This window comes from Roseimicrobium gellanilyticum (genome assembly GCF_003315205.1).
Lineage (GTDB): Bacteria > Verrucomicrobiota > Verrucomicrobiia > Verrucomicrobiales > Verrucomicrobiaceae > Roseimicrobium > Roseimicrobium gellanilyticum.
Genome location: NZ_QNRR01000014.1, coordinates 114,160 through 163,383 on the forward strand (window position 1 = coordinate 114,160; position 49,224 = coordinate 163,383).

45 protein-coding genes and 1 pseudogene (1 of these 46 only partly in view) are annotated in these 49,224 nt (G+C 59.6%); 12 read left to right on the plus strand and 34 right to left on the minus strand.

Annotated features, from left to right (window positions below):
- On the plus strand, positions 1-677 hold the 3' portion of the coding sequence (locus DES53_RS27730) for a sodium:proton antiporter (protein WP_113961595.1). 670 nt of this gene lie to the left of the window's left edge; the window shows 677 of its 1,347 coding nt (coding positions 671-1,347); its start codon lies off the left edge, out of view; the stop codon is at positions 675-677.
- A gap of 63 nt (positions 678-740) precedes the next feature.
- On the plus strand, positions 741-1,574 hold the full coding sequence (locus tag DES53_RS27735) for an alpha/beta hydrolase (protein ID WP_170157469.1): 834 nt from the start codon (positions 741-743) through the stop codon (positions 1,572-1,574).
- A 121-nt stretch (positions 1,575-1,695) separates the two neighbouring features.
- On the opposite strand, the gene DES53_RS27740 is transcribed toward DES53_RS27735, so the two are convergent.
- The 21 genes and pseudogenes from DES53_RS27740 to DES53_RS34115 form a co-directional block, all read right to left on the minus strand.
- Entirely contained in the window at positions 1,696-2,592 is an 897-nt protein-coding gene (locus DES53_RS27740; RefSeq protein WP_170157470.1) for an EF-hand domain-containing protein, read from the minus strand.
- A gap of 171 nt (positions 2,593-2,763) precedes the next feature.
- Positions 2,764-4,092 carry a dipeptidase gene (locus DES53_RS27745; RefSeq protein ID WP_113961598.1) on the minus strand — a complete coding sequence of 443 codons (1,329 nt, stop codon included), beginning with the start codon at positions 4,090-4,092 and terminating at the stop codon, positions 2,764-2,766.
- Positions 4,093-4,142: 50 nt separating this feature from the next.
- Positions 4,143-4,793, minus strand: coding sequence for a metalloprotease (locus tag DES53_RS27750; protein ID WP_113961599.1), 651 nt, complete (start codon positions 4,791-4,793; stop codon positions 4,143-4,145).
- 402 nt (positions 4,794-5,195) lie between these two features.
- Positions 5,196-7,853, minus strand: a complete 2,658-nt coding sequence (locus tag DES53_RS27755; protein ID WP_113961600.1) for a response regulator — start codon at positions 7,851-7,853, stop codon at positions 5,196-5,198.
- Between the two features lie 65 nt (positions 7,854-7,918).
- A complete protein-coding gene (locus DES53_RS27760) occupies positions 7,919-8,383 on the minus strand; it encodes a response regulator (protein ID WP_113961601.1) in 465 nt (154 codons plus the stop codon).
- A gap of 42 nt (positions 8,384-8,425) precedes the next feature.
- Entirely contained in the window at positions 8,426-10,591 is a 2,166-nt protein-coding gene (locus tag DES53_RS27765; RefSeq protein ID WP_170157471.1) for a GspE/PulE family protein, read from the minus strand.
- A gap of 20 nt (positions 10,592-10,611) precedes the next feature.
- Entirely contained in the window at positions 10,612-11,127 is a 516-nt protein-coding gene (locus tag DES53_RS27770) for a type II secretion system protein (protein WP_113961603.1), read from the minus strand.
- Positions 11,128-11,150: 23 nt separating this feature from the next.
- Positions 11,151-11,558 carry a type II secretion system protein gene (locus tag DES53_RS27775; RefSeq protein WP_113961604.1) on the minus strand — a complete coding sequence of 136 codons (408 nt, stop codon included), beginning with the start codon at positions 11,556-11,558 and terminating at the stop codon, positions 11,151-11,153.
- A 9-nt stretch (positions 11,559-11,567) separates the two neighbouring features.
- Positions 11,568-12,041 carry a type II secretion system protein gene (locus tag DES53_RS27780; RefSeq protein ID WP_113961605.1) on the minus strand — a complete coding sequence of 158 codons (474 nt, stop codon included), beginning with the start codon at positions 12,039-12,041 and terminating at the stop codon, positions 11,568-11,570.
- A gap of 150 nt (positions 12,042-12,191) precedes the next feature.
- On the minus strand, positions 12,192-12,599 hold the full coding sequence (locus DES53_RS27785; protein WP_113961606.1) for a type II secretion system protein: 408 nt from the start codon (positions 12,597-12,599) through the stop codon (positions 12,192-12,194).
- Positions 12,600-12,770: 171 nt separating this feature from the next.
- Complete coding sequence (locus DES53_RS27790) at positions 12,771-14,000, minus strand: type II secretion system F family protein (RefSeq protein ID WP_113961607.1); 1,230 nt, start codon at positions 13,998-14,000, stop codon at positions 12,771-12,773.
- A 38-nt stretch (positions 14,001-14,038) separates the two neighbouring features.
- The gene (locus tag DES53_RS27795; protein ID WP_113961608.1) at positions 14,039-14,485 is read right to left on the minus strand and encodes a hypothetical protein; all 447 of its coding nucleotides are present in this window, start codon (positions 14,483-14,485) and stop codon (positions 14,039-14,041) included.
- On the minus strand, positions 14,482-15,510 hold the full coding sequence (locus tag DES53_RS27800) for a pilus assembly FimT family protein (protein WP_113961609.1): 1,029 nt from the start codon (positions 15,508-15,510) through the stop codon (positions 14,482-14,484). The genes DES53_RS27795 and DES53_RS27800 overlap by 4 nt, the downstream gene beginning before the upstream one ends.
- Positions 15,511-15,527: 17 nt before the next feature.
- A complete protein-coding gene (locus DES53_RS27805) occupies positions 15,528-17,132 on the minus strand; it encodes a hypothetical protein (RefSeq protein WP_113961610.1) in 1,605 nt (534 codons plus the stop codon).
- Positions 17,129-17,950, minus strand: coding sequence for a hypothetical protein (locus DES53_RS27810; RefSeq protein ID WP_113961611.1), 822 nt, complete (start codon positions 17,948-17,950; stop codon positions 17,129-17,131). The genes DES53_RS27805 and DES53_RS27810 overlap by 4 nt, the downstream gene beginning before the upstream one ends.
- A 12-nt stretch (positions 17,951-17,962) precedes the next feature.
- The gene (locus tag DES53_RS27815; RefSeq protein WP_113961612.1) at positions 17,963-18,529 is read right to left on the minus strand and encodes a hypothetical protein; all 567 of its coding nucleotides are present in this window, start codon (positions 18,527-18,529) and stop codon (positions 17,963-17,965) included.
- 37 nt (positions 18,530-18,566) lie between these two features.
- Positions 18,567-19,046 carry a hypothetical protein gene (locus DES53_RS27820; RefSeq protein ID WP_170157473.1) on the minus strand — a complete coding sequence of 160 codons (480 nt, stop codon included), beginning with the start codon at positions 19,044-19,046 and terminating at the stop codon, positions 18,567-18,569.
- A gap of 107 nt (positions 19,047-19,153) precedes the next feature.
- Positions 19,154-20,026, minus strand: a complete 873-nt coding sequence (locus tag DES53_RS27825) for a hypothetical protein (RefSeq protein WP_113961614.1) — start codon at positions 20,024-20,026, stop codon at positions 19,154-19,156.
- Positions 20,013-21,077, minus strand: coding sequence for a type IV pilus twitching motility protein PilT (locus tag DES53_RS27830; RefSeq protein WP_113961615.1), 1,065 nt, complete (start codon positions 21,075-21,077; stop codon positions 20,013-20,015). The genes DES53_RS27825 and DES53_RS27830 overlap by 14 nt, the downstream gene beginning before the upstream one ends.
- Positions 21,078-21,110: 33 nt before the next feature.
- Positions 21,111-22,613: a choice-of-anchor K domain-containing protein gene (locus DES53_RS27835; RefSeq protein ID WP_245958284.1), complete on the minus strand. Its 1,503-nt coding sequence runs from the start codon at positions 22,611-22,613 to the stop codon at positions 21,111-21,113.
- Between the two features lie 87 nt (positions 22,614-22,700).
- Positions 22,701-22,811, minus strand: a pseudogene (locus DES53_RS34115) (prepilin-type N-terminal cleavage/methylation domain-containing protein); the annotation flags it as partial.
- Positions 22,812-23,031: 220 nt separating this feature from the next.
- Between DES53_RS34115 and DES53_RS27840 the strand changes: the two are divergent.
- Positions 23,032-25,077, plus strand: a complete 2,046-nt coding sequence (locus DES53_RS27840) for a type II secretion system protein GspD (protein WP_113961617.1) — start codon at positions 23,032-23,034, stop codon at positions 25,075-25,077.
- Between the two features lie 176 nt (positions 25,078-25,253).
- On the plus strand, positions 25,254-26,429 hold the full coding sequence (locus tag DES53_RS27845; RefSeq protein WP_211325717.1) for a GTP-binding protein: 1,176 nt from the start codon (positions 25,254-25,256) through the stop codon (positions 26,427-26,429).
- Between the two features lie 12 nt (positions 26,430-26,441).
- Here DES53_RS27845 and DES53_RS27850 read toward each other — a convergent pair whose 3' ends face one another.
- From DES53_RS27850 to DES53_RS27885, 8 genes are all read right to left on the minus strand, one after another.
- Positions 26,442-26,831, minus strand: a complete 390-nt coding sequence (locus DES53_RS27850) for a type II toxin-antitoxin system death-on-curing family toxin (RefSeq protein WP_113961618.1) — start codon at positions 26,829-26,831, stop codon at positions 26,442-26,444.
- A complete protein-coding gene (locus DES53_RS27855) occupies positions 26,828-27,019 on the minus strand; it encodes a hypothetical protein (RefSeq protein WP_113961619.1) in 192 nt (63 codons plus the stop codon). Before DES53_RS27855 ends, DES53_RS27850 begins: the two co-directional genes overlap by 4 nt.
- Positions 27,020-27,070: 51 nt before the next feature.
- Complete coding sequence (locus DES53_RS27860) at positions 27,071-28,228, minus strand: M20 family metallopeptidase (RefSeq protein WP_113961644.1); 1,158 nt, start codon at positions 28,226-28,228, stop codon at positions 27,071-27,073.
- A 106-nt stretch (positions 28,229-28,334) separates the two neighbouring features.
- Complete coding sequence (locus DES53_RS27865) at positions 28,335-28,517, minus strand: hypothetical protein (RefSeq protein WP_113961620.1); 183 nt, start codon at positions 28,515-28,517, stop codon at positions 28,335-28,337.
- 160 nt (positions 28,518-28,677) lie between these two features.
- Positions 28,678-28,872 (minus strand): hypothetical protein, encoded by a 195-nt coding sequence (locus DES53_RS27870; RefSeq protein ID WP_211325718.1) that lies wholly within the window; start codon positions 28,870-28,872, stop codon positions 28,678-28,680.
- 153 nt (positions 28,873-29,025) lie between these two features.
- Complete coding sequence (locus DES53_RS27875) at positions 29,026-29,313, minus strand: hypothetical protein (RefSeq protein WP_113961622.1); 288 nt, start codon at positions 29,311-29,313, stop codon at positions 29,026-29,028.
- An 11-nt stretch (positions 29,314-29,324) separates the two neighbouring features.
- Complete coding sequence (locus tag DES53_RS27880; RefSeq protein ID WP_113961623.1) at positions 29,325-30,296, minus strand: SDR family NAD(P)-dependent oxidoreductase; 972 nt, start codon at positions 30,294-30,296, stop codon at positions 29,325-29,327.
- Between the two features lie 97 nt (positions 30,297-30,393).
- The gene (locus DES53_RS27885) at positions 30,394-30,816 is read right to left on the minus strand and encodes a hypothetical protein (RefSeq protein WP_147263662.1); all 423 of its coding nucleotides are present in this window, start codon (positions 30,814-30,816) and stop codon (positions 30,394-30,396) included.
- Positions 30,817-31,046: 230 nt separating this feature from the next.
- On the opposite strand from DES53_RS27885, the gene DES53_RS27890 reads away from it, so the two are divergent.
- The 5 genes from DES53_RS27890 (at position 31,047) to DES53_RS27910 (ending at position 36,481) form a co-directional block, all read left to right on the plus strand.
- Complete coding sequence (locus DES53_RS27890) at positions 31,047-32,285, plus strand: hypothetical protein (RefSeq protein ID WP_113961625.1); 1,239 nt, start codon at positions 31,047-31,049, stop codon at positions 32,283-32,285.
- A gap of 279 nt (positions 32,286-32,564) precedes the next feature.
- Positions 32,565-32,888 (plus strand): thioredoxin, encoded by a 324-nt coding sequence (gene trxA / locus DES53_RS27895; protein WP_113961626.1) that lies wholly within the window; start codon positions 32,565-32,567, stop codon positions 32,886-32,888.
- A 74-nt stretch (positions 32,889-32,962) separates the two neighbouring features.
- Positions 32,963-33,274, plus strand: a complete 312-nt coding sequence (locus DES53_RS27900) for a thioredoxin family protein (protein WP_113961627.1) — start codon at positions 32,963-32,965, stop codon at positions 33,272-33,274.
- 130 nt (positions 33,275-33,404) lie between these two features.
- Positions 33,405-34,382, plus strand: coding sequence for a magnesium transporter CorA family protein (locus tag DES53_RS27905; RefSeq protein ID WP_113961628.1), 978 nt, complete (start codon positions 33,405-33,407; stop codon positions 34,380-34,382).
- A gap of 134 nt (positions 34,383-34,516) precedes the next feature.
- A complete protein-coding gene (locus DES53_RS27910; protein ID WP_113961629.1) occupies positions 34,517-36,481 on the plus strand; it encodes a hypothetical protein in 1,965 nt (654 codons plus the stop codon).
- An 85-nt stretch (positions 36,482-36,566) separates the two neighbouring features.
- On the opposite strand, the gene DES53_RS27915 is transcribed toward DES53_RS27910, so the two are convergent.
- The 3 genes from DES53_RS27915 to DES53_RS27925 form a co-directional block, all read right to left on the minus strand.
- Positions 36,567-37,556, minus strand: a complete 990-nt coding sequence (locus DES53_RS27915) for a universal stress protein (protein WP_170157475.1) — start codon at positions 37,554-37,556, stop codon at positions 36,567-36,569.
- A gap of 175 nt (positions 37,557-37,731) precedes the next feature.
- Positions 37,732-38,640: an alpha/beta fold hydrolase gene (locus DES53_RS27920; protein WP_113961631.1), complete on the minus strand. Its 909-nt coding sequence runs from the start codon at positions 38,638-38,640 to the stop codon at positions 37,732-37,734.
- A 38-nt stretch (positions 38,641-38,678) separates the two neighbouring features.
- Complete coding sequence (locus tag DES53_RS27925; protein ID WP_170157476.1) at positions 38,679-41,222, minus strand: transglycosylase domain-containing protein; 2,544 nt, start codon at positions 41,220-41,222, stop codon at positions 38,679-38,681.
- 52 nt (positions 41,223-41,274) lie between these two features.
- Here DES53_RS27925 and DES53_RS27930 point away from each other — a divergent pair, with 52 nt between their 5' ends.
- The 3 genes from DES53_RS27930 (at position 41,275) to DES53_RS27940 (ending at position 45,181) form a co-directional block, all read left to right on the plus strand.
- Complete coding sequence (locus tag DES53_RS27930; protein WP_170157477.1) at positions 41,275-42,453, plus strand: class I SAM-dependent methyltransferase; 1,179 nt, start codon at positions 41,275-41,277, stop codon at positions 42,451-42,453.
- Between the two features lie 75 nt (positions 42,454-42,528).
- A complete protein-coding gene (locus tag DES53_RS27935; protein ID WP_113961633.1) occupies positions 42,529-43,551 on the plus strand; it encodes a phosphatidylserine decarboxylase in 1,023 nt (340 codons plus the stop codon).
- 142 nt (positions 43,552-43,693) lie between these two features.
- A complete protein-coding gene (locus DES53_RS27940) occupies positions 43,694-45,181 on the plus strand; it encodes a hypothetical protein (RefSeq protein ID WP_147263663.1) in 1,488 nt (495 codons plus the stop codon).
- A 25-nt stretch (positions 45,182-45,206) separates the two neighbouring features.
- Here DES53_RS27940 and DES53_RS27945 read toward each other — a convergent pair whose 3' ends face one another.
- Positions 45,207-47,678 carry an ATP-binding protein gene (locus tag DES53_RS27945; protein ID WP_113961635.1) on the minus strand — a complete coding sequence of 824 codons (2,472 nt, stop codon included), beginning with the start codon at positions 47,676-47,678 and terminating at the stop codon, positions 45,207-45,209.
- Between the two features lie 314 nt (positions 47,679-47,992).
- On the minus strand, positions 47,993-49,006 hold the full coding sequence (locus tag DES53_RS27950) for a glycosyltransferase (protein ID WP_113961636.1): 1,014 nt from the start codon (positions 49,004-49,006) through the stop codon (positions 47,993-47,995).
- Positions 49,007-49,224 lie beyond the last annotated feature (218 nt).

The following is a 49,224-nucleotide window of genomic DNA, read 5'->3' on the forward strand; positions in this document are numbered from 1 at the left end:
CAAAAGCGACGGCCGAGGAGACCTGGACCTTCCGCGGACTGCATAATCTGCTGCTGCTCGCACTGGTGCTGCTGGGAGTCTTCCTTCCTCAGCAGTGGAAGGTCGGCACTGAGGCGCTTCACCTGACTGCAGGCGCGCTGCTGATGATCGCAGCGGCCATCATCTCCTACCTCACCACAGCCCGGCCCATCCATGAGGCGAACGACTTCAACTTCCACCCGGTGAAAGAGGTGGGCTGGCTCTTCATCGGCATCTTCCTCACCATGATTCCTGCACTGCAGCTCTTGGGCTCGGGGCAGGGCATCACACTGGATACCCCCTTGAGCGTGTACTTCGCCAGCGGCTCTCTCTCCGCCTTCCTCGACAACGCACCCACCTACCTCACTTTCCTCGCGGCAGGCATGGGACGATTTCAACTGGATGTGAATCAGCCCGCCCATGTGCTGCAGTTTCTGGAAGCCCATCCCGGGTTCATCGTCGCCGTGTCGCTGGGCTCCGTGTTCTTCGGTGCCGGCAGTTACATTGGAAACGGCCCCAACTTCATGGTGAAGGCGATTGCGGAGAAGTCAGGGGTGAAGGCTCCCGGCTTCCTGAAATACATCTACGGCTTCTCTCTTCCCCTGCTGCTGCCCATTCTCGCCATCGTGGGTTGGCTCATGCTGCGCCACACGCATTGACTGGGGACACCACACCGAGCGCAAGAGGCACAAGCGGCTGTTCGTTCAGAAAAGGCCATGTCCATGCGCCATCTTCTTCCCGCCCTCCTCGTTCTGGCTATCACCTGCTCCGCTCATGCCGAGCTGAAAACCGATATCGAATTTGCCAAGGTCGGCGATGTGAGTCTCACGTTGGACGTCCATGTTCCGGATGGACCTGGCCCTTTCCCCACGGCCATTCTGGTGCATGGCGGTGGCTTTACGAAGGGCGACAAGACCAGCTACATCACTCCCCTCTTCAAACCGCTCAACGATGCCGGCTACACCTGGTTCACCATCAACTACCGCCTCGCACCGCAACATCGCTGGCCCGCATGCCTTGACGATGTAGAAACCGCCATCCGCTGGGTGCGTGCGCACGCGGCGGAGTACAAGGTCGATGTGAACCGCATCGCCCTCATTGGTGAATCCGCTGGAGGACACCTTGTTTCCATGGCTGGGACACGCGCTCAAGGGGATACTGCGGTGGCGGCCGTGGTGCCATTCTACGCGCCGCACGATCTCTTCCTCAGGGCACAACAACGCAAGGACGTCGGCGAAGGACTCGCAGGTCTTTTCGGCATCTCTCGTGAGGTAAACGACACCACCCTTGCAGCCTTGAAGCAAGGGTCACCCTTCTACCACCTCAAGGCTGGCCTGCCACCCTATCTCCTCATCCACGGTGACAAAGACGACAAGGTGCCCTTCGAGCAGTCCACCCTGTTCCAGGCCGCCAGCCGGAAGGTGGGCAACACCTGCGAGCTCATCACCATTCCCGGCGGTGGGCACGGCATGGGCGGCTGGAAGGCGGTGCCCGCAGGCGCAACCTATGCGAATGAGATGATCACGTGGTTGAACAAGGTGATGGTGAAGAAGTAAGGACGGAGGTTCCAAAGGAGCGCAGGCACTCCTTTAAGAAGCGAGCCTTCCAACAACAAAAAGGCGTGGAGCCGGAGCCCCACGCCTTGAATTCTTGAATCGTACAGCCGCCTCTTGCGCCTTAGTTTTGCGGAGCCGGTGCAGCAGGGGCCTCACCCTCGGGACGACGAGGACGCTCGCCTTCACCTTCAGGGCGCGGACGGGCACCGCCATCGCGGCCGCCTTCACCACCAGGACGGCGGAAGCCGCCGCCTTCACCGCCACGACCGCCGCCACCCATCATCTCACGCATCCGGCGACTCATCGCTTCGATTTCCTCATTGGAGATGTTTCCATCCTTGTTCTCGTCCATCTGGGCAAACTGCTCTTCGCTCGCAGCGTGGAATTCTTCCTTGGAGACCGACTTGTCGTCGTTCTTGTCCATACGGCGCAGACGATCGCTGAGGAAGTTCATGCCACCACCACCACCCTGACGCATGCCGGGGCTGCCACCGCCTTCACCGTCGGGGCGGCGGAATCCTTCGGGACGAGGACCCCCTTCACCATCGGGACGACGGAAACCCTCAGGACGGCGCTGGCCGTCGGGTCCCGCAGGAGGACTGCCCGCCTGCTCGCCACCGGGACGCGGACGCACACCGCCATCACGCTCACCAGCGGCACCTTCAGGACGGCGCATGCCTTCCGGACGCTGCTGCGCCACATCGCGGGCGCGGCGCGCCATGTCCTCGGCTTCTGACTTCTCGATGAAGCCATCCGCATTGGCGTCGATCTTGGCGAAGCGATCTTCCGCCTCCTTCTTCGTGGAGCCCACAAACTCGTCCTTGGAGAGCTTGCCATCATTGTCGGCGTCCGCCCTCTTGATGAACTCGCCCACGCGATCACCGCCGCCGGGAGGACGTCCTTCACCACCACCACTGCCGGGAGGCGGAGGGGGAGGCGGCGCATCTTGCGCGAGCAAGGGAAGCGAGCCGCAGCTCAACGCGGCAGCCATGGTCAGGGCGAGGAATCTTGTTTTCATCGGGGTGCTCAGTCTTGGTTTGGGTAACGGGGGGTGAAACTGCATTTGCCCGGGAAAGTTGCGAAAAAGGAACCCTGACCCGGCCTCCATGGCCGGGTCGGGATCACAGATGCATCGCAGGATGGACCCGGCGTGCGTGGCGGTGGTCAGTGGATGAGAGGAGACGACACCTTACTGCGCAAGTTCCCGAAGGAGGTATTCATTGAGGCGGATGCCCGCTTCGAAGTTCTCCACAGGGAAGTTCTCGTTCGGCGCATGCGCCTGGCAATCAGGCAGGGCAAGCCCCAGCAGCAGGGTATCGACACCCAGTACATCCTTGAAAGCCTGCACAATCGGGATGCTTCCTCCTTCACGAATCAATGCAGGCTTGCCCCCGAAGGTTTTCTCCAGAGCACGTTGGGCCGCCTGGCCAAACGGCGAAAACGGATCCATGAGGTACGGCATGCCCGTGTGACCCAGCTCGACTTCAAGTCGGATGCCCGGAGGTGTATGGGCCTTCAAATGCTTCTCCACCTGCTTGAGGATTTCATCCGGCTGCTGATCCGGAACCAGGCGGAAGCTGAACTTCGCAAAGGCCTCACGTGCAATCACCGTCTTCGAGCCCTCTTGCTGCCAGCCACCACCGATGCCATTCAGTTCCGCCGTGGGGCGCGCCCAGCGACGCTCCAGATCCGTGAAGCCCGCTTCACCAAACAATTCCGGCACACCGGTCACGGCCTTCGTTTCGGGTTCGCTGTCACCGAGGTTTTTCCATGCTTCACGTTCCCAGTCCGCCAGAGGCTTCACCGCATCGTAGAATCCGGGCACCTGCACGTGACCTGAGGCATCATGAAAACTCGCGATGATCCGTGCGATGGCGGTGATGGGATTCATCACTGCGCCACCCCAGATACCCGAATGCAGATCCGTCGCGGGACCGCGCGCAATGATTTCCGCACATGCAATGCCACGAAGGCCATAGGTGAAGGTGCCCACGCCGGGCGCGACCATGCCGGTGTCCGAGATCGCGATGACATCGCACTTCAGCAGCTCGCGATTTGCCGCCAGGAAGGGTTTCAAGTTGGGGCTGCCAATTTCCTCCTCACCTTCGAAGAGGCAGGTGAGATTCACGGGGAGGTCACCTTGCTCACGCAGGGTCTTCTCCAGGCCGCACACATGCGCCATGAGCTGGCCCTTGTTGTCTGTGGCGCCACGGCACCAGATCCGTCCATCCCGCAGCGTGGGTTCGAAAGGTGGCGTGCGCCATTCATTCACCGGAGCATCCGGCTGCACGTCGTAGTGCCCATACAACAACACCGTTCGCCTGCCGGGCACATGCTTGTTCTTCGCGACAATGATGGGATGCCGCGGGGTCTCATGCAGGGTGGTGGCCAGGCCCATGGCCGTGAGCTTTTGCACCAGCCAGCCTGCACAGGCGCGCGTGTCCGCATTGTGCGAAGATTCCGTGGAGATACTTGGGAAGCGGAGCAGCGTGAAGAGATCGTTGAGTTCAGGAGTCATGATCAGAACAGGATGAACAAAGATACGCGCGTGTGCGATGGGCCGGGCGCTCAGCGTGGCTCAAGAGCCGAGGGCGGCGTCTGTCCCTGCCAGCGCTGGAAATTGTCCCAGGCAAACATGCCGCACAGGAGGGCATTCCAGACGCTTGGATTGGGACGCGTGATCACATAGATGCAAAGCGCCCCCGCGCACAGCATGCCCACGAGGTAGGCAAACTTCTCACGCCTCGGCCCCAGAATGCTTCGGAGCACCTGGCCTCCATCGAGCGGGTAGATGGGCAGCAGATTGAGCAGTCCCCAGAAAATGCTCACGGTCATGAAGCTCACAAAGAACGCAGTGATGTACCACGAGTCTCCTGAGCTGTGCGCGATCACCTGCCAGGCAACAACACCCACCGCAATCTGCAGAAACGGCCCTCCGAGGCTGATGAGGATATGTTGCACACGCGTGAATCCACGATTGGGAATCGCCAGGCCACCCATCGCGTAGAGCACGATCTCCGCGCGTGCTCCGAACTTTCTCTGAAGCAGCGTGTGCCCCAGTTCATGAATCAGAATCGAGATGAACCCAGCAGCCACCCAGATCAGCAGCAGGACGAATCCACGTGGTCCATTGAGCAGATTTGCTCCAAGCATCGCCATGATTGCCCAGAACATCCAATGCACAGTCACGGGAAAACCCAACAAGGTGAAGCGAATCATGCGCCACCCTAGGTAACGCACGGAGTGCGGTCAACGAGGTTCGCCCCCAAGACGCAAAGGAACAGGCAAAAAAATCGGGGGCTGCCCCCCTGAAGAGCAGCCCCCGCAACAACATTACCCAATTTTACCTGAATCACACGTACGTTGCCGTTCGTGGCTCGCCGCGACCATCCCACTCATGTTTCGAACCGAAATCTGAATGAAGGATTTTAGCGGTCAGCTGTTTTTATTATAGAAACCGCCCGTGGAGTGACAAGGAGATTTTGGAATTTTCTCCCTTCTGAGAAGCATTATCTCAACGCCTGCATAAAGACCCATTCACTACACGCTGAACGCACTGCAAATCGAGAGGCAAAATGGAATGTGCATGCGAGACACCGATTCGCAGGCTCACGCGCTCCCTCAGCCCCGCATCACCACATCCTGTCCCGGCCGGATGGTGCGGCTGATCACCTCGCGCAGCATGTCCAGGCTCACCGGCTTGGTGACGAAGTCATTCATGCCGGCACTGATGCACTCCTCTCGCACGCCACTCAGTGCGTGCCCCGTCACCGCTACGATGATCGGCTGGTGCTTCAGCAGGAAATTATTCCGGATTGCACGAGTAGCATCCTCCCCGCCCATCTCGGGCATCTGGAGATCCATGAAAACCAAATCGTAAGGAGTGCGCGCCACCAGTTCGATGGCCTCGCGCCCATTCTCCGCAATATCCACCTCGTTGTATCCGAGGCGGGCCAGCATCAAGCGCGCCAGCTTTTGGTTCATGGGCTGGTCTTCCACCAGAAGGATGCGCGCCGGATGTTCCGAGGCAAAGGATGCCGTGGCATTCGCACCACTGGATTCCTTGGCTGCCGCGCGCGGCGCTGAGGGTGGCGGTGCCGGTGTTGCTTCGGTGCTAGCAGCAGTGACCAGCGGTACTGGCGCGGCAGGAGCGACTTCGTTTTCGTCACGGAACGGGCCGGACAATGAACCGGGAGGAAGCGCAATGGGCACGGCTCTCGGCGCCGGTCGCGGCTCCATGCAAAGCTGTGCCAGGGCACGCAGCAGATCCCGGCGGCCTGCCGGTTTGTGCACGAAGAGACACTGGCCCCCCAGCACGGAATGGAAGATCTTCTTCACCTGCTCATGCGCGATGGGTACCATTCCCACTACGGCAAGCCCTCGCGCTGCCAGTTCGAGCGACAGGCGGCTGGCCTCATCTCCGGAGAACGACGGGATATCGATGACCACCACCGATGGTGCATCGTCGAAGAGCTGACGCGTCGCGGCCCCCGGAGTGAGTGTGCGCGCGTCCGCCACCATGCCAAAGTTCCGGCAGTGATGAAGCACGATGCTGGAGGTCGTCTCGTGCGGAGAAAGCACGAGTACGGAACGCCCCTTCACCGAGGCGAGACAATGCACCTCTTCCGCGAGGCTTTCGTTGTCCTCCGGCGCGACTTCGAGCGGGATCTCAAAATAGAAGTTTGAGCCCCGACCTTCCTCACTCACCACATTGATCTCGCCGGACAGGAGGCGGCAAAGGCGGCGCGAGATGGCCAGACCAAGACCTGTGCCGCCATATTTTCTCGTCGTGGATTGGTCCGCCTGGGTGAAGGCCTGGAAGAGACGTGAAACCTTGCTCGCGGGAATACCGATGCCGGTATCTCTCACGGAAACCTGCACATACATCTGTTCACCACCCCCCTGCGGACGAGGGCGCAACACCGGCTGCGCCAGCGCCAGGATCTCACCACGATCCGTAAACTTCACCGCATTCCCCAGCAGGTTCACGAGGATCTGCTTCAGACGTTGGAAGTCACTGGAAATATGACGCGGCAGCGTGTCGAAGACATGATAGTTCAGTTCGATGCCTTTCTCCGCGGCCTTGTAGGCAAAGATGGACATGGACTCCTGGAAGAGTTTTTCCATGTTCACCGGCATACGCTCCAGCTCCATCTTGGCGGACTCCAGCTTCGAGAAGTCCAGAATGTCATTGATGAGGTGCAGCAGGCTCTCACCACTGGTGCGAATCATCTTCACCAACTCCCGCTGCTCCGGCCCGAGATTCATGTCGAGCAACAGAGACGTGGTGCCGATGATGCCATTCATCGGCGTGCGGATCTCGTGGCTCATGTTTGCCAGGAAGTCCGACTTGGTTTCCATGGCCGATTCCGCCAGTTTCTTGGCGCTGATGCACTCCTGGATGAGCGCCTGCTTGCGCTGCTCCTCCGCGGCCAGGTGCTCGATGGTGTCGTTGTACACCCGCGAGGCTTCAGAGATGTCGTCCGTTCCCTTTTGCGGGAGTCGATAAGTCCAGATGCACTGGCGCAGCGCATGAAGCCCGTCCGCGAGACGCCGCACGCGCATGCCGATACGCCGGCCCAATCCGATGGCCAGCAACAGTCCGGGCACCAGCCCCGCTCCTACGGCAAGCGTGATCATGCTGACCGTCTTCCGCGCGGCAAGGAGATGGCGGAACTGGAACAACGGCTGGCGCGCCACCAGGAAGCCAAGTCTCGTTCCATCTGGCAAAAGGATCGGCGATGCCGCCGTGATCCACTCGGAGAGTTCCTCATTTTTTGTCCCCTTCGCCCCAGAATTCACGAAGCGTGATGACACTGCATACGGCGCTCCATCAGCCGCGAGGATGATGGCTTCGAGCACACTGGCGTCTGGAGACTGTCCGCTGATGGACGGCTTGAAGGTGGGCACATCAAAGAAACCCACACGAGTGAACCGGCGCTTGGGTTCCACCTCACCCGGTATCTCACGCACGACTTCCACCAGCACCCCCAAACTCGTGAGCACATCCGGTCCGCCAAACTCATTCAACTGGTTTCGCAAACGCTCCTCCATCTGCCACGGCAGAGCACTCGGCAATTGCTTCGCATTCTGCTCCACGAGCATATGGCCAAGCTCCGCAGAGGCTGCAGTGACCAGGCTGAAGACATGGGACCGCTGCGAGTCACGTGCAGACTGCACCTGATGCCACGCCACGCCCGCCATCGCCGCCGCCACCACGACCAGCATGCCCAACAACGAGTTGAACAAAAGCCGGGTGCTGAGCAGCGTGGACTTCATGGGCAGCCGGGGGACAGCTTGAACCGGAACGAGATCAGACAGAGGGAGGCCTCAAGAATGCCAGGCTAAGCCGCCCTTCTGGAGGAGGAACGCCGCGCATTGCGCTCCATGACCGCCGTCAAATCCGTCGCGCTGTAAGGCTTGGGCAGGATGTCATCAAAGCCCAGGTTCAGGCAGCTCGACTTGCTGTCATCGCTCGCGAAGAAACTGCTGCTGGCCACGATGCGAATGCCGGGCTGGATCTGGCGCAGCACCTGCACGGCCTCCATTCCAGAAATGCCGCCAGGGAGAATCAAATCCAGGATAACCACGTCCACGGGGGTATGACGACCGACGCAATACTTCAGAAGCTGCTCCGCTTCCTCTCCGCTGCTGGCATTCAGCACTTCCCATCCCTGGGACAGCAGCACGGTACCAACCATCGCACGGAGAACGGGCTCGTCATCCACCAGCAGAATACGTCCCTTCGAGCCGCTGGGCGAGATGGGACTCTCCTCATTCAAGATGAAATGGGGGCTTGTGATGTTCATGCGCTCAAAACTGCGGGGTGAAGAATATTATAGTTCTGAATACTATACAGCAGTATAGGCAAGACAGCGAATCTCTTCTATCGTTGTATTTCCAGAAATCACCTGATTTAGCCCCTCCTGATACAAAGTCCGGAAGCCGTTTTTCAGGGCAGCGGCCCGCATGGCGCTTTGCGGAGCCCCCTGTTCAATGAGGTCCCGGAGTTCATCGGTCGTTTCGCACAGTTCCATCAGAGCCACCCGGCCGCTGTAGCCGGTGCCGTGGCACTCGCTACAGCCCACCTTTTCGTGGATGGGCTGCGTCATAGGCACTGATATAACACCTTGACGATAAAGATGTTCCTGCAATTCCATGGGCGCGGCCGTGGGCCGCTTGCAGTAGCCGCAGAGCCGGCGAACCAGGCGCTGGGCCTGACTGAGAGCGAGCGAATCCGCCACCAAATACTTTTCCACGCCCATACTCAGGAGACGTGAAACCGCCCTGATGGAGTCGTTGGCATGCAAGGTCGTGAGCACCAAGTGTCCCGTCAGGGAGGCATTCACCGCTGCCTGGGCCGTTTCCGTGTCACGGGATTCCCCAATGAGAATGATGTCCGGGTCCGCTCGCAGCAGGGCACGCAGGCCGTTGGCGAAGGTCAGGTCATACGTGGGATTCGTCTGGGTCTGGTTGATCCCCTCCACCTCGTATTCGATGGGGTCCTCAATGGTCTGGATGTTGACGTCCACCTCATTGACGCTGTTCAGCAGGGCGTAGAGCGTGGTCGTTTTCCCTGAACCGGTCGGTCCCGTGACCAGCACCAGCCCCTGGTCACGGCGCATCACCCGGTGGAAAATGTCCGTCTGCCGCTGGGTGAGATTGAAATCGCTCAAACGCCGTACGCCATCCTGCTTGTCCAGGAAACGCATGATGACCTTCTGGAAATCACGACGGGTCGGCACGGCCGCGACACGCACATCGAGCCGACGGGTCCCCACGCGGACGGAGAACCGGCCATCTTGCGCCTCCTGGCGTGTCTGGCTCATGCTCGAGTAGTTCTTCACCATGGCCACGAAGCGCGGCAGCAGATCCTCCGAGGCCGTGAGGATCACCTTGAGACTACCATCAATGCGCGCCCGGAAACGCGTCATGTTGTAGAACTTCTCGAGGTGCAGGTCGCTCGCACGGCAGCGGATGGCCGTGAAGATCGCCCACTGGACGAGCTCTTCCGCCGTGTGATTCGGGCTCTGCGGATTGATGCGCGCCATGTCCTCCGCACTGATCTCGACAATGTTGTCGTCATCCGCGACGGCCAGCTTGGTATCCACCTGACCGACCGCTTCGGGATTGAAGCTCGATGCGGCGCGCGCAATCGCCTCACGGATGGAACTCGGATCCGCGAGCACATAGATGACCCTCGCGGTGTGATTTCCCAGCGAGTGCCATTCGTCTTCGAATGCGTAGTTGTCCTGGGACTCGCTCAGGAGGTAGATGCACTGACGCCCGGTGTATAGCGGGAAAACATTGTGCCGCTCCAGCAGATGGTGCGGAAACATGTCCTGCCGCGGCGCCTCCTGGGCATTGAAGACATAGGTTCGCCCGTCACCCACGAGGTAGCGCAAGGCCACACCCAGATTCCGCTGGATGGCATTGAAGTCCGAAACGAGCGGATTCTCCTTCTTACTGCGCATCTCCTCATAGAGACCGCTGAGGCGGATGCGATCCGCTTCATCATATGGATAGTGGCGCAACAGCCATTCGAAGGCCGCACCCATCTCACCATCGCTGAAGCGCGGAATCTCCAGACGCTCGAGGCTGTTGGCCTGCGGGATCGGCATGCGCTGGCAGCGCTGTACGAAGTCCTCCCGCGTTTGTGCATACTGTTCCCGGGTAATGAGCACCCGCACCACAAGGGCATGCGGTACTCCCCAGAAATCCGAGGCGCGAGGATTGCAGTGGGCCATCACCAGCAAGGGGCCGACGGTCGACACTGGCAGCCACGGATCCGACGTCGTGGGCACGCGGCCCAGTTTCCTCAACACCCTTTCCGGCTCCGGTGGACAGCTCTCACGCAGCAACGTGACTGGCACGAGCCCGTGCTGCAAAGCCGAGCCCTCCAGCGTGAGCACGCCCACATCTCCCGGCACGGGAGAACTCGTCACACCGGTTCCAGCCCTGTTTGACTGCTGGGGATGGAGCTGGAGTTGCAGGGTGTTGGCAGCCGGGGCGGACATGAGTGGCAGAGTAGGCAGCATCATTTGCCCCCGGGATTGTACCCCGGCGGAAATATAAACGGAGTCGTGATGTCCGAGCCATCGAATATCACTTTGAACCCTGTGCCGGAAGTTCCGGGCGGCACGAGGGCGTAGAGCGTTCCCTCCCAGCGGAGGCGATAGTCCGCGGTATTGCTGGAGACCTCCGGATTCCAGTCTGGGCGCATGTAGGGCGATCCAGGTCTGGGATTGTCCGGGTTCCTCCACTGAAGGCGACGGAGGACATCATATTCATCACCGGTCGTCACGGCAAAAGGAGTGATGACCAGCTCACCGTTGCCCTGCCCAAAGCGATGCACCGCGGAATTGAGCGTTTCCAGCAGGTTGCGTGCGACCACTGCTTGTGAACTTCCAAACACGCCCTGGTACTGCGGAATGGCCAGGGCAAGCAACACCGAAAGGATGACAAGAACGATGAGCACCTCAGGCAAGGATAGACCTCGCGGGCGGTACATCGCTTCCGCGAATCGAATATCGGTTGGCTCCGCTTTCCTCATCGTCTCTCGGCTGGTTGAGCCTGCTAGTAATTGATCGCGGTGCTGCCCTGCTTGAGCGTCACCTTCCTCAGCGGATCGATCGCCGTGGGGAACTCGATGGTATAGCCGTTGGGCATGTACGCCGTCCGCGTGGTCTCTGCGTAGGACAGGTAGGGCGCCACCAGGGTGTAGCGCAGATCATTTGTGCTGTTCGCGGTCCAGTCGGAGGAAGCCTGCGTGCGTCCGCGCGTCTGCACCAGCGTGGCCATGGCCATATTCACCGCTTCTGCACGCGCGATGGCCATGTTCTTCTCGCTGTCCGTGCGCACCTTGATGAGGTTCGGCAGAGCCAGGAAGGAAATGATGCCAATGATCGCGACGGCAGCCAGCATCTCGATCAGCGAGAAACCGGAACGCAGGTTCCGGTTCGACGAATGGGAAGTAGAAAGCATGGCGGGAAGTCAGTCTGTTTTGAGCTGCACCTTGGGATACCCATCCGTGGTGGTCCAATCCGGCAGCATGATGTAGCTTTTGATGATGTTCAGGGCGTCGCTCTTGATCTTTCCGGAGTTGAGCGTGCTGTCGTTGATGTGCGTGAAAGTATCCGCATCCAGGTAGCCTGAGATCAGGGCCAGCCGTGCCTTGCTGGTAAGGGCGGCATTGTAGGCCGTGCGGATTTCCTCAATCGTCTTGGGCTTGGTTGAGGTGCCCACCATGCGGTTGCTGTCGCCATTCACCCAGGCGTTCAGGGCGCTCTGGATGGCCGCTTGCTGCTGGCGGGCGATGGTCCTGCTCGCATCCGTGGAGACGCTGGAAAAGGCGCCGATCAGGATGGATGCCATGATGCCGAGGATCGCGATGGTCACGAGCGCCTCGACGAACGTGAATCCTGAAACGGAGGCACGGTCACGGCGGGCGCAGGGGCAGGCATGCATGGCAATGTTGTTGCGGGGGCGGTCTGGGAAGAAAAAAAAGCGGACCCGGGGGGTGAGCCACCGAGTCCGCGCTTGGAGCTCTGTCGAAAGTCTTGAACCCGGTTCCACGGATTGATTCAGGGTCAATCCACGGAACCCGGAGACTGACTACTAGCTGCCGTCGCCGTCCTTCACGTAGACGAGAGTGGCGAGAGTGGTGTCGAACTTGATGAACTTCTTGGCTTCGCTCTTGTCAGCGTCGGACAGGCCGGGAACGCTGAACACTTTGCCGTCGAAAGCACCACCGTTCACCTTCACGCCAGTCGCACCGGTGAGGTCACCGACGATGCCTTCTTCGGTCTGGGCCGTAAAGGTAGCGCCAGCGGCGGTCGCTGCGGCGTAGACGGACACAAGGCTCTGGGCATTGCGCTGATTCTTGGCGGTGTTGGCACCTGCATTGATGCCGCCGATCTGGGGGATCGCGATGGCAGCGATGACGCCGATCACGGCGATGACGACGAGCATTTCCACAAGGCTGAAACCTTGGGCAGCAGTGTTCTTCAGGGTTACCTTCTTCATGGGATGTTGTTGATGATGTTTGAGTTATTTTGACCGACTGAAAGTTCCGTGAATGATTGTTTATCTGTCATTCGTAGAATCTATGGGAATTATATTTAGGGTTTATATGGTGTCCAGTACTTTTGGTAAAAATTCTGAATTTTTTACCTAGGACGAGATTTAGACCCGGGTTTAGCCTTTCTTGGGCAGGATGGCGTCGCCAAGGCTGAAGATGGGGGCGTAGATGGCGTACACAAGAAAGCCCACCAAACAGCCCAACAGCATGATGGTGAGGGGCTCCAGAATCTTGTCGATCTGGTTCGCCATGGTATCCAACTCGTCTTCGTAATCGTCGGCGATCTCGTTGAGCATCTCGGTGCCCGCACCGGTTTCAGAGGCAAGTTCAATCAAGCCGCAAATGCTGCGACCATCCGGCCCCAGCCAATGGGACTCGATAAGGAATGCTTCATGCATGGTGCGGCCCACATTGATGTGACTTGCGAGCCGATCGAAAAACTCACGGTACTGCCAGTGCCAGGTCGCCTCTGCCGTGATTTGCAATGCTGAGGAGAGACGGACATTCGCCTCCAGCAGCATGGCCAGGCAGCGGAAGCTCACTGCGGAGGCTGACTTGCGGATGAGCTTGCCCACCACGGGCAACTTCAGGAAGAAGGACTGCGCCATCTTGGTGGAGGAGATTTTCCCCCAGTTCTTGAAGAAGAAATACAGGCCCAGCACCGGCAGCAGCACGGTCCAGGGTTGATGCAGCAGCGTGTCTGAGATGGCCAGCAGGATCTTCGTTCCCGTGGCGAGGGGCACATTCATCTCAGTGTACAGCTTCTGCATCGCCGGCACGAGCGTGTAGCTCATCACAACAATCACACCAACGCCCAGCGCGAGAACGATGGCGGGATAGATCATGCCCGCCTTGAGCTTCTTCAGGATGCGCGCCGTTTTCTTCTGCGCGCCACCGATGCGGCGGCACACCGTTGCAAGTTGCCCGGCCTCTTCTCCCGCGACAATCAGACTCAGCAATTCCTTCGGGAAGACATCGGGATGCTTCTCGATGGCGGCGCTGAACTTCTCCCCGATGGAGAGATCATAGACCAGTTCCGCAATCACCCCGCGGTACTTTGGCGAGCGCACCCGGTTCGCCTGAAGCTGCAGGCTCTTGATGATGCTGATGTTGCGCTCCAGGCATCGGGCGAGACCGTTGAAAAACAACACACGGTCATCCAGGTTTTCCTTCGGCAAAGTGAGGCGGTGGACCGTCTCATCCACACCGGTGATGTCCTCGATGTTCGCAGTTTCATTGCTGCCCAATCCGGAGCCGATGATGGCTTTCTCATGGGTGTCCGTGTCCACGAAGGCCTCGTGTTTCGAGCCTGTGTGGACGTTTGTGATGAGGACCTTCTTGAGCATGGCGTCGTGACGGCGGTGGGTGGGGATGCGCGGGCAGATCAGCGAATCTTGGCGCGATAGGCATCCACGGAGATGTTGCGGTTCGTGGCGCCGCCCACGGGATTGCGAATGGTGACGGAGCAGGTGGTCTTTTCCACGGTGCCCATGGACGTGGCCAGCGTGGTGTTGGACACTGCAGTGAAGCTCACCTGCTTGTTCGAACCCGTGGTGGTTGGGACGATGACATTCTCCAGGTCGGCATTGTCCCGCACGTCAGGCAGGAGGGCGAGCGCCTCGGCATCTGACAGGCCAAGCTGCCAGAGCCGTGCCGCGTTGTCGTGATAGTTATACGCCACCGACTGGCTCAGCGCTGCGGTGTGCTGGGTGTTCATCGTTGCCGTAAGCGACACTGCACCACCAATCGCAAGCCCCAGCAGCGCTGAAGCCACCAGGACCTCCGCAAAGGTGTAGCCGCACGCGCGGCGATGGGACGCAGAAGTTTTCATGACGAGGGAAACATCGGCACCGTGAACATGAAGGAGGTGCGACCACCCATGTGATTGTAACCACGACGCGGGTCCGTGGTGCCGTAGCTGCCATTCCACACGCCAGACGGCTTGGCATTTGTTGGAAGCGCCAGTGACTCCTCCGAGGGATCCGGCCAGAAGAGGAAATAGAAGGGCTGTTCCGCGGCCTTCTTGAAGCGATCAATGGTCGTGCTGTCTTCCACAACAGCCAGGCGTGAGCGCCGTTCAAAGGCCACCACGGTGGGAGCAAAGTTATCGGTCTCCGTCTTTCGGTAGAAGACGTCGTAGTATGCAGTGAGACTGGTGCCCACATAGCGTCGCATGGCCGCATAGGTGCCGATCTGCGTGCTCGTGGAATTTGGATCTGTGGCCTGCACCATGTCCAGATCATAGACCGCCAGTACCGGGATGGTGGCGGCATTCGCCGAATAGCCCAGGATGAAGATGGTCAGATTCGGCGCGGGCGCAGACTGCGTCGGATCATCGTAGTTGCGATAGCCACGCGTAAAGACCGAAGAAGCGCCGCTGACCTTGGCATTCAAATAGGTGCGGAAGGCATCGGGCGTGTCCAGCTTCGAGCCGTCCGTGGGCGAGGGAATCGTAAGCGGGCGAATCGTGTTCAGCACATTGGCATTTCTCAGCAGGCAGAACACGGCAATGCTCTGCGTGACGTCCGCCATGAACTTCTCCCGCATGACCTCGGCCCGCGCGAGGCTGCCGAAGTTCGGCGCCACAGGAACATTGATGTTGTTGCTGGACGACTGCCCGGGGAAGAAATTGCTCCGCATGCTGGAGCTCGGGAGCCGGACAGTAGAAAGGTTGGTGAACTGCCGTTGGTTCCGCGTCAGCGTCCCATAAGCCAGCGCTGCGGAACCCACGACCACACCGGCGATCGCCGTGGCCACCACCAGCTCAGCCAGGGAGAAGCCAGCGCGCAACCCTCTCCAACGTGCCCGTGCAGAGGCCGCTTTCTGAATGTGTGTACGATGGAGGAAGAAGAACATCAGAAGGAAGAAAGATGTCAGCGCACAAGGACATAGGGCTCAATCCACGCATCTCGCGGAAGCATCAATTCCAGCTCTTCCGTCGGGCTGGCGTCGCGTGCCAGGAGGAAGCGGGCCACGCTGTCCGTGTAGGTGCTGTTGATGCTCCAGTTCGTGCGGATGCCGCCGATGATCTGCGCATTCACCGTGCTGCTGGGTGGCGCGAGATAGAGATTCCGGTATTCATTGAAGAGCTGCATGCGCCAGCGCAACGGCCCGCCTGAGACAAGACTGCTACCGCGCCACTCCATGTAGAGTGTGACCGCGGCTGTGGTGCCGGAGCTGTTTCCGGGGCCCACCGCAAGAATCAATGGCCGGCTGTTTTCTCCGATGAAGCGGATGTCGCGCAAATCTGCCTGCTGCACCCAGATGATCACCGGATCCAATGCCGCCGCACTGGTGTAGTCCGTGGTGGTGGTCTGCCCTTCCAACACAAGTTGTTCCAGGCCACTGACAATCTTCAGGTGTTTCAATCCAGAGTTCTTGAGGCGCACCACAAGCACATTCAGGTTCCCACTCTTGGTGTATCCATAAGGCGAAGTCGTGGGCACGGGATACGTGGGGCTGGATTCCAGCTTCACCTGGAAAGGGCCGGTGGACGTTCCGTTTGCGACGTCCGTTTCAATGTTGGTACTGCTGCTGCTGTTCGTGCTGCACGTCATCCATGTGGAAGTGCCTCCCGACTCCAGCGTGGTCTTGATGGAGCCCACCGGGAAGTCGGTGTTCTCAATGAGCTTGAGCGTGCCGTTGGTGACTGCCGTCGGATTCGACGTGCCGCCGTAACCGGCGGTGGCCATGGGGCGTGAAGGGAAGTTATCCGGCATCAGCGACGCGGATCCATCATTTGTCTTCGTCGTATTGGTGATGCTGGAAACCGCCTGCAAACACGATGTGGCCTTCAAGTTTCCCATCGCTGCGGTGCCATCGTAGATGACCACACGTCCATCCACCCGGATGTTGCCGCTGAAGCTGTACGTCCCCGAAGTGGTGGGTCGCTTGTGCACAATCAGAAGATCTCCCAGCAACGTGGAAGGATAGCTCTTCTGATAGTTGTAGATGGTGAGGCTTTCCGTCTGTGCGCTGTCCGAGTCGGCGGCAGTGCGCAGATAAAACACACTGTTGTCCGCGGTCGGCAGGAGTCTGAGATTGTTGAACGGATAGCTGATTGTGGCATCCGAGGCGCGCTGGATGCTGCGGTATGCGCTGAAGTTGGCGTACGCGCCGGCGGAGATCCCGCCCCAGGTGGTGGTGTCCGCGTAAGCCGTGCCCGAGCCTGCAGGCAGCACGGCGGTGCTGGCGGTGCGAGTCACGTTGTCGCGCAGCGAGTAGGTGTACGCATACTGCTGGTTCACCGCGGCGGTATTTCCCCACACCACATGACGCTTCACGCCGATGCCCATGCGTTCAGTTTGCTGGAGCCGGGCTCCCATCAGGTGGATGGCCGCGGTCAGTGCAATCGACCCCACAAAGATGAACATGAGCACCGCCACCATGGCTGCACCGCGCTCTCCACACCGCATGCGGCGAAGTCGCACGGAGAAGACCACACCGGAGCCGGAAGCGATGGTGCGTGGAACCTTCATGGATTCTGCGACGGCGCGGGCACGAGCTTTTGCAGAAGCTTCATCGCCTGATCCCATTCGGAGGACGGCTTTTCGGCGGCAGGTATCAGTGCCGCGGGCAAGGTGGCGGGAGAAGTGGGACTCTCATCCTCCACCGGCAACGCCTTGGGCACGTTTTCCGTGTTCACCATGTAGTTCTCATTGAAGGCAGGCGTCTGTGCCGTCGCGGGAAACTGCCGGGTCACCGGAGCGCCATTCTTGTCCTGGCTGTTCTTCTCCCACTGGTTCTTCGCCGTGGGCTGGCCCATGAGCCGCACGCGGACTGACGGACGGATATCCACCGGAATGGTCAGCGCTCGCGGTGGCAGGCCTGTAGGCTTTGCCTCCACCCATACGAGGTTGATGGCGTCGTGCGAGATGCTCGCCACGCGCAGGGAGATGGTTTGCTCAGGAAGCACCTGTGGCACGATTTGCCCGGCCTCCAGCACCATGTCCCCCAACATCACACGCAGACCACTGGGGCCGGGCGACACACCGACCACGCGAAGCTTGGCGAGGACATCGCGGACCTGATTCTCCTCGTTGGTGCCCTTCTGATTCTGCACCTGAATTTCCACATCACTTCGGCCAAAGGGGTTGCGATCCATTTCGCGGACCGCTTCTGAGGTCTTGTCGTTCGGCTTCAGCAGCGTGTACTTCACGGCATCATGCCCTGGACCCGCTTGTACAGGCGCTGCGACGGATGGTACGTCAGGGACATACTCCTGCTGCGCGTGCAACGCTGCCTCAGACAGCAGCACAGTTCCCAACAAGGTGGCGATGGTGGTTCTCATCTTCATGGGACGTGACGGCTATTGGGCGGGAGGCGCATCCACAGGGGCCTCCAGATCGATGATTGGAATCTCAAAGCGGAGCTCAAGGTTCACCTGACGACCGGTCTCCCCCTGCCTGAGCCTGCAGGAGGTGACGCGGGAGAGCGGGACCTTCCTCTCCAACTCGCCAAGCCAGTTCATCGTCTTGGAGAATTCATCCTCCACCACCAGCGTGCCCTGAAGGAACCGGGGCATCATCTTGTTCTCCCGATGCTCACGCACCTCGAACTTCTGTGAAACGGTCAGGATGCCGCTGTTGCGCAGAAGACTTTGCAACACCTGCTCCGCCTCCTGCACGGTCTGGATGCGCTTGATGAATGGCTTCCAGTCATTGAGAAACTGGCTCAGATCACCGGAGTCATACTTCAGGCGTGTCAGCGTGGTGCTGGCCACTTCGCTGGCGGTCGCTGCGTTGCGGCAGTCCGTTTCTGCCATTTCCGCCTCTTCTTTCATGGCCTTGGCCCGCTGGTGCATGATCTGCGTGCCGTAGGCGATGGTGGCCACGAACATCATCAGCACGACGCAGGCGATTTTGGTTCCGTTCATAGGAAAGTCTGTTGAGGGATGGTGATGCCGGGCGGGATCAGAATTGCTGCCACACCAGCATGGTGCGGTAGTCCAGACCGTCACCGGACTTGGTTTGCTGGCTGTTGTAGGCGCGGTAGTTCAGCGCACCCACGGCGCTCTGGATGCGCCCCACTTCTTCGAGCGTGCCGCTATTGATCTTCACCGCCATGAATAGCTGCTGCGGCATCTCCGGACTGCGCTCAAGTGTCATCTCTCCAAGGCTGATTTCCGGCGGCACGCTGCGAAGCACCGCCACGGTAATCGGCTGGAGCGTACGTGTGCCCTCCACCCACTGGGCCAGCTTCTCGGCTTTCTTCTTGTCCACTTCCACCAGGGAAGTCTCCGCGGCGTATCCCGCGGTGGTCTCTTCATGAGTAGCCTGCTGCTGCTTCCAGAAGTCGCGATCCTCTGTCGCCTGGCGGAGGGTCATGTACGAAGTGGCGCCGAAGTACCCACCTCCGATGAGCGCGAGGTAAAACATGATGGGCACCATCATGAAGACGGATGGCAGCCTCCGCGCCGTGTCCGTGCGCGGCGTCTTGAAATCGTGACAAATGGTCTGCATAGCAATGAAGTTGAAGTTCAAATGGTCCCGCCGGGCGATCAGTTCATGCCAATCGAGCGCCAGAGCTGATCATCCTGGGTGATGTCCACGGCCCCGATGCTGGAGAGCTGGCTGACCATGGCGGTAGAGAAGCGCTCGTCCGTGCCGTCATGCACATAGAACACCGGCGTGCCCTGCGGAAACTTCTGCACGAGCGGGGCGATGATTTGCAGCATGGCATCCGGACTCTCCGTGCCCATGCCACTTCTCGAGCGGAGATCCGTCCACTGCCCGGCCTGCTGCGCGAGCGCGGCAATGGAGCCTTCACAGGTGGCGATGAGAAGGAAGCTCCCCTTCGCCTCCGGACGCCCCGAGTTGTAGATCTCGGTGAGCTTCGTCTCCATCATGGCAAAGAGTCCGCAGCAGATGCGACCGGCCTTGAGCCCGTTCGCCCGCAGGGCCTCCTCAGTGACTTTCACCATGGAGTCATCACAGGCCATGAGGATGGACGCCGTGGAATCCGGATGATGGAAGAGGGCATAGCGCTTGCCGCGATCGAACTTCGCGCCGAGCACGGCCTTGGGATTCACCCGCAGCACTTCCTGGAAGTTCTCGCGCCGGCTGAGATTGTTCTCCAGGGAGATGATGAAGCGGTTGTTGAGCGAAACGTTCAGCCATCCACCATCCGTGAGACTGCGCCACTCCTCCGCACGCGAGGAGGCAATCTCCGGAAACTCGCCCTCTTGCACCCCGGACTCCTGGAAAGAACCACGCTTGCCCAGTGCCCTCCACGAAGTGTGGGTGCGATTCACATTCAGCAACAGGCTGCGCCGGCCCGTGAAACGCTTGTTCCACGGAATGCCCGGATCATCAGGATCCGGTCGGAAAGCGGCGAAGCTGAGCACACTTTTGATGTCTTCAAGCAGCGGCATAAGTGGAGGCAAGTTGTTCTTTTTGCAGGTAGTCGAAAACTTCGTGATCGGCGAAACCGGTCGGGCGGTTGAAGGCAGGTCTCCATCCCTCGTATTCCTTCTGCTTCAGACTGCGGTCGAAGCTGATCATGCCGCGAGTCATGCCGGCCTCGAGCTCGTGATCGAGCTTCTTGAACTCTCCACGGCGAATGATGCCGCACACGGAGTCATAGGGCAGCAGCAGCTCATGAATGGCGAAACGGCGGGCCTTCTGCTCATCCAGCAACAGGCGCTGGCAAAGGATGCCCTTGAAGCAGTCCGCGAAGGAGAGCATCGCGTTGTCCAGACGTTCGCTGGGCACCAGCTTCAAGTAACGCTGCACCGTCTGCGCCGCGCTGGTGGTATGCAGTGTGGCGACCACCACGTGCCCTGTCTCTGCCGCCTGCAGCGCAATCTCCGCAGTTTCACCATCGCGAATTTCACCGACTACGATCACATCCGGCGCCTGACGCAGAGCTGCCCGCAGCGACTTTCCGAAGTCCATTTCATCACTGCCGATCTCGCGCTGAGAAACCAGGGAAGGCAGACCGTGGGGGAAGAGGTACTCAATGGGATCCTCAAACGTGATCACGTGCTCCTGCCGTCGCTTGGCACGCTCCATGAGCATGGACGCGATGGTGGTGGATTTACCGGAGCCCGTGGCGCCGCAGACAAGATAGAGGCCATTCTTAGCCTCCAGGAATGCCTTGAGTGCGGCAGGGGGCAGGCCCAGTTTGTCCACCGTGGGAATCTGCTCGGGGAGCAGACGCATGACCCAGCGCATCCTCCCGCGGGTGGCCATGCGGTTCACACGGAATCTCCGTCCGCCCATGCTCACCGCATAGTCCGCCGTGCCGGGCGCCACCTCAATGGGCACCGAGGGCTGGTAGATGTAGGAATCGTAGTAGAGCTTCCCATTCAGGCGGAAGCACAACGGCTCCCATGGAGTGATGTAGAAGTCACTGATGCCCGGGTCCTTCGCCATGTGCAGGATGCGATGCCCCAGTTGGCTGCGTTCGTGAATGTCGTCCATGGTGACAGAAGGAAGAAAGGAGGAAGGTCGGGCTTACCTGTTGCTCTTGAACTGACCCACGACGGTGGCGGTGGCGGACGCGCCCTCGTAGATGTAGAAGGTGTTTCCATTCACCAGGCCGCTGTTGGTATCCTGGCTGACGAGCTTGAGTTGCAGTGTGTAGGTGACGCCTCCGGTCGTCACGGTGTAGGAGGTGGTGGGATTGCTGACGGTCACCGTGTCGGCGCTCGCGAGGCGGTCGCTGGTATTCGGCGTGCTCACCATGGTGAAGTTGACATTCACCGTGCCGCTCTGGGTCACCGGCTGTGTGAGATTGAGCACCATCTTCAGCGTCACGCTGGTGGCCTCGGAGTCATTGAAGGTGGTCCCATTGAGAATCACGAGCGTGCCCAGCGTGAAGTCCGTGTTGGGCACCACACCGGAGAACTGCTCACGGTTGAAGGTCATGGTATTTTCCACACCGGCGTCCAGATACTCGCCATTCCCGAGGTCCAGGCGGGTGTCACCATGGGAGAAGGTGACGCTGTCCGGATTGCTATTGTTGTAGTTGGTCACCAGGGCTGGTCCACCCGCACCATTGATCCATGAGGGTGTGGTCTGTCCGGCGAAGGATGCGACCAGCTTGTAGTAGGTGTCGGAGTCGATGCTGCTGTCCGCATAGAGCACCGCGTCGGTGGTGAAGTTTCGGGACTCCACCTTGTCTCCCGAATTGATCGTGAATCCGCCGGTGTAGTTGATCCAGGAGCCTCCATTGATGCGGTAGCGCAACTGACTGCCGGAGCCCGGCGCACCGTTGGAGTTGATCGTGATCGTTGTGGGAAATGCTCCTGCGGTAAACGTACCGCCGCTGGGAGTATTGATGGGTTTGGGCAGTGTGGTCACCGGCGTGCCGGTAGTGCTTCCACTGGTGGTGCTCCCGGAAGTCGTGCTGCCACTCGTGGTACTGCCACTGGTCGTACTCCCCGAGGTAGTGCTCCCGCTGGTGGTACTGCCCGACGTAGTGCTGCCGGAGGTGGTGCTGCCACTCGTCGTGCTGCCGCTGGTCGTACTTCCAGACGTGGTGCTCCCGCTCGTAGTGCCAGCCGGTGGCGCTACCGTGGGATCGAAAACATTCTCGTTGAGCGCCAGGGTGGGATTCAGAGGAGACAGAAGGGTCGGAGACGTGTGGGTGCCCGGTGCCCATACCCACCCACCATCAGTGTCGTTGTACTGCAGCGCCGTGCGCGTGCGGCTCTCCGTGGGGAAGTTCACCGTGGTCAGGCTGTCATCCAAAACAAAGTCCATGACGCCCAAGTCCCCCGCATCGGTGGAGATCTCGAAACGCTTCGTGGAGGAATTCCACACCGCGCGAGGGCTGTTCGAGAGCCGCTCGCGTTCATTGGTCATCCGTGGGACGAGGCGGATGTCCAGGCTGCGACCCGTTGTCACCCCCACCTGCTTTTTGGCGTCTGCATCCGATCGGATGGTTTTCAGCTTCGCAATCACGAGTGCCGGAGAGGAGGCTCCGTCGAGGGAACCACCATTTGCCAGGTACATGGAGATGATTTGATTCAGCCTAATCACGTCGGCATTTAGCTTGGTGAGCACCGAAGCTCCTCTTGTGTGGGTAAGGAGAGTGATCGCTACCCCGGCCAGCGCTGAGATCAGCACCACGGCAATCAGCATCTCGACCAAGGAAAATCCTTGGTGAGCCGACCGCGTCGAAGCGGGTCGAAATGCAGAGTGGCAAACCATCTAAATAGTGTAATGGAAATTATAAATAATATCAAGTCTACGATTTAGAAAATTTGCTGTTTCCATAATTTCAACGCGTTACAAGCCTAAATCGGTATGCAGTTTTAGAGTGTAATTGTGTTGTGATTTAGATAAATTCCACAAAATTTTATGTTTTTCATTAGAATCATTTTACAATCGGTTTGGCGGTATTATAATTTCTATAGCCACAACCGCCACCATGCCCCTGAATCGAACCTTACACCGGCCGCTAAGCGCTGCTTTATTGCTGCTTGCGTCGCCTCTGCTTCATGGGCAGGACGCCAGCGTCCTGCAGCTCACATCCCCCTCGTACGAGGCTGCCGCTGGCAAGCTGCGAACCACCGTCCCGCGCCCTTATGAATTCTCCAAGGCCGTGCTGGCGGATGTGATCCGTTTCCTGGCCACTGAGGCGGGCATCTCCTTCTTCTCCCTGCCCGATGGCAGTCCAGAGGCGGATCGTCTCATCACCTTTACCCTGAATGCCAGTCCGTTTCAGGCCCTGGAGACCCTCTGCAAATCCAACGGTCTCGCGCTCGTGCTGGACGGCGACATCTGGTATGTGCGCCCGGCGGATGACAAGGAACTCGTGGGCAAGGCCTATGAGATCAAATACAACGCCTTTGAGCGTGTGACGAAGGTGAGCTCGGGGGGCAGCGGCGGCAGCCTCTCGCTTCCTTCCATGGGCAATTCCGGCTCCACCAACTACGACGGAGGTGTGCAGACAGGCGGCGTGGATCTCCAAGGCGCTCGTGAGACCTTCCAGACGCAGAAGAGCGAACTCATCAATGATATCCGCGCCATCTTGGATCTCGGTGCGGAACCTGTCGCTGGGCAAGCGGCCATGTCCGCAGTGACTCCCCTGGCACCGCCTTCGCCGCAATCCACCATCACAGGCGAGACACCGGATGTCTCCGGTGTGCCCATGGACATCTACGGAAACATCCGCAAACCCAAGGTCATCTGGAAATCCGATTCAAACACCCTCTACATCGTGGCCACACGGTTGCAGCACATGTGGGTGGAAGGGTACCTTGCCGCCGCGGATCGCCCGCAACCTCTCATCGCGATTGAGATCAAGTTCTTTGAAACCAGCCGTGACCCCAGCCGCGAATTCGGCGTCGACTGGTCTGGCACGTTCGGCACCAATGGCTACTTCCGCCAGGTGGAATCCGTCACGCCAAACCCGGAGACGGGCATCACGGACGTGGAAACCACCAACCGACCCCAGACGGAAGGCGGTTACCGCACGGACCTCGCCAATCTGCTGACCCTCACCAATCTGGCGGAGAGCGTCGCCGGTACCAGCGCACCCATGAGTGCCGTGCTGAGCGCGCAGGACGTGAATCTAAAACTGCGCGCCATGCTCCGCGATGAAGAGACCAAGACTGTGAGCTATCCGCGCATGGTCACCACGAACAACCGCGAGGTGGTCATTCGCAACGTGGTGAACCAGCCCGTGCTGGGCAGTACTGCCTCCACCAGCCTCGGCACCGGCGCCACCACGACCGCCGCCATCAGCTACCTGCCCATCGGCACCGTGATCAACATCCTGCCCAAGAAGATGCAGGGGAACAAAATCAACCTGAACATGGCCCTCACCGTCTCCAGCATCCTGGGTACCGAGGTCATCCAGGGCAATCCCTACCCCATCGCCACCAGCCGCGTGTACAGCGCTCCGGTAGAAGTGGACAGCGGCTACACCGTGGCCGTCGGCGGTCTTGATGAAGCACGCGAACGCGAAGGCGAAACCGGCATTCCTGTACTGGGGAAAATCCCGGTGCTGGGATATGCCTTCAAAGCAAAGGGCAGGCAGAAGAACCACAAGAACCTGATGTTCTTCATCACTCCGACGCTCATCGACGCGCGTGATGGCGGTCTTCCGGACGAGCCACAGGCCGTGCTGCGCCAGAAGCCGCCACAACTCATGCCTCACACGCCCCGCATCAATCAGAGCGAGCGCCTCCAGGGCGGACTGAACGGAGTGCCCAACGCCATCGCCTACCTCAAGAAATCCTCAGAAGAGCTCGGCCAGACCATTGCGGAGAATCGCGGCACGAAGGCCGAGTATGCAAAGCTCGATGAACTGGAAGCCGCGCTCAAGCGCCTGGACCAGGAGATCACCGGGCTCATGAATGAGCATCCCGACCAGTGGAACAAGCTGAACGGTTACAAGTGGCAGGTCGGCGGCGTCCTCGATGAGGTGACCCGCAGCCGGAAAGCCTTGCGCAAGAAGGCCTACTACTAGGCGCGCACAAGAATCTCCTGGCCCCGGGTGGGGCTGGGTGTTGTGGCTGCCGCCGGAAGGAGACATGAGTGTGTCCCCTTCCGGCGGTACTTTTTTGAGTGGGGATAAATCGGGCGGATTTTACCGTTGGATGTTTGCCTCATTCGGCATATCTCCTCCCCACTCATTGCTTTCTCATGACCGCATTCGCTTCCACGAAACAGGCCCGGTACATCATGATCGGCGGCTTCCTCGGCGCCGGCAAAACCACAAGCATCGGAAAGCTCGCGAAGCACCTTTCGGACCAGGGACTGAAAGTGGGCTTGATCACCAATGACCAAGCCGGCGGTCTGGTCGACACAAAGCTGCTGCGCAGTCAGGGCTATGCCACGGAAGAGATTGCCGGGGGCTGCTTCTGCTGCCGCTTCAACACGCTCGTCGATGCCGCTGCCAAACTGACCGATGCCACCAAACCGGATGTCTTCATCGCCGAGCCGGTCGGCAGCTGCACGGATCTGGTCGCCACTGTCACCTACCCGCTACGCCGCATGTATGGGCAGAACTTTTCCATCGCCCCACTCAGCGTGCTGGTGGATCCCGTGCGCGCACGCCGCATCCTGGGACTGGATGCCGGCGGCACCTTCTCGTCCAAGGTGGCCTACATCTACAAGAAGCAGCTGGAAGAGGCCGAGGTCATCATCATCAACAAGACGGACGCGGTCACCACGGAACAACTGCAGGAGCTCACCGAAGCCATGCAGAAGGAGTTTCCCGACGCCAAGGTCGTGGCTGTTTCCGCGCGTCAGGGTTCCGGTCTCGATTCTTGGTTTGGTGAGCTGATGACCGAAACCCAGTCCTCTCGCTCCCCGATGGCCGTCGACTACGATGTGTACGCAGACGGCGAGGCGCTCCTCGGCTGGCTCAATGCGACCATTACCCTGAAGGCGAAGGAAGACTTCGATGCGAATGCCTACCTGCAGGCACTGGCGAAGTCCATCCAGCAGAGGTTGCAATCCCAGGGCGCGGAGATTGCCCACCTCAAGATGACCTATAGCCCAGATGATGGCATCGCCGGTGAAATCGCCTCCGTGAATCTGGTGCGCACGGACAATGTTCCTGAAACCGGCATGGAACTCGACGAACCCAGCACGGGCGGACAATTGATCGTGAATCTCCGCGCGGAAACCGCGCCGGACGAATTGGTGGCCGCGCTCAAAGCCTCACTTGAGAGTGTGTCCTCCAGTTTCGCGGATCTCAACGCCACCCTCGATCACGAAGAACACTTCCGCCCCGGTCGCCCCGAGCCCACGCATCGCGATGGAGAAGCACCCGTGGTGAAGGGTGGATGTGTGCCGAGATCGGGGTGCTGCTGAGTGGCTGCGCAATCAGCCAAACAACCGGCGAAAAAGAGCAGCCAATTCCGCTTTGCCAATTCGATGCTCTGCAATGGCAATCAATCCATCGTAAATTTCGTCGTCATACTTGTTCACAATAGCAATTCCATTGCCGCTCAAGAAGACCAAGGCCGCAGCAACAGCAGCGCGTTTGTTCCCATCAAAGAATACCTGTGCTTGGGAGAGATGGAACGCATAAGCCGCTGCCACATCAAAAACGTCACCACTGCCGTAGAACCACGCATTCTCCGCCGAGGCTAGCGCCGAGTCGACGAGACCAGAATCGCGTACCCCTTGTAAGCCGCCAAATAGCTTCAAGGACCGGGCATGAAGGGCATCGACAATCTCTCGACTGAGAAACTCAGGATGCTCATCACTCATTGAGCCAGTTTCTTGAAAAGCTCCGCGTGATCGGCAAAAACACGCTCCGCGATGGCTTCCGCTTTCGAGCGTTCCATGCGTCGAACATCTTCCTGATTGTCTTCCGCCTGAAGGAGATAGTCCCTAACAATGCGGCGTTCTTCAGGAGGCAGCGCCTCAATTTCACGGATGATGTCTCTAGCACTCATGACAGGCCTATTCTAAACCCGTAGCGCACGGTTGCCAATTATCATCTAAGGCTAGGCCCCCTCACCCCTCAGCCACCTCACCCAAAACTCCGCCCCGCGCTCCAGCTCCGCAATCTCGATCCACTCGTCCTTCGTATGCGCCTGGGCAATGCTGCCCGGACCCATGGCGATGGCAGGCACCCCAGCCTCCGCGAGAAACGCGGCATCACAGAACCACGGTGCACCAGTCAATGCGGCGCCATGTTCCACGAGTGACTTCACAAACGGATCCTCCGCCGATGTATCCAGACACGGAGAAAGCGCCCCGCAAGGCGTGACCTTCGCACTTGGATCCAGATGCGCGACGAATGCCTTCAGCAGCTCATGCGGGCCACCATGATCCCGCACCGCAGGATTGTAACGGATGTCCACCGTGAGACGGCAATGATCCGCGGTGATATTCGCCCGCGTGCCACCGCGAATCATCCCGAGGCTGATCGTGCTGCGGCCCAACCACTCGTCATCGCCGCAGTTTGCAAGCTGAGCACGGAAATCGGCATCCAGCGCCTTGATGAGCTTTGCCATTTTCACAATGGCATTCTCCCCCAGTTCGGGTCGCGACCCATGCACCGCGATGCCGAACGTCTCGATATCCGCCCACAAGCAGCCCTTGTGCTTGAAGACCGTCTTCAGATCCGTGGGCTCCGCAATGAGTGCGAAGGCATAGTCTTTCCCGTGATGTTTCGCAAAATGACGCGAGCCATGCTGGTCGGACTCCTCGGACATGAATCCCGCGAAGTGCACTTCCACGGGCAGCGTCGCGAGTTCATCACGCAGTTCCCATAAAGCCCAAAGCATCGCCGCCATGGGCCCCTTGGTATCACACGCACCGCGCCCCCAGAGCTTCCCCTCCCGCACCTCGCCGCCAAAAGGGTCAATCGTCATGCCGCCCACACCCACCGTATCCAGATGCGGACCGAAAACGATGCGCGGCTTCGGCTTGCCATCATTCGCAGGCTCAGATCGGAAACGCCCAATCACATTCGGCCTGCCTGGCAGCACCTCTTCAATCACCACCTCGGCCCCAGAGTGCTTCAGAAAGTCCCCCACATACGCCGCCACGTCCGCTTCTCCGGTTTTGTCGACCCCGGGATCTCCATCGGGATTCACCGAAGGAATGCGGACCAACGCTTGTGTGAGCTTAACAACGGACTGGGGAAAAGCAGCCATGCACCCAAGCAGTAGCGCAGTGCCCATGCCGAGCCAAGCAGGAGATTGTGAATGCGGGAAGGAGTCGGGTTTCCCGGTGCGTCCGCAGGCATCCGCCAACATCTTCTCATGGCTCCTGCTCTTCTTCAGCAGGATCTCCGAGCCAGCGACGCGCGCCGTGTCTCACGTGAACAATCTGGACGATATCTCCCTCCACAAAGAACAAAATCCGGTACTTCCAGTATCCCTTGCCGTAGAGCATTTGGCGCACTTCGCGATCAAAGATTCCAAAGCGGTTCTCAGGGGCCAACGGAAATTTTCAGAATGCACCTCAAGCTGGTGAAATTCTCTCACGAGGTTATGGAACCAGTCAGCCGCGTACGCCGGAGCTTTCTCCAGCAACCATTGGTATGCGTCTTCCATATTCGATTCCGCCTCCGGCTGAACATGGATGGTGTATTTGCGGCTCATCAGGCCGGCGGAGCAATGCTGTGCTTGCGACGCATCTCCGCCAGGAATTCGTCGAGAGGGCGTCCTTTACCCGCTTTGGCAGAGTCTATTCCTCGCTGAATACCAGTGACAGCTTCAAGTTGCTCCAGGCGATCCAACATGGCCTCGTATGCAGCATCCTGCACCACCACACCGGGCTCCCCGTCTACCGTCAAGAGCTCAGGTTCCCCCGTTCGATGCAGCTCTTCCAGACGTGCTCCGGTATTTCGCTGGAAGTTAGACAGCGAATCTGTGGCAACCACTGGGGTCATACATCCCACGATACCCCTTCGAACACCCAAGGCAAGATGGAAGGCATGCATCGCACATCACGATACCTCCGTCAGCTTCACACGGCGTGAGATGACAAGGGACCCAATCACCATCCCGAACCCAGCAGCCATCCACAGCGGCCCCTTCCACGACAAAAGCACATTCCCGATGCGGATGGGGTTCGGGGAAAAGATCACCTCGGTCCCATTGTCCTCGTAGAAGACGCCGCCATCTTTATGCCACGAGGAGTGGCATTCTCGTGTGATGTGATACACCCCCACAAGAACAAAGCACGCGGCCACCACGAACAGTGGCCCCCAAAGAGCTGCCATGAGGCGTCTCATGGCAGGCAAACCTACCTCAGCCCCTTCTCCCGCATCTCCAGCCACCACTGCACAAACTGCGGGATGCCGGTGTCGATGTGGGTCGTGGGCTTGAAGTTCAGCACGGTGCTGGCTTTACCGACATCCGCGCTCGTGAGCGGCACGTCTCCGGGCTGCTCGGGCATGGCGTTGATCTGCGCCTTCTTGCCGAGGGCCTTTTCGATCGCGCCGATCATCTCATTGAGCGTCACGGTTTGTGAACCGCCCAGGTTGAAGATGTCGCACTTGGGCGCGGCTTCGTCCCCAGTGTACTCCAGAGACCCGATGATGCCGTCCACGATGTCACTGATGAAGGTGTAGTCACGCGCCGTGCTGCCATCGCCATACCGGTCGATGGGCTTGTCCTCGTGGATCAGGCGGGTGAACTTCGAAATCGCGAGGTCGGGGCGCTGGCGCGGACCGTACACCGTGAAGAACCGCAGACAGACGGTACGGATGCCGTAGAGGGCGGAGTAGTTCGAGCACATCTGCTCGCCGGCCATCTTCGTCATGGCATACGGGGAGATGGTCTGCAGGATGGGATCCACCTCGGCGAAAGGAACTTTCTTGTTCACCCCGTACACCGAGCTGCTGCTGGCGAAGACGAAGCGCTTCACACCGTGGCTCTTCGCCGCCTCCAACATGTTGAAGGTGCCCTTGATGTTTGTATCGATATAGAGCTCGGGCTGCTCAATGCTCGGCCGGACCCCGGCGCGTGCGGCGAGATGGATCACCGCATCCACCGGTGCGGCGGCATAGGCGCGCTCCACGTCATCCTTTTCACGAAGGTCACCCTCTACCAGGGTGATCTGATCACGAATCGCGCGGATGTTCTCACGCTTGATGGCCGGATCGTAGTAGTCGTTGAAGTTGTCCAGGATGGTGACGCTGTGGCCATTTGCGAGCAACCGCTCGGTGGTGTGGGAACCAATGAAACCGGCGCCTCCGGTGATAAGAACTCTCATGGGTGGTGGTGAGAAACGTGGGCAGGCTTCGTAACGGCGTGGGCAGGGCGAGGCAAGCGAAAGTTGCCCGCCGTCCAATGCTGCCACTTTCCTCTGTCTATTGAGGCACCGGTGGCGGAGTCACCACCTTGGAAGGCCCCACCAAGGCGAGGACAACCGTGCCAATCAACCCCAGGAAGGTCACCGCTGCCCCCATGAGGAGCGAAAAGATGATCCGCCCCATGGCTGCGGAAAGGTGCGCCGGATCCGCCACTCCGGCGGTGCCCAAGTTCTCGAAAGCAGCGATGGCCCCAGCAGCAACCCCACACAACCCGACCATGAGAGGAAGGAAGGCGGCAGCAAAGTAAGCGATGATGGATGACACGCTGCGCCTGCCCACCAATGAGGTAACGAAGAGGGCAAATAGAAGAAGTGCGAGGAACAAGATCACCCAGGCAGACAATCCTCCTTCTTGCAGCAATCCCAGTAGGGACGGCTTGTAGACCACAACGGGATGTTCTGGAGAAGGCAAGGGTTCCATGGAAGCATCAAGAACAGGATGATGAAAATTCTGGCAACTCGAGCGCCCAAAGCATGGCGGTTCCGGTGAGGCGATGTCAATCCCTTCATGCACCGGCGCATGCATCACATTCTCCCCCCGCAAAACTTCCTCCCAAAAGAGGAGAATCCCATTGACTCTCTCCGACGAAAACAGCTAATCTTTTTTGAAATACACGGCGGCTCCATGTCTCCGTGACAAATTTTTGCACCATGGACAACAAGACACAGCCGACACCGCCGCCAGGACCGTCCCAAAAGACGGCTGCCGTGCCGCTTAAAAAGGAGACCGTACGCATCACCCTGCGGGCCCGTCCGGGTGCCGGGATGACCCAGCCGAAGGAAATGACCGCCCCCATTCCGCCGGTGGTCAATACCTCGCCGATTCCGCGCCCCATCACGACTTCCGTGACGCCCGCCGGAGCCGCTACCGCACGTGTGCCCACCGCTCCTGCGGCGCCTGCTCCGCTGCCGCCGATGTCGAAGACCGGCCCAGTGTCCATTGCCAGCAAGGCCACCGCGCCCATCCAGCTTCCCAGCTCCCCGCTGCCTCCGGCCGCCGCGCGTCCTGCCACTGCTCCCGTAGTGCTTCCTGCCGGTGCCCCGCAGCCCGCATCTCGCACGACCGCTTATGTGAAGCTGGACGCCGTCCCCGCTCCCGCAGCTCCTGGCGCTCCCCGTCCGCCTGCCGCCCCCCGCCCACCCGGCGCTCCCGCAGCTCCGCGTCCTCCTGGCGCTCCGGCTGCCCCTGCCGCTCGCGCTGCTGGCGCTCCCGCGGCTCCGCGCCCTCCTGGCGCTCCTCCCGCTCCCGTGGGAGCCAAGCCCCCGGGCGCTCCCGGTGCTCCTCCTCGTCCCGGTGGCGCGCCTCCCATGGCACCCACAGTTCCCCTGCAGAAGGCCCCCGGCGCTCCAGGCGCACCCAAGCCTCCCGGCGCAGGCGCTCCTCCCACCGGACCCAAGGTGGAGGCAGGCGCCAGCACCGTGCCGCTCGCCAAGGCTCCCGGCGCTCCGCCCAAGCCCCCCGGCTCCGGCACCGCTCCGATGGCCAAGACCGGCACTCCTGGCGGTCCTACCCAAGCTCTTCCCAAAGCCACCGTGCAGCTTGCCAAGGGCACCCAGCCCATGGCCAAAGGCGCCGTCGCCGCTCCCGCTGCGGCCGCCGCTGCCCGTCAGCCTAGCGAAGACAGCGCACCGCTTTATGATGAGAAGGATCCCGAGGCTGGCCTCGCTCCGCTCGCCATCGTTTGCACCATCCTGTCCGTGGCACTCGCGTTCATCGCCGTGGTCGGTTCTGGAACGGTCTTCAATACGCCCAATGACGACGAGGCATCTGCTTTCAGCATGCCCACGATGAATCCACCGTCTTGGGAACAGGAAAATCCTGACAAGCCCGGCACCTACCGCAGCACCTACGAGGACGATCTGAAGAAGATCCGCCAGCGTTACCAATAACCCTCCACCCCGACGATTCCCATGGTCTTTGCCTGGCTTCTTTTCCTCCTGTCGATCGCCATTCTTGCGCTCAGCATCCTGACCAAGAATCCGCTCTGAGGTCCACCCTCGGACGGTTCCGGTCACGATCGAAGACTGACTTCAAAAAAGCGTCGCCCCAGCGGGCGGCGCTTTTTTGTGTCCGCCAGCATTCGCAGGGGGCGGGAGGTTTCGGTTGATCCCATGCATCCTCTCGCCACGATGTCTGCGTAACCTTCAGCAACCCTAATTCTCTTTCCCATGGCCAGCGCAAACGTCGTCAACCTCACTGATGAAACCTTTGAATCCGAGATCCAGAAGGCTGAAGTGCCCGTGGTAGTGGACTTCTGGGCGGAATGGTGCGGCCCCTGCCGTCATTTCGCACCGGTCTTCGATCAATTCGCCACCGAGAACGCCGGCAAGGTGATCGCCGCCAAGGTGGATGTAGATAGCAACCAGAACGTGGCTGCGAAGTACAACATCCGCCAGATCCCGACTCTGCTCTGGTTCAAGGGCGGCAACTTCCTCGGCCAGACCAGCGCCATGTCCAAGGACGGCCTGCTGAAGAAGCTCGAGTCGCTCTAAGCGAAGACGCGTCCTCCATTGCCGGGCGGCATGAAAACGTCGCCCGATGTGCGCACGGCGCTCCAGCAGCACCCATGATCACTCTTTCCGACGCCAATTTCGAGGCTGAGGTAGGCAGCAGTTCGCTGCCTGTGATCGTGGATGTCTGGGGTGAGAACTGCGGCTCCTGCCGTGTCATGGAGCCAGTGCTCAAACAGATTTCCGACGAGCGTGAGGGGCAGATCAAGGTCTGCAAAATGAACTTGTACGACTCTCCCCAGACGGGTCTGCGATTCAACATCCGCGCCCTGCCCACGTTCCTGTTTTTCAAGGGCGGCGAACTCGTGGCCCGTCATTCAGGCTCCATGTCCAAGGATGGACTGCTGCGCATTGGCGGGCTCCTGTGACAGATCTGTTTCCACGTTCAACTTTCACGTCCAATCAGCACGGAAAGGCGCGGTCACCCCGCGCCTTTTTCATTTCCCGGCTTGATCCCTCCTTGCTTCTCCCCACCATGCGATCCCACACCGACAACGCATGATCCGCCTCATCACAGAGCAGGGACAGCTCATCGACTGGCAGGACCAGAAGCCCCATCCCCTGCCGGACAACCTGGTCTTTCTTGATTTGCTCAACCCTGCCAGGGCGGAGGAACTGGAAGCGGAACAGTGGCTGGAGTACCAGCTCCCCACGCGGGAAGAGATGCAGGAGATCGAGGAGTCCTCGCGACTGTATTCGGAGAAGGGGGCACTCTACATGACGGCATGGGTGCCGGTGGGGTTGGACACGCCCGTACCCGAGACCTCCGCGATCACCTTCGTCGTGAGTCCGGACACGCTCACCACCGTGCGCTATGCGGACCCCATGGCCTGGCGCGTGATTGCCGACCAAGTCCGCCGTCAGCATACCCTTCCGCTCAGCAGTGACGCCGTATTCCTCACGTTGCTGGAGGCCATTGTCGCACGCATCGCAGATACCTTGCAGAATGTGGAGGCGGACTTGCGCCGCATCGCGATGGAAATCTTCCGCGTGAATCCGAACAAGACCTCCGGCGGCGAGAGTCAATGTGACCTCAATGAAGTCATCAAGCTGCTCGGCCGCCACAACAGTCTCGTGGCAAATCTTCGCGAGTGCCTGGTCAGCATCGCCCGCATGCTGCAGTACTTCCTAAACAACGCCGCCCCCTGGATGAAGGGCGAACTGGCCGCGCTCTTCCGCAGCGTGGCGCGCGACGTGAAGAGCCTCGACGACTACACGAACCAGCAAACGCAGGAGATGAGCTTCCTGCTGGATAGCACGCTGGGCCTGATCAACATCCAGCAGAACCAGATCATCAAAATCTTCACCGTGGCCAGCGTGCTCTTCATGCCTCCCACGCTGATCGCGAGCATCTACGGGATGAACGTGGGTTTGCCGATTGCAGAGAATCCCATCGCATTCTGGGCCGTGATGATCATCATCGTTCTCTCCGCCATCCTGCCCATCGTCTTCTTCAAGAAGAAGAAACTGCTGTAGGTTTCTAGAAGAGACCGTCCCTCGGCAGGCGGCACAATGGACCAGTCCAGGTCTCAAGACCGGTAGTAGGATTCCCTTGGCGGCGGCGATTCCCCTGCGGTAAGGAATCGTTTCCCCGCCCCCTTTCGTTCCGCATGTCCCTCCGCTCCGTCCGCATCCTGCTGCTCGTGCTCATCGCACTGGAGGGAGCGCTGCTGGTGTTCGGTCCCCAGGCGAAGGACCACCTCCCGGCCATCCAGGCTGCTCTGGCAGCAAAAGAGAAGCCCGACTGGGACGACGATGCGTCCATGGGCATCCGTTACGCGGCATGGATCAATCTCGTCCTGCTTCTCGTGCTTTTGGGTACTGCACAATGGTGGGCGAAACCTTTCTCGAAGGCCAAGGCCTTTGCAGCAAGAGAACCAGCAACTCCCGGAGGATCCTCCAAAGACGCAAACGGTGGATTGGCGGTGGTGCCGCTTTGGGGCATCAAGGGATTGTTTTGGCCCCTCCTCCTTGTCGCTATTGTCACCTGCATCGCCGTCCGTCTCCCACTCGCCAGCAAGAGCCTGTGGTGGGACGAGTCCTGGGTGGTGCTGCAGGTCTCCCATGGCAAGTGGCGGCCAGATGCCAAAAAGCCGGGTCAGCTCAAGTTCGTCGAACACGATTGGAAACGCTGTGCCTTCTACTACCAGAAGCCCACGAATCACGTGCCGATGTCCCTGGCGCAGAAGGCCAGCTTCACGATTTCACGGGCCTTGACGCACACGAAGCCCGGCGAGTTTTCCGACCTCGCGGCCCGCATGCCGGCGCTGATTGCTTCCGCAGCGGCTGTCCTATTGCTCGCGCTGCTACTACGGAGATGGGGATTTGAGGGAGCTGGCATTGTTGCGGCTTTCCTGCTGGCGCTTCATCCGTGGTACATTCGCTACGGGGTGGATGCGCGAGCCTATGCCCTTGTCGTGCCCCTGTGCATCGCTGGCATGTTCGCGGTGACGCGCATCTTCCAGACGCGCGGATACAACGTACTCCCCTGGGTCGCTTGGGGGGCCATCGAGTTTGTCTGGCTGTGGGCCTATCCGAATGCGGCGGTCGATGTCACGGTGTTGAATCTTCTGCTCGCCTATGGAGTGCAGCGCTACAACGACATGCCGTGGCAGACCCTCGTGCGTTTGGCCGTGACAAATGTTTTCGCGGCGATGGCCTTCATCCAGATGTTCCTGCCGAACTTCATGCAGGCCACACGCTGGGCAGGCAATGAAACGGTCTCCCAGCCACTTACTCAAGCCTTGTTCAACAGTACCTTGAGTCAGGTGCTCCTTGGAGTGGAACTCGCCTGGCCTCCTACCGTGGAAGCAGCGGGCCTGGTGTCCAGCACACCCGGTATTGGGATGGCCAGTTTTGATGGAGCCATCTGGCTGCTGCTTGCCCTCCTCGTCATCCTTCCCTTCGCAAGGCATCGGTTTGCTCCGAAGGGGTCGAATGGGCCATGGTGGGTTCTCAGCAACCTGTTCTTCAGCACCAGCCTCTTCATGCTGATTGTGCGGAGTACCGGCTCCTACTTCTATCCGCGCTTCATCATCGCGGCGCTACCCTGCCTCATCGCCATCGTGTGCCTGCTGGTGGCTGAGGCCGTTCGGAAATCAGAACCCAAAGGACTGCCTGCTTGGTTGCCTCACCTGCGCCGATGGGTCGCCGTGCTGCTGGCATTGGGCCTGGCGATTCAGGTCTTTCCGTTTTGGAAGGCGCAAATCGAGGTGCTTGGATCTCGTCCGTACGCACCCCTCAGGGATGTGGCGACATACGTAGACACGCAACCGGCGCAACGGAAGGACGGACAGCAATTCCTGGTCGTTTGCTACGGTCATGGCCACGAAACCCTCCCCGTCTACCTGCCCACCGTGGCCAGCGCTGTTTCCAAGTCAGAACTGGAAAAGTACATGACCCAGGCTCGCGCAGAAAAGCGGGGCCTGCTTGTGATCCAAGGTCACACCGGGCACAACCGCAGCCTCATTCCTGACGGCTTCCAGCTTCTTGATGACAGCAAGCTTTTCAGGGAGATCAAGGCCTTCGCGGGGATCGATCCCGAATTCTATTACCGGGTGTATGAGATGGAGTGAGGGATGGAAACAGTGATGGCGGAGGAGTCGTCCAAGACTCAGCCGCCATCTCGCATCACTTCCTATCCCACCACATGTCACCACGCTATGCCATCGGCACCGTGGCTGGAGGGAAGGCACTCTCGTGCTCGTCCTTCGTTTCCTGGAGGCCGGACGTCTCGACCTGCATTTCAATAGGAAGCTCAAAGCCATCCGGCTTTACGGTAAGCATGGAGCACGGAGCATGTGTCACCACCTTCTCGGCGGTGGTGCCGATCAGCAGGGTGCGCAGGTTGGTCTTCCCCCGGGTTCCGAGCACCACCAGATCTGTCTTGGTAAGGTTCATGTGCTCGAGGATGCCTTCCCGTACATTCGCCCGATCCTTCACGAAGGAGTTCCATGTCAGGGTGCTTGGTGCCGTACGCATCAGGGGCCGGAGGAATCCATCCATCTCGTGCTCCCAATGCGCAAGGCCCTGCGGATCCACAGCTGTGAGAGGCGGGGCAAATCCGTTGTAGTCCATGGTGAGCGCCAGCACGGATTGATTGATGAGGAGGCAGTCCAGCATGGCGCCATCCAGCTCTGCCACGTTGCGTGCGGCAGTGACTGCCTTGGCCGAGGTCTCGGAAAGATCCACGCAGGCAGTGATGTGGCGGAATGGACCATCCATGCCCTCACGCACCAGCAGCACGTCTGCAGGAGCCTTGCGCATGCACTTGCTGGCCACCGAACCGATATCATTGGGCCCATGCTCAGAACCACGTGTCCCCAAGACGATGAGGTCTGCATCGAGGCGGTGCCGGGCGCCGATGAGCGCCTGGAAGGCATTGCCAACATCTAGTTCAATGCGCAGATGGTCGGAAGGGACGCCGGCATCTGCGATGAAATCCACCACTGTCTTATCGACGTGCTGGAAAAGGTCGAGATCATTCCAGTGATGCGCTTCCTTCATGGACTCGGCCAGCTTCGGATCGATCACATGCATGACAGTGACTGGGGTCTTGCCAGGGGAGGCGATGCGCGCAGCCGCATGCAGGGCGGCACGGCTTCCTGGTGAAAAATCGACCCCAACAAGGATGTGCTGGTAGGTCTTCATGGGATGAATGGGAAAGGGGTTTTCAACTGATGATGCCACCGGGGTGTACCTCACCCGCATTGCAGCTTTCTCTCATCCTGATTCGCATAGGGCAAAACTCGCGGATGGCCTGGCGCAGCGAAGCTCATGGGCGGCTTTCCTGCGTCCGCAGATTGCCCGAATGCTCAACGTCTGCTTACTTCATCCACTCCTTGAGGATCGAAAACGTTGTCTCTTGCTTCTCCAGCAAAAAGAAGTGTCCAGCCTCCGGAATGAGGTTGGCCCGCACGAGCCCTCCGCGCGCCCGTGCCTGTTGCACGCCGCGGTTAAAATAGCCATTCGAAACAAACTCCTCCTTCTCACCGGCGAGGAAGCACACATCCATGCCCTTCGTAAATTCCGTGAGCACCGTGTCTGGGGCGTATGCCGCGAGGCAAATCAGGCGTTTCCAGTCTTGAGGTGTGTCCGCGTACACCTTGCACGCCCCAAATCCACCTGCGGAGAGTCCCATGAGCACGGGCCTTGGCAATGATGTTCCTGTCACCGAAATAGTCCTGGTGATCGCCTCCTTCACATAAGCCGGAGGAATGTTCCCTGTGCTCATCCCATACGCTGGGCAGATGATCACTGCTTCAGGAAAGGCCTCCACGAGGACGTGCAGGCACCAGAGAAAGCTGCCGCCGTAGCCATGCAGGAAAACGATGCAGTTCGTGTCCTGTGTCACCTCGTTCGGCACGTACACGGTAGCCAGACCTTCCCTGGGTTTCGCTTCGCTATAGCAGTAGGGCAGCGCAGTGGGAGCTCGTTGAAACAGGGCGTCGCCTGCCATGAGCCTGTATCGCTCTGCCGTGAGGCGCTGTAGTTTCTCAGCATCCGCCTTCGACAGCCCGAGCATCTGGGGCTGGCTCAAGCTCAATGAGACGATGGCCGCCTCCGGCAAGGTTTGCACGGCAAGGCGGAAGGCCGGCAACCAGTCGCCCGCGCTGCCGCTGAGCTTCACGGGTGGTGCTGCGTGCGCACTCTCCCAGCGCACCTGCACCACCCTCTGCGCTGTGGCTGTGGTGCAGCCGCAGATCAGCGCGAGACAGCAAAGGACGGCACGCATGTATTTCTCATATCATGCCGCTCGGATTCCTCCAAGCACTAGTCCAGCTTGAGCGGGGGGGGTGGAGCCAGTTTGATCGGGCTTTGCGGCTGGCCTTCCTCTTCCATCACAGGTACGGCTCGTGGCACGACCTCTCCACTCTCATCCACAGGCTCCGCACGCAGGACGGGCAGCTCAGCATTGTAGGGATCATTGCCAATCACCGTGAGTCCCTTCATGCGGACGGAGGGCACGTTGAAGGCTGCAGGATTCATGGGGACAGTCTCCTGGGGCACATCCACACCAATGAGCATGCTCGCGAGTCCCGGGCCGCCGGTACGGTGAACATTGCAGTAGGTCTCAAAGTTCGACCCGGGCCGTATCACTTCTCGGTGCGTGCATCGCACCGCTTTCATGCCACCATTGACCGTGTCCGGCACCTTTTCATAGCAGGAGTCCACCGCCCGCAGACCGCTCTTGTTGCAGATCTCCACGAGCTGCGCCTCCTGGGGTGGCGCAATCTCCTCCGTCTTGTAGTCCTTCGACGCGGCGTTCATCGCGTCTGACCAGATGGGCAGTGCAATGCGATTGCTGAAGGCACCCTCATAGATGGGTTTCTGCTGGTCAAAGCCGCACCACACACCACATGTGACGGAGCTGGTGTAGCCCAAGAACCAAAGGTCCTTGAATTCATACGCCGTGCCCGTCTTGCCTGCGGCCGGGAAATCTTTGAGGCCAAACTCATCACGCGCCGGCCGTCCGGTGCCGCGATCGAGTGCCTCCACCAGGCAGGAGTGAGTCTGGTATGCCGCGATTTCATCCATCACCGGCACCAGGGGTTCCTCATCCTCTTTGATCTGGTAGATGACCTTTCCTTTGTCATCCGTGATGCGATGGATCAGCGTCAATTCTTTCGGACGTTTGCCCTTGTTGGGGAAGGTGCTGTAGGCCAGCACCATTTCATCCAGCTTGGCCTCGCTCACTCCCAGGAAGCTGCTCGGATAGTCACGCACAGGAGACTTGATGCCGGCACGGGCAACCAGATCCTTCACCGAAGGCAGACCAATTTCCAGCCCCAATCGCGCCGTCGCGGCGGTGCGGCTCTGCACCAAGGATTCACGCAGGGAAATGGTATCTCCATACACGGTCTCTTCCTGCTCAGTACCCCACTCCCCAAGTCGTCCGTCGAAGCCGCCAATCATCACCAGACGATTGTTGATGGGCTTGTCCTCCATCAACCCCGGCGGGTAGTACTGCGGTTTTTCAAAAGCGGCGGCATAGACAAAGGGCAGGAACGCCGTGCCCGTCGGGCGACGGGTCTGCAACGCACGGTTGAACATGCTGTCGAGGAAATCACGCCCACCCACCATGGCAAGCACGGAGCCGTCATGATTGTCGATCACCAGAGCAGCCGCCTGCAGATATTGCGGTGCGGGAATGGGCGTATTCGCGGGGATCTCCTTCGAGGCGATGCGCTTCTTCGCCAGATCCTTGATCTGGTGATACAGCTCATAGGTCTGGTGGGTATAACCGGGCCGCTGCTCCACCTCAGAAAGACGCTGACGGACGGACGCCTCCACCGCGCGCTGTAGTTTCGCGTCCACCGTGGCATAGATGTGGAAGCCGCCCGACTGCGCAGCCTCTTCACCGATGATTCCGATGGCCTGCTGGCGGATCTCCTCAGTCACATGGCTCAGGCGGGTAACGTTGTCCGGGGGATTCGTCACCACGGGCATGGCCTTGTACTGCTCTGCTTCGGCTTTTGAAAGGAGCCCCTCCTCGCGCATGCGATCGAGCACGTGGTCGCGGGCCTTCTTCGCACGATCTGGATAGCGCAGCGGTTCGAGGTTGTTCGGGCTCTTGATGATGCCGCAGATGAGGGCGCTTTCTTCCAGGCTGAGATCCTTCACGTCCTTGCCGAAATAACCCTGTGCCGCCGCCTGGATGCCGTAGAAGTTTCGACCAAAGAAGATCCGGTTCAGATACATCTCAAGGATCTCGGACTTCGTGTACTTCTCCTCGATGCGCTCCGCGATGAACCACTCCACGATCTTGCGCGTGTAACGTGCGTTCTTATCCCCGGCTTTTTCGAGTTCCTTGAGCTTGAAAGCATCTCGGGCGAGCTGCTGCGTGATGGTGCTCGCGCCCTGGGTTTCTTCACCCGCCTTGTAGTTGAGATACATGGCGCGCACGACACCCACCATGTCCACACCCTTGTGGCGGAAGAAACGCTCATCCTCCTGGGCAGTCAGCGCATCGATCAACCGAAGCGGCACCTGCTCGAATTTGATGGGCGTGCGGTTCAGCACAAAAATGCGGCCCAGTTCATCACCACGTCGATCGTAGATGAGACTGGCTTTTTCGATCTTGTGGAGATCCGCCAGATCGAAGGTTTCCGCTTGCTCGCGCAGCGGGGCGAGAATCGCCATGACAACACCCATGGCAGTGACGCCGGTGACGAGGCAAATGATGGCCAGAATGGCGAACCATTTGCGCCGGTAGATGGGCACGCGCCTGCGGACGACATTGCCTTTCCCGCGTTTGGACGGAGGCACCTTGCCTCCGAGCTGGCGGGCGATGGGGTTCACTTCAGGCTCAGGCATTTGGGGGCTGTTTGCGTTGCGATGGGGAAGGAGTATAGCCCCATACCGAGATATGGCCAACGCAAACCCTGTGCCGTCAGCCCAAGTACTTATTCGCAACCGGATTGCCGCCGCAGCTGCCGGTCGCCTCCCGTGGGCGGAGGTCATGCAGATTGCCCTGTACGAGCCCGGGATGGGGTACTACCGCCAGGGAGTGCGCAAGATTGGCCGCGAGGGCGATTTCTACACCAGCGTCAGCGCGGGGCCGCTCTTCGGCCAACTGCTGGCGGAGCAGGCCCGGCAAGTATGGGCGGCCATGGGCCGACCAGACGAGTTCACGCTCATCGAACAGGGAGCCCACGATGGTACCTTGGCGCGGGATGTCCTCGTCGGCTGTCAGGAACTCGACCCGGATTTCGCCGGGATTGTGCGGTATGTGCTAATCGAGCCGGACACCGGTCTCCGGGAGGCCCAACAAAGCACCCTTGCCCAGCACGCCCGCGTGACTTGGGTTTCTGAACTGGCCGGGCTCCCCTCCTCCCCCGCCGCACTCTTCCTTTGCAATGAACTGCTGGACGCCTTCCCCGTGCACCGGGTGCGCTGGGATGGGTCAGCGTGGCGGGAGTTGTGGGTGGCTCTGGATCCTCCAGGGGATGCCCCCTCTTCGGCCAAGCCACCCTTGCAGTTCGTAGAGGCTGAGCTCAGTCATGCCGCACTCGAAGCCCGTACCGCAGCGTTGGGCACGGCTTTCCCCACGGGCTACACCACTGAGATCTGCCTCGCGGTGGATGCCTGGGTGGAGTCGCTGGCCGCAGCACCCTTTGCCGGTGCGGTGCTCGTACTCGACTATGGGATGCCCGACACCGAGTACTACGCCCCCGGGAGGACCGATGGCACCCTGCGCCGCTACTTCCATCATCGCATGGATGACAAGGTCCTCGACGATCTTTGCGAAGCGGATCTCACGGCTGACGTCAACTTCACTTGTGTTGTCAAAACCGCGGAGAAAACTGGCTTGGAACTTGCGTCGTTTATCGAACAAGGACGCTATCTGACAAAACTTTTCGCCGACACCCTTTCCTCCCGACCGATGTCCATGGACGCCGCCACCAAGCGCCAGTTCCACACCTTGACCCACCCCGGAATCCTGGGTCGTAACTTCCATGCGCTGCTCCTCGCCAAGGGGGTGCCAGCAGCCCGCTTCCTGCCCCCGAACGAACAGGAAGCAGGGCGTCGGCGATTGGGGCTGTAACCTTGGCAGAGTTTTTCCGAACTCATCCTTGCCTCCAATTGCGCTTAGCTTTCTCCATCCCCCTTGGTCCCTTCAATGAGCCCCACATCCGAGCCAGTCGAGTTTTTCAACCGCTACACCGGGAAGACCGAGACTGAGGACATCTACGGCGAAGGGTTTTTGCGCTGGGCCTACGAGAGCAAGGCCGGACGTGCCGCACTATCCACGCTTGTGAAGCGGAAACTCTTCTCGTCTTGGTACGGGTGGCGCATGTCCCAACCCGCCAGCCGCTCCCGGGTGCTGCCGTTTGTGGAAAAGTATGGCATCAAACGCGAGGAGATGGCGGGCGAGGCGGAGTACTATCCCACCTTCAATGCTTTCTTTGCCCGGAAATTGAAACCCGCCGCGCGGCCTATTGCAGGGGACCCAGACACGGTGGTCTTCCCAGCGGACGGACGCCACTTCGCCATTCCCGATATTGCGGCGAGCGACGGCATCTTTGTGAAAGGCATCCCGTTTGATTTGCCTGCCTTGCTTCGCGATGACGCTCTCGCGCAAAAGTTTGCTCACGGCTCCATGATCATCTCGCGGCTATGCCCGGTGGACTACCATCGATTCCACTTTCCGTGCGCCGGCGTGCCGAGCGAGGCAAAACTCATCAATGGCCCGCTCTACTCGGTGAGTCCCATTGCCCTCCGTCAACGTCCTACCATCCTGTGGGAGAACAAGCGCTACCTCGTCCGCCTGCAAACCGAGGAGTTTGGCGAAGTCCTGTTGCTCGAAGTCGGCGCCACATGCGTGGGTACGGTGAAGCAGACCTATCGTCCCGGCGAGCGTGTGACCAAGGGCCAGGAGATGGGTTACTTCATCTTCGGTGGCTCCTGTTTCATCACGGTCTTTGAGCAGGGCCGGGTGCAACTCGCGCCGGATCTGCTGGAACACAGTGCACAGGGACGTGAGGTGTACTCGCGCATTGGGGATGTGGCGGCCACGGTCCCGGGCAAGGCCGCGGAGAAAGAGTCTCTCGCCTCTACGACTGAGCCAGGGTTCACGGAAGGAGATGCACCCGTGGAAGTGGGTGCAATCGATCCGACAGCGGGCGCAGCCTCGGAGATCTGATCTTCAGAGTCCCAAGGGCTCCCATGTGGTAGGATCATCTCGATGGATGTTTCTTCCGAATGACTTCTCGATGCGGCTTCGCTAGGTTTCACCAATGAAGTGGACGCGGCGAATTTTGATCGGGCTGCTCATTTTCACTGGGATGCTTATCGCACTCTGGTGGGAGGAGAACTGGCGTGGGCAAAAGTTGTGGGAAGAGTCGTGCGCCCGCCTTCGAGCTGCGGGCGAGCCCGTGGAGATCGCAGACATTATTCCTCCGATGATTCCAGACGAGGAGAATGTAGCTGCCGCGCCGATCTTTGCGGAACTTTTCGGCGATCCGGAGGCTGCTCGACTTCCCAAGATTTCCCGATCTTTGCCAACACAGGTTGGAAAGGCGATCCAGTCCGGGAATCGGGGGATATCCCCTGACGATTTGACAGTTCTGGAGGAATATCGGAACGACCTGCGCGAGCGGTTCCCACGAGACGTTCCCGACACAGCCATGAGCGCAGCGGACGAAATACTGCACTATCTCAAAAGGTGGGACGTGGATTATCAGGAGATGCTTTCCGCCTTAGAGCGGCCCAGATGCCGCTGGCCTCTGGACTATGAAAGTGGTGTGAAAATGGACTCCCCACACCTGGTTCCTCTGGTTGGTTTTACAAACTTCATGCGGCTTCGACTGCTGGCTCTCGCGGCAAACGACGACGGCGAGCAGTACACGAGGAACCTCGTCGCCATGATGAAGCTCGATCGGACGATAGGCGAGCGGCCTCAGTCGTGGCTTGCACAATTGGTTTCTAACGCGATGGCCACCGTCACGTTTAACACATGGCAGCAGACACTTGCTCGTGTACATCTCAATGACGAGCAACTCAAGCTGCTGCAGGACGAGGTTTCCAAGTACTCCTTGGAAAGTGTGCGTCTGGCCTTGCAAAACGAGCATGTGATCGGAGCGGAGACGTTTCGCAAGCTGAGTGGGGCAGAGATGGTGGAATGGATGGATGAGCTGGACTGGATGCCGAGTGCAAATGGGAAAGCAATGCAGGAGATCAAACGTGGTGTTTTCCGCGCGGGAATGCTCCTGCGCCCGCAGGGCTGGACATTGGCGGAAGCTGCACTGGGACAGGACTTCTCTTTTGATGAAGAGCTCCCTTGTGTCGATCCCGTTCGCGGTGTCATTGATGCAGCCAGAGTCGAGTCGTCGAGGCTCAAGGGAGAGCAACTGAAGAGTTCACTGTCCTGGTTCTCCATGGGACGGCATGCTCAGAATCTTGCGACGTTTTCCTCACTTATGGAAAGGACATCGCGAGTGCATGCACAAGCAAGGCTGGCACTCCTCTGGTGTGCGATCGAGCGGTGTCGGTTGCGGCATGGGAAGCTACCGCCCTCTACAGAGGCACTCGTACCAGAGTTTCTTGCTGCACTTCCGGTGGACGTCATGAGCGGAGGAGCGATTCGTTTCTCTCCCAAGCAAGGCGATAGCTATGTTCTCTATTCGTCGAGTTGGAATCGTGGTCACATCCGCAAGAGTTCCACCGATGGCCCTGCCAAGGACGACTGGACTTGGCCGTCCGAGCCAACCTTGTTGAAGACAGAGGCAGAGGGCAAATCCGAACCAGGATCCACGACAGGCCGCAAGCGCTGACGTCGTCTGGTCTGTCGACTCGTCACTACCTCCCCACCCACAGGATCCCCACCGCATTCGGGGTGATGTTCTTCTTCATGGGAGTGAGCTTCGCCACTTCGAAGGTCAACGCTGTGGGATCATACTGGTCGCGGATCTTTTGGGTTTCATCCGTGAGCTGCTGATCCAATGCCTTGAGCTCTTCGCGGTAGCGCTCGACTTCCTGTTCCGCGTTGGCGACGTCGCGCGATTCGCGGAAGACACTGCCTGCCCGATTGACGTTGGTCGCGCTCACGACGCTGGACTTCCTGCCGAAGAGAGCGCCGAGCAGCGAGGTGCCAATCGTGGCAGCCGCGCTCCATTTTGCGCTGCTGGCCTGAGCTTTCTGCGCATCAACCTTCTGCATGGCGCGCGTAGCCTTGTCCTCAATCGACTTCGCCTGCTTCATCATCGTGGCGCGGAGCTCTTCCACTGCTTTGTCGCGAAGCTCACGGGCCACTTGTGAAACACGCACCCGGAAGTCGGCTTCGCTTTCACCGAAGTTGGAATAGGCTTCCAGCAGGGGACTGTATCGAATCTCAGCTTCGTAGTTGGCATAGACCCAGTTGGTCAGATCCTTTTCGATGGCTTTCCAAGTGGCGGCCTTTTGTGCAGCACTCGGCAGATCACCAAAGGAGGCGCCATCTTCAGGGTCACGATCCAGAGTGGTGAGATCGATGTCGCGTGGCACATCCAGGAACTTGTCCCAATTCACCTTGGCGTTGGCGGCGTCGATTTCGTTGACCAGTGTCACCGTGGCGCGACCACTGATCTTCTTCTTGGCGTCATTGAAGAGGACCGTGGCGGAGCGCAGCATGGCGGGTACATAGTTGGACCCCTTCTCGCTCTGGAAGTACTCCACGGCGGGCTCGGGCAGCTTGGGGCGGAAGCCGGAGCCGGCAGCGGGCGCTTCGCTCGTCTCATCCTCCTCGCTTGAAGGTGGCAGGAAGCCCGCATCTTCATCATCTGCCTTCTTCTGCTTGGGCAGGGGCGGTGGTCCGGACTTCGCGGTTTTCTTCAGCGTGGAGCTCTGCATCAGCGCTGCAAAGGCCTCTCGCTTCGGGTCTACGAGCGACTTGATTTGATTGCGCGACAGCGGGCCGCGCAGATAGGTCATGACCCAGCGCACATTGAAGACCACGGGATGATCTTCGTGCACGTTGTTCATGAGGAAGACGCGGTTGCCCAAGGCGGAGAGGAGTGTTTCCATCTCACTGCGATTGAACTTGGCGTTCTGCGAGCTGGCAGCGCCTTCCAGGCCATCGAGCACGCGGGCTTTGTCGCGCTCCGTCTGGAGGCGGCCTAGGAACCAGGTGCCGATGTTGGAGAGGGCCTTGTAATCGAGGTCCACCGGGTTCTGCGTTGCCAGGAGAATGCCGAGGCCGAAGGCACGGGCCTGCTTGAGCAGGATCATCATCGGCTTCTTACTCGGCGGATTCGCGGTGGGCGGCAGGTAACCAAAGATTTCGTCCATGTAGAGCATGGCACGAAGACTGGTGGTGCCGGATTGCTGGCGCATCCAGCCCAGGGTCTCGTTGAGCAGCAAGCTCACGAAGAACATGCGCTGCTCATCACTGAGGTGTGCAATGCTGAAGATGCTGACGCGTGCCTTGCCCTCAGGAGTATAGAGCATTTTCTGGATGTCCAGCGGCACGCCCTGCAGCCAGCTTGCGAAGCTGGGGGAAGCAATGAGGTTGTTCAACTTCATCGCCACCTCGATGCGCTTCTTCTCCGAGAGGAAATCATCGACCGCAACTACACCGACCTTTTCGAAAGGCGGCTGCTGCACGAGATGCACGAGGCTTTCAAGAGTGACGTCCTGCCCCTTCGCCCAACAATGGGTGAAGATGTTTGCGAGGAGGATGTGCTGTGGGGACTGTACGGGGTCTCCCTCAACGCCGGCGAGGCTGAGGAGGCTGGTGGAGCAACTCTCCACACGCTCCTGGAAGATTTCAGCGTCCTCGATGATCTCCGCCGGCGGCGCGGCGAGCGAGGCGACAATGCTGACAGGAATGCCAGCGCTGCTTCCGGGGGTGAAGATGTTGATATCCACCTTCTCGCGAAGCTTCTGGATGCGTTCCGCGCTCTGCCCCCACTCTCCAAGTCCCTTGGCCCAGAGCTGAGCCTGGGCGGTGGCGTATTCGGTGACGGATTGCCCCTTCTTCTGGGCGTCTTCCGGATTCACCCAGGGTTCGAACTCACTGCCTTGGAGGTTGGGAAACTGCAGAAGGAAATTTGCGATGTCACCCTTCGGGTCGATGGCGAGCACAGGAATGCCGTCCATGGCGGCTTCTTCCAGAAGCGCGAGGCAGAGGCCTGTCTTTCCTGAGCCGGTCATGCCCAGCACGACGCCGTGCGTCACCAGGTCCTTGGAGTCGTAGAGGACAAGATTGTCCTTAAGGGCTTTGGTCGCGACGTCGTACTCACGACCGAGGTAGAAGGTGCCGGGCTGCTCGTAAACTTCCGGTTTTATTTCCATGGGGAGGAGGGGTGTTGGAAATCCGGTTTAACTGCAAAGCGCAATTCGCTCAATGCTTTTCCTGTGAAGGAACCTGTATGGAGTAGCAGGTGCGAGATAGACCCTAGGTCGGTGGGAGATGCCATGCGACCCCTGCCATCGGCGGGAGAACCGCCTGTTTATCAACCACGAGGGCGCTGGACCAACCTCCGCCGTCCTCCAAACCTGGGTTGGAGAGTGTTGGGGCAGCGCCTGAACCCTGACAAGGCTACCGGTGCACCTTGCGCATGCGCTGCACCACAGGGGAAATTGCAGCCAGCACCAATCCGCCAACCTTAAGTGACCGCTCGAGGTGGGCTCGCTGCGACAGCGCAGATTTCTGCGGTGCGTTCGTCCAAGAACCTCGAGACTTCGGGATATGCACTGACGGACCTCATGAGCCGGAACATGCGGAGCGGCCGCTTGACCCAAGATGCAGCGAAGAAGAGCCAATCGATCATCGTCGCGTGCCGGAAGAGAAACTTGAGCTTCCCTGCCAATATGGAGGCAATCACCAAGGTATTCGAGGAGCGCACCGGCCACCCCTGCGCGTTTTTCCAAACCTGCGCATAGTAGGTGTCGCTTGCATTGACATGGCGCAGAAAGCTCCGAGCCAAAAGGATGCTCGCTTGGGTGTCTTCCGTAATCGTGGTTTTGCGGGCTGTCTGGCGCGTTAAGGCAAAGTTGGCGAGGACTTCAGGCTCCAGGATCAGCGGCCCTGGATAGAGGCGCTCACGTGCTGGATCGATGGCGAAAAACGGAAGGGTTTCAGGCACAGGCCTTGTCGTGAAGGAACTCGTTCTCACCACCATGGATCCGATTGAATGGAGAGCCTGGTAAACCTGCTTTGGGTCGGCCCACTTGAACACAAACGGTTCACGGTAGATTTCACGGTCCCACACGGTCCTGTCGGTTTTCTCCCACGTGCCGTCATCCTGTTCCTTCCAATACCTCATATTGGCCCAAGCCAAGCTCGCCTCCGGACTGGTTTCGAGCAGTGCCATGAGACGCTCGAGCAGCCTGGGTTCCCACCAGTTGTCGTCTTCAAGAATGCTGAAGAAGGGCTCGGAGATGGGTTTAAAGAACAGATTGAATGATTTTACGGGCCCGTAGTTTTGGGGATGAGGCCGGTAGATGAAACGGGGATCGTTGAGCTCTTTTACCAGTTCACCCGGAAAGGGGTCATCGGGGGCATCGTTGTGAAGTTCGCACACCCAATCTTGGAAGGTTTGCTCCAGCAAGCTGGAGAGGGCGCGCCGCAGCAGTTCGTTTCTGCGATAGGTTGTCAGATAAACTCTACACTTGGCCATATCTCATGGGGAAGGCGGATGCAATACGTCGTACCGGCTCTTGCGATTTGGAAGATTGGCAATGGCCTGGGGAGAGACGAACGGGCAGCATTCAGGCACTTGATTGTGTGTGCTGTAAAGCAACAAGGCCGTTCCATTTCTGGAACGGCCTTGAATGAAATAAACTGGCGACTGCCTACTTTTGCGTGACCTTTCGTCAGGCTATCATCGGCTTTGCA

Coding starts and splice junctions, on each gene's coding strand:
- DES53_RS27735 (WP_170157469.1), top strand. CDS start 741: ATGCGCCATCTTCTTCCCGCCCTCCTCGTTCTGGCTATCACCTGCTCC.
- DES53_RS27740 (WP_170157470.1), bottom strand. CDS start 2,592: ATGAAAACAAGATTCCTCGCCCTGACCATGGCTGCCGCGTTGAGCTGC.
- DES53_RS27745 (WP_113961598.1), bottom strand. CDS start 4,092: ATGACTCCTGAACTCAACGATCTCTTCACGCTGCTCCGCTTCCCAAGT.
- DES53_RS27750 (WP_113961599.1), bottom strand. CDS start 4,793: ATGATTCGCTTCACCTTGTTGGGTTTTCCCGTGACTGTGCATTGGATG.
- DES53_RS27755 (WP_113961600.1), bottom strand. CDS start 7,853: ATGAAGTCCACGCTGCTCAGCACCCGGCTTTTGTTCAACTCGTTGTTG.
- DES53_RS27760 (WP_113961601.1), bottom strand. CDS start 8,383: ATGAACATCACAAGCCCCCATTTCATCTTGAATGAGGAGAGTCCCATC.
- DES53_RS27765 (WP_170157471.1), bottom strand. CDS start 10,591: ATGTCCGCCCCGGCTGCCAACACCCTGCAACTCCAGCTCCATCCCCAG.
- DES53_RS27770 (WP_113961603.1), bottom strand. CDS start 11,127: ATGAGGAAAGCGGAGCCAACCGATATTCGATTCGCGGAAGCGATGTAC.
- DES53_RS27775 (WP_113961604.1), bottom strand. CDS start 11,558: ATGCTTTCTACTTCCCATTCGTCGAACCGGAACCTGCGTTCCGGTTTC.
- DES53_RS27780 (WP_113961605.1), bottom strand. CDS start 12,041: ATGCATGCCTGCCCCTGCGCCCGCCGTGACCGTGCCTCCGTTTCAGGA.
- DES53_RS27785 (WP_113961606.1), bottom strand. CDS start 12,599: ATGAAGAAGGTAACCCTGAAGAACACTGCTGCCCAAGGTTTCAGCCTT.
- DES53_RS27790 (WP_113961607.1), bottom strand. CDS start 14,000: ATGCTCAAGAAGGTCCTCATCACAAACGTCCACACAGGCTCGAAACAC.
- DES53_RS27795 (WP_113961608.1), bottom strand. CDS start 14,485: ATGAAAACTTCTGCGTCCCATCGCCGCGCGTGCGGCTACACCTTTGCG.
- DES53_RS27800 (WP_113961609.1), bottom strand. CDS start 15,510: ATGTTCTTCTTCCTCCATCGTACACACATTCAGAAAGCGGCCTCTGCA.
- DES53_RS27805 (WP_113961610.1), bottom strand. CDS start 17,132: ATGAAGGTTCCACGCACCATCGCTTCCGGCTCCGGTGTGGTCTTCTCC.
- DES53_RS27810 (WP_113961611.1), bottom strand. CDS start 17,950: ATGAAGATGAGAACCACCATCGCCACCTTGTTGGGAACTGTGCTGCTG.
- DES53_RS27815 (WP_113961612.1), bottom strand. CDS start 18,529: ATGAACGGAACCAAAATCGCCTGCGTCGTGCTGATGATGTTCGTGGCC.
- DES53_RS27820 (WP_170157473.1), bottom strand. CDS start 19,046: ATGATGGTGCCCATCATGTTTTACCTCGCGCTCATCGGAGGTGGGTAC.
- DES53_RS27825 (WP_113961614.1), bottom strand. CDS start 20,026: ATGCCGCTGCTTGAAGACATCAAAAGTGTGCTCAGCTTCGCCGCTTTC.
- DES53_RS27830 (WP_113961615.1), bottom strand. CDS start 21,077: ATGGACGACATTCACGAACGCAGCCAACTGGGGCATCGCATCCTGCAC.
- DES53_RS27835 (WP_245958284.1), bottom strand. CDS start 22,613: ATGTACCTGGCAAATGGTGGTTCCCTCGACGGAGCCTCCTCTCCGGCA.
- DES53_RS27840 (WP_113961617.1), top strand. CDS start 23,032: ATGCCCCTGAATCGAACCTTACACCGGCCGCTAAGCGCTGCTTTATTG.
- DES53_RS27845 (WP_211325717.1), top strand. CDS start 25,254: ATGACCGCATTCGCTTCCACGAAACAGGCCCGGTACATCATGATCGGC.
- DES53_RS27850 (WP_113961618.1), bottom strand. CDS start 26,831: ATGAGTGATGAGCATCCTGAGTTTCTCAGTCGAGAGATTGTCGATGCC.
- DES53_RS27855 (WP_113961619.1), bottom strand. CDS start 27,019: ATGAGTGCTAGAGACATCATCCGTGAAATTGAGGCGCTGCCTCCTGAA.
- DES53_RS27860 (WP_113961644.1), bottom strand. CDS start 28,228: ATGGCTGCTTTTCCCCAGTCCGTTGTTAAGCTCACACAAGCGTTGGTC.
- DES53_RS27875 (WP_113961622.1), bottom strand. CDS start 29,313: ATGAGACGCCTCATGGCAGCTCTTTGGGGGCCACTGTTCGTGGTGGCC.
- DES53_RS27880 (WP_113961623.1), bottom strand. CDS start 30,296: ATGAGAGTTCTTATCACCGGAGGCGCCGGTTTCATTGGTTCCCACACC.
- DES53_RS27885 (WP_147263662.1), bottom strand. CDS start 30,816: ATGGAACCCTTGCCTTCTCCAGAACATCCCGTTGTGGTCTACAAGCCG.
- DES53_RS27890 (WP_113961625.1), top strand. CDS start 31,047: ATGGACAACAAGACACAGCCGACACCGCCGCCAGGACCGTCCCAAAAG.
- trxA (WP_113961626.1), top strand. CDS start 32,565: ATGGCCAGCGCAAACGTCGTCAACCTCACTGATGAAACCTTTGAATCC.
- DES53_RS27900 (WP_113961627.1), top strand. CDS start 32,963: ATGATCACTCTTTCCGACGCCAATTTCGAGGCTGAGGTAGGCAGCAGT.
- DES53_RS27905 (WP_113961628.1), top strand. CDS start 33,405: ATGATCCGCCTCATCACAGAGCAGGGACAGCTCATCGACTGGCAGGAC.
- DES53_RS27910 (WP_113961629.1), top strand. CDS start 34,517: ATGTCCCTCCGCTCCGTCCGCATCCTGCTGCTCGTGCTCATCGCACTG.
- DES53_RS27915 (WP_170157475.1), bottom strand. CDS start 37,556: ATGAAGACCTACCAGCACATCCTTGTTGGGGTCGATTTTTCACCAGGA.
- DES53_RS27920 (WP_113961631.1), bottom strand. CDS start 38,640: ATGCGTGCCGTCCTTTGCTGTCTCGCGCTGATCTGCGGCTGCACCACA.
- DES53_RS27925 (WP_170157476.1), bottom strand. CDS start 41,222: ATGCCTGAGCCTGAAGTGAACCCCATCGCCCGCCAGCTCGGAGGCAAG.
- DES53_RS27930 (WP_170157477.1), top strand. CDS start 41,275: ATGGCCAACGCAAACCCTGTGCCGTCAGCCCAAGTACTTATTCGCAAC.
- DES53_RS27935 (WP_113961633.1), top strand. CDS start 42,529: ATGAGCCCCACATCCGAGCCAGTCGAGTTTTTCAACCGCTACACCGGG.
- DES53_RS27940 (WP_147263663.1), top strand. CDS start 43,694: ATGCTTATCGCACTCTGGTGGGAGGAGAACTGGCGTGGGCAAAAGTTG.
- DES53_RS27945 (WP_113961635.1), bottom strand. CDS start 47,678: ATGGAAATAAAACCGGAAGTTTACGAGCAGCCCGGCACCTTCTACCTC.
- DES53_RS27950 (WP_113961636.1), bottom strand. CDS start 49,006: ATGGCCAAGTGTAGAGTTTATCTGACAACCTATCGCAGAAACGAACTG.